Below are 57493 nucleotides of genomic sequence, written 5' to 3' on the forward strand. Positions count from 1 at the left end.
AATAGACGCGGCATTATAGCGGTATAGATAGGATGAGTCGAGGACGGCGGACAGACTATTCAACAGGAGGCGCACACTTTTATCTCTAACCCGTCCGGAAACGGGCAGAGCCGAAATCTAGGACATGATGCCCGCGCCGCCGCAGGGCGGCGATGAAGGAACGGCATTCTGCAGACTGTCCCACTCCTGGCGCGTATACGTATGCAACGCCAGCGCATGCACAGAACCAGCTAGTTCCGCGGCCAGCGTCGCGTAAATGGCCCGGTGGCGCCCCAGCACCCGCTCATTGGCGAAACGATCGCTGACGATGACGACTTTGAAATGGCTTTCAGACCCGGCAGGTACATTATGACGATAGCTTTCATCCGTCACTTCCAGGTGAAGCGGCGCGAATTCCGCCCGCAATTTTTCTTCTATATTCTGACGCATCATACGGCTTCCCCTTCGACGTTGAAAAGTTTGGTATCAGCCCGGCGTTTCTGTCGTTGACCGACTTTCCGCTCACTGCAATATTAGCTGTTTTTCAAGCCGTTATGAGCTCCGACGCTCGCTGCCCAAGGATACTAAAAGCGGCTAAATGACGCATCTTCGCTAACGCCGGCGCGACGAAAACCACGAAGGTTGGAATTAAAAATACATTTCCAGAGAATTTACCCTTACTCCGCTCTTTCCCCCGTCGGCGGCGATGATATGATACCAACAATTTTTGTCAGCTAACCACCCTAATCACGATCGAGAAATTACGCATGCTAAAAAAATTACTTTTCCCGCTTTTGGCGGTACTGATGCTCGCCGGCTGCGCAAGTAAAAGCAACACGCTTAACGTTACGCCGAAAATCAGCCTTCCTTCGCAGGATCCGACGCTGATGGGCGTGACGATCAGCATCAACGGCGCCGATCAGCGCGCCGATCAGGCTCTGGCGAAAGTCAACCGCGACGGCCAGTTAATCACGCTGACGCCATCGCGCGACCTTCGCTTCCTGCTGCAAGAAGCGCTGGAGAAACAAATGAGCGCCCGGGGCTATATGATCGGCACAGGCGGCCCGGTGGCGTTGCAGATCGTGGTCAACAATCTGTATGCCGACGTATCCGAAGGGAATCTGCGTTACAACATCACCACCAAAGCCGATATCTCCATCATTTCCCAGGCCGCCAACGGCAACAAACAGGTCAAGAACTATCGTTCGACCTATAATGTCCAGGGCGCCTTTACGGCGACCAATGATAAAATTACCGATGCGGTCAATACGGTGTTAGGCGACGTCATCAATGACATGGCGCAGGACACCAGCGTCAGCGCCTTTATTAAAGAAAACGCCCGTTAATTCTTTTATACCCTAAATAACTCGAGCCGCCGGAAAGCCAACGCGCCCGCGGCTCGCAGTATGACGGGTATATTCCGATTTCCCTGCTTCGCGAACCTCCCCCGCGGAGCAAGGAAAAGGACTTTTCATGCTTAGTCGTATCATTAATCTGTTTAGCCAACGTAATTCACTTTCCCTGCTGCTGCTGGGCTTCGCTTCCGGTCTGCCGCTGGCGTTGACGTCCGGCACGCTGCAGGCCTGGATGACCGTAGAAAACGTCGATCTGAAAACCATCGGTTTTTTTTCTTTGGTCGGACAGGCGTACGTGTTCAAATTTTTGTGGTCGCCGCTGATGGACCGCTATACGCCGCCGTTTCTCGGCAGACGCCGGGGATGGCTGGCGCTCAGCCAGCTATTATTGGTCGTGGCGATTGTCTGCATGGGGTTCATGGATCCCTCGCGCGATCTCTGGTGGCTGGCCGCGCTGGCGGTACTGGTCGCCTTCTGTTCGGCCTCGCAGGATATTATCTTCGACGCCTACAAGACGGACCTGTTGCCGCCGGAAGAACGGGGAACCGGCGCGGCGATATCGGTACTGGGTTATCGATTGGCCATGCTGGTTTCCGGCGGGCTCGCGCTGTGGATCGCCGACAGGCTCTTGGGCTGGCAGGCCACCTACTGGCTAATGGGCGCCCTGATGCTTATCGGCGTATTTTCCACCCTGTCGGCCCCGGAACCGCGCAACAGCCAACCCGCGCCCCGCACCATAGAGCAGGCGATCGTCGCCCCGCTGCGCGACTTTTTCGGGCGCAACAACGCCTGGCTGATTTTGCTGTTAATCGTGCTGTATAAGTTAGGCGACGCTTTCGCCATCACTCTGACCACCACCTTCCTCATTCGCGGCGTCGGCTTTAACGCCGGCGATGTCGGCCTGATCAACAAAACGCTCGGATTATTCGCCACCATCGTCGGCGCGGTCTACGGCGGTCTGCTGATGCAGCGCCTGACGCTGTTTAGGGCGCTGATGCTATTCGGCATCCTGCAGGCGCTCTCCAATGCGGGGTACTGGCTGCTATCCGTCACCGATAAAAACCTATTCACCATGGCCGGCGCGGTGTTTATGGAGAATCTTTGCGGCGGTATGGGAACCGCGGCGTTCGTTGCCTTGCTCATGACGCTGTGCCACAAATCGTTCTCCGCGACGCAATTCGCCCTGCTTTCCGCCCTCTCCGCGGTAGGGCGGGTTTACGTCGGCCCTATCGCCGGCTGGTTTGTTGAAACCCACGGCTGGGCGTGGTTTTACCTGTTCTCAATCATCGCCGCCCTGCCGGGGCTCGTTCTTCTGCTGGCATGCCGGAGTACGTTGGAATACACGCAGAGAACCGGCGATTTTCTAGCGCGCACCGCCTTTCCCGGCTATTACGCCTGGGCGTTACGGACGCTCTCGCTGGGCTGTTGCCTGCTGGGCGTATGGCTGGCGCTGCTGATATCGAATGCGCTGGGATGGAGCAACTCCCCGCGGCTGGCGGAATACTTACTGGCGGGCGGCGGCGGCCTGGCGTTGCTGGGGATCTCGCTCGGCAGCCTGCTGGACTACCTCTCACTGCGCTCGCCGGTGAAATAAGGGTTACGGGATATAGGCGTCCCCCGGCGGTTGTATCCCGCTATCCCCTTCATACTTCAGGCTGCGGGCGCGTCGACTTTACGCCGCAGCCCATCCCGTGGGAGTCGCCTCGGTTTTGCCCGGCGGCCGAATTATTTCGGCCATATTTAATTATTTTTTCTTAAAAAAATCGCCAATCGCTAAAATTATTCCATAGCGGTAACATTTTTTCTGAACTACTCTCATTTACTGACGATAAACAGTATGGAATACGGATTTATTCCTGCTGAAAATAATCGCCGCCATCCGTTGTGATTTTTTATTATCAATGTTTGCTTTTTGCCGGGTAAAGCATCAATTGCTTGTTTTTTAATCTTATTTTTTATTTATTACCCAGCATTGTGATGCTAAATACAAAAACAACAACAAGTTACTGACATAACATTAATCATGTTTACAGTATGATAACCTTACCGTAAAATGCCCGCTCGCGTTAAATGACAATAGAGCCCTTGTAATTGAGGTCGCTAGATGAGACTCAGGAACTACAATAAAATTTTTGGGGTGTTGTCTTTATTCGCAGCTACCGCGCTACTCAGCGGCTGCGATATGGCACTGATGAATCCCAAAGGACAAGTCGGGTTAGAGCAAAGATCGTTAATACTGACGGCCATCGGGCTGATGTTGATCGTTGTTGTTCCCGTCATCATTATGACCATCGCCTTTGCCTGGAAGTTCAGAGCTTCCAATCATAAGGCAAAGTACACCCCTAACTGGTCGCACTCCAACAAGATTGAAGCCGTTGTCTGGACCGTGCCGATTATCATCGTCGCCATCCTTGCGACAATCACCTGGAAAACAACCCACTCGCTTGATCCCTACCGGCCGTTGGAATCGGACATCAAGCCAATCAATGTCGAAGTCGTCTCCCTTGACTGGAAATGGCTGTTTGTTTACCCGGACCTGGGCATCGCCAGCGTTAACGAACTGGCGTTCCCGGCGCAGGTGCCCGTTGCGTTTAAGGTCACCTCGGACTCAGTGATGAACTCTTTCTTCATCCCGCGTCTCGGCGGCCAGATCTACGCCATGGCCGGTATGCAAACCAAGCTGCATCTGATTGCCAACGAACCGGGTAAATATGACGGAATTTCGGGCGGTTATAGCGGAAAAGGCTTCTCCGGCATGAAATTTACCGCCATAGCCACCCCCACCCAGCAAGAATTTGAGCAATGGGTTGCCAAGGTCCGTGCGTCGTCTAACACACTTACCAGCATGGACGAGTTCAATAAGTTGGCTCAGCCAAGTGAATACCATCCGGTGGAATACTTCTCCAGCGTTCAGCCGGATTTGTTTAGAAAAATTATTCTCAAATTCACAGGCAACGACATGAACATGCAGCATCATGGCGAAAGCATGAAGCACGATGAAAACATGCGGCACGATGAAAGTATGAACATGGGCGAGCACGCCTCGCACCAAGGAGCCGAGGGATAAAAGATGTTCGGAAAACTTACGCTTGATGCAATCCCGTATCACGAACCCATTATCATGGTGACCGTGGCGGGGATCATTGTCGGCGGCCTGGCGCTGCTGGCGGCCATAACCTATTTCGGGAAATGGAAATGGTTATGGACGGAGTGGTTCACCTCGGTAGACCATAAAAAGATCGGCATTATGTATGTCATCGTCGCGCTGGTGATGATGCTGCGTGGTTTCGCCGATGCCATCATGATGCGCGGTCAGCAGGTGCTGGCCTCCGCCGGCGAAGCCGGTTTCCTTAATCCCCACCACTACGATCAGATCTTTACCGCCCACGGCGTTATCATGATTTTCTTCGTGGCGACCCCGTTCGTGGTCGGATTAATGAACCTGGCGGTTCCGCTGCAAATCGGGGCGCGCGACGTCGCCTTTCCTTTCCTGAACTCGCTGAGTTTCTGGCTATTTGTCGCCGGCGTCATTCTGATCAACATCTCCCTCGGGGTCGGCGAGTTCGCCCAGACCGGTTGGGTAGCCTATCCGCCGCTCTCCGGTAAGGAGTACAGTCCCGGCGTCGGGGTGGATTACTGGATATGGAGTCTGCAGATATCCGGCCTGGGGACCACGCTGACCGGCGTTAACTTCTTCGCCACCATTCTGAAGATGCGCGCGCCCGGCATGTCGCTGATGAAAATGCCGGTCTTCACCTGGACGGCGCTGTGCACCAATGTCCTGATCATCGCCGCGTTCCCGATACTGACCGTGACCATCGCGCTGTTGACCCTCGACCGCTACCTCGGCACCCATTTCTTCACCAATGATATGGGCGGCAACATGATGATGTACATCAACCTCATCTGGGCATGGGGTCACCCCGAGGTTTACATCCTGGTTCTTCCCGTATTCGGCATCTATTCCGAAGTGGTGGCGACGTTCTGTAAAAAACGGCTGTTCGGCTATACCTCGCTGGTATGGGCAACCATCGCGATAACCATATTGTCGTTCATCGTCTGGCTGCACCACTTCTTTACCATGGGGTCCGGCGCCAACGTCAACGCCTTCTTCGGCATCGCCACCATGATTATTTCCATCCCGACCGGGGTGAAAATATTCAACTGGCTGTTCACCATGTACCAGGGCCGTATTCAGCCTCACTCGGCGATGCTGTGGACCACCGGCTTCATCATCACCTTCTCCATCGGCGGGATGACGGGCGTTCTGCTGGCCGTTCCGGGCGCCAACTTCGTACTGCACAACAGTCTGTTCCTGATCGCCCACTTCCACAACGTGATCATCGGCGGCGTGGTATTCGGCTGCTTCGCCGGCATTACCTATTGGTTCCCGAAAGCGTTTGGCTTCACCCTGAACGAAACCTGGGGCAAACGCGCCTTCTGGTTCTGGATCATCGGCTTCTTCGTCGCCTTTATGCCGCTGTACGCACTGGGCTTTATGGGGATGACCCGCCGCCTGAGCCAGCAGATTAACCCGGAGTTCCATCCGTTGCTGGTTGTGGCGTCGATGGGCGCGGTGCTGATCGGCATCGGCGTGCTGTGCCAGGCGATGCAGTTCTACGTCAGTATCCGCGATCGCCATCAGAACCGCGACCTGACGGGCGACCCGTGGGACGGCCGTACGCTGGAATGGTCCACCTCTTCCCCGGCGCCTTTCTATAACTTCGCCACCGTGCCGCACGTTCACGAACGCGACGCCTTCTGGGACGCCAAGGAAAAAGGCGAAGTTTATAAGAAACCTGCCGGCTACGAAGCGATTCATATGCCGAAAAACACCGGCGCGGGCGTGATTATTTCCGCGTTCAGCCTGGTGTTCGGTTTCGCCATGATCTGGCATATCTGGTGGCTGGCGATCGTCGGCTTTGTCGGGATGATCGTAACCTGGATCGTGCATAGCTTTAATCAGGATGTGGACTATTACGTCCCGGTTAAAGAGATCGAGCGAATCGAGAATCAGAATTTTGATCAAATCAGCAAAGCAGGTCTGAAACATGTCAACTGAAACTCTGACTAATCATAGCGCAGCCCATGCCGAACATGGGCACCACGATGCGGGAGCCACCAAAGTATTCGGCTTTTGGATCTACCTGATGAGCGACTGCATTCTGTTTGCGTCTCTGTTCGCAACCTATGCCGTGCTGGTAAACGGGACCGCGGGCGGTCCGACAGGCAAAGAGATCTTCCAGCTGCCTTTCGTTTTGGTGGAAACCTTCGCCCTGTTATTCAGCAGCATCACCTACGGCATGGCGATGATCGCCATGAACAAGGGGAATAAATCGCAGGTTAACGCCTGGCTGGGCCTGACATTCCTGTTCGGCCTAGCGTTTATCGCGATGGAAATCTATGAGTTTCATCACCTGATCGCCGAAGGTTTCGGCCCGGATCGCAGCGCTTTCCTCTCGGCGTTCTTCGCGCTGGTGGGAACGCACGGCATCCACGTCACCGCCGGCCTGATCTGGCTCGTCATCATGATGGTGCAAGTTGCCGGCCGCGGCCTGACCGCAACCAATAAACCCCGTCTGATGTGCCTGAGCCTATTCTGGCACTTCCTGGACGTCGTCTGGATTTGTGTGTTCACCGTTGTTTATCTGATGGGGGCGATGTAATGAGTCATTCAACAACCGATCATGCAGGCGCCGGCCACGGTAGCGTCAAATCCTATCTGATAGGTTTTGTTCTGTCCGTTATCCTGACCGTTATTCCTTTTGCGATGGTCATGGCGGGCTCCGCCTCGCAGCACGTCATCATATTGACCGTCGTCGGATGCGCCATCGTCCAGATTTTGGTGCATCTGGTGTACTTCCTGCATCTGAGCTCCGCCTCGGAAGAGCGTTGGAACGTGGTGGCCCTTGCGTTCACCGTCCTGATTATCGCCATTGTCGTCGCTGGCTCCATATGGATTATGTGGAACACGCACGCCAACATGATGATCCAGTAACCGAGCCGTAAACGATGATTAAATACCTGCAAGTCACTAAACCAGGAATTATTTTCGGTAATCTGATCTCTGTTATCGGCGGATTTCTCCTTGCCGCGCAAGGCAGGATTGATTATCCCCTGTTTCTTTCCACGCTGTTCGGGGTATCGCTGGTCGTCGCGTCGGGCTGTGTGTTTAATAACGTTATCGACCGCGATATCGATAAAAAAATGGAAAGAACCAAAAACCGGGTTCTGGTGAAGGGGCTGATATCGCTGAAAGTCACGCTGGTTTACGCTTCGCTGTTGGGCATCGCCGGTTTTGCGCTGCTGTATATCGCGGCGAATCCGCTGGCCATGTGGCTGGCGGTGATGGGCTTCGTGGTCTATGTCGGCGTTTACAGCCTGTATATGAAGCGCCATTCGGTCTACGGCACGCTGATTGGCAGTCTGTCCGGCGCCGCGCCGCCGGTGATCGGTTATTGCGCGGTCAGCAACCAGTTCGATGCGGGCGCGCTGATTCTGCTGCTGATTTTCAGCCTGTGGCAGATGCCGCACTCCTACGCCATCGCTATCTTCCGCTTTAAGGATTACCAGGCCGCCAATATTCCGGTATTGCCGGTGGTTAAAGGTATTTCCGTGGCGAAAAACCATATTACGCTCTATATCCTGGCGTTTATGATCGCCACCCTGATGCTCTCCCTGGGCGGCTATGCGGGCTACAAATACCTGGCGGTGGCCGCCGCGGTCAGCGTCTGGTGGCTGGGCATGGCGTTGTCAGGCTACAAGAACGCCAACGACGATCGGGTATGGGCCAAGAAATTGTTTATTTTCTCCATCGTCGCCATTACCTCGCTGAGCGTGATGATGTCCGTCGACTCCATCGCGCCGGCGCAGGAAGCGTTGTTGACCTATTTGCGTTAACGTCAGTACAGCAATGCAAAAAACAGGCGGCGTTATCCGCCTGTTTTTCTTTTTCCCCCGCCCGCCCTTCCTGTGTGCGCCAAATCACGTAACAAAGCTGCCGTTTACGCAATGACGAATAACGCACTAAAATGACGCCGACCGATTTCCAGAGGTATCAATGAACGACAACAAAATGACCCCGGGCGAACTGCGCGCGACCTGGGGCTTAGGTACGGTATTTTCGCTGCGCATGCTCGGCATGTTTATGGTGCTTCCGGTGCTGACCACCTACGGCATGGCGCTGCAGGGAGCCAGCGAGTCGCTTATCGGCGTCGCCATCGGCATTTATGGTCTGATGCAGGCGATTTTTCAGATTCCCTTCGGCCTGATGTCGGATCGTCTCGGTCGCAAGCCTTTGATCGTCGGCGGCCTGCTGATCTTTACCCTGGGCAGCGTCATCGCCGCGCTCAGCGACTCAATCTGGGGAATCATACTCGGCCGGGCGCTACAAGGGTCCGGCGCGATCTCCGCCGCGGTGATGGCCCTGCTTTCCGATCTGACCCGCGAACAAAACCGCACCAAAGCGATGGCGTTTATCGGCGTCAGTTTCGGCGTCACCTTCGCCATCGCCATGGTGGTCGGCCCGCTCGTTACCCATGCTTTCGGCTTACAGGCTCTGTTCTGGGGCATTGCGCTCCTGTCGCTGATGGGCGTTGCAATTACCCTGGCGGTCATCCCGGCGGCGCCGTCCCATGTTCTGAACCGGGAGTCCGCCCTGGTGCGCGGCGGCGTTAGCAAAGTATTGGCCAATAGCCGTCTGCTGAAGCTGAACTTCGGCATCATGAGTTTACATATTCTGTTGATGTCGAGCTTCGTGGCGCTGCCGAGGGTCATGGAACAGGCGGGACTGACGCCGCAAAATCACTGGAAAATCTATCTGGTCACCATGCTGGTTTCGTTCGCCGGCGTGGTTCCGTTCATTATCTACGCCGAGTTAAAGCGCCGCATGATACGGGTGTTTATCGGCTGCATCCTGATCCTTATCGCGGCGGAAGTGGTGCTGTGGTCGGCCGACAGCCAACTCTGGCGCGTAATTCTCGGCATTCAACTGTTCTTTCTCGCCTTTAACGTGATGGAGGCGCTATTGCCGTCGCTAATTAGCAAGGAAGCGCCCGCCGGGTATAAAGGAACCGCTATGGGCGTTTACTCCACGACGCAGTTTCTTGGCGTGGCCATCGGCGGCAGCCTGGGCGGCAGCCTATTCGAATACGATGGCGCAGCGGCGGTGTTCGCGGCCGGCGCGGCCATTGCCGCGCTCTGGCTGCTTGTCGGCTTTACGATGCAGGAGCCGCCCTACCTCAGCAGCCTGCGTATTACGCTCTCCGACTTGGCGTTAACCAACCGCGATCTCGAACAGCGAATGCGCACGCAGCCCGGCGTGGCGGAAGTCGTTATCGTGCCGGACGAGCGCAGCGCTTACGTTAAGATCGACAATAAAAAAACCAGCAGACGGCAGCTGGAACAGTTAATCAGCCAAGAATAAAACGATCAGGCCGGCCGCAGAGCGTCTTAATCGCGAAAATTGTTAAACTGGAAAGGCTGTCCCAAATCGGCGCCGCGCACCAGCGCCATCACGCTTTGCAGGTCGTCGCGCGACTTGCCGGTGACCCGCACCTGCTCGCCCTGAATTTGCGCCTGCACTTTCAGCTTGCTGTCTTTAATCAGCTTAACGATTTTTTTCGCCAGCGCGCTTTCTATGCCCTGCTTCAATTTGGCGTCGACGCTATAGGTTTTGCCGCTGTGATCCATCTCTTCAGGAACCTCCAGCGCGCCGCCTTCAATACCGCGCTTCATGAGTTTTTCCCGCAAAATATCAACCAGTTGCTGAACCTGAAAATCCGACTCGCTGGCGGCTTTGATGCTTTGCGCCTTTTCATTCAGCTCAAAGCTGGCCGGCACGTTGCGGAAATCCCAGCGCGTGCTCAGCTCGCGCGTGGCGTTATCCACCGCATTACGGACTTCCTGCATATCAATTTCCGAAACAATATCGAAAGATGGCATAATCAATCTCCTGACAATTTTGACCGGCAAGCATAATAACCGCTCCTTTTCTCTATCCCCAACAGATTTCATGGCGCAAAGCCGCGTTGAGTTCGCGTATTCACGACGCCCGGCATACAGGAAACCGCCACGCCTGCGGCCAGAAAGCAGAAAAGCATAGGCCCTGAATAATTCGCGTTGCAGGACAAAACATTATCGTTCTTAACGCCGCCTGCGGCGACGCCGAAGGAGCAAGCCCCACGGATGGCGCGAGCGACAAAGCCAACGCACATGCAACTTGAAGTATGACGGGTATAAACGGATAGTAGCCTTATATTAAGAACGCTTGTTCCCGAGTCAAACAAGGGAGAATGACATGAAAATAACCGTTCTTGGTTGCGGTGCCATCGGGCAGCTATGGCTGGCGGCCCTGCATCAGCAGGGCCATGACGTTCAAGGGTGGCTGCGTATCCCGCAACCGTTTTGCCCGGTGAACGTGGTTCAGCTAAATGGCCAGCACTGCAATCTGAATTTGACCGCGAACGACCCCGATCATCTGGCGCGCAGTGAGCTGTTATTGGTTACGCTGAAGGCCTGGCAGGTTTCCGACGCCATCATCTCGCTGCTGCCGCAGTTGAACCCTCATTCCACCATTTTATTATTGCACAACGGGATGGGAACGTATGAGGAGCTGCCGCCGCTCAGCCAGCCGGTGCTGTTGGGCGTCACGACCCACGCCGCCCGCCGGGATGCCACCGCCGTCGTTCATGTCGCTGCCGGCACCACCCATATCGGTTCGGTTAATGCGGTGAATAGCGCCGATGCGCAAAGCTATTTGGCCGAGATTCTGCATCATGCCCTCCCCGATGTCGCCTGGCATAACAGCATTACCGTGACCTGCTGGTTAAAGCTGGCGGCCAACTGCGTCATCAACCCGCTAACGGTCCTCTATCAGTGCCAAAACGGAGATCTGCGCAATTATCCGCAGCAGCTGGCGTCGCTGTGCCGGGAAATCGTCGAGGTGATGGAGCGGGAAGGCTTCCATACCTCAACGGAGAGCCTGCTGATCTACATTAACCAAATCATCCAGAACACCGCCGCCAATACCTCCTCCATGCTGCAGGACATTATGGCGCAGCGGCATACCGAAATTGACTATATCACCGGTTATCTGCTGCGCCGGGCGCGTATCCACGGCCTGACGCTGCCGGAAAATAGCCGTCTGTTTGAAACCATCAAACGTAAGGAGAATGAATATGAGCGCATCAGCACTGGTGTGTCTGGCTCCTGGTAGCGAGGAAACCGAAGCCGTCACCACCATAGACCTGCTGGTCAGAGCGGGTATTCAGGTCACGATAGCCAGCGTGGCCGACGACGGCGCCCTTGAAATAACCTGCTCCCGCGGCGTCAGAATCCTGGCCGACGCGCCGCTGGTCGCGGTCGCCGATCGGCATTTCGACGCGCTTATTTTACCCGGCGGGCTGCAGGGCGCCGAATGTTTTCGCGCCAGCCCGCTGCTGGTGGAGTGTATTCGCCAGACGCATCAGGAAGGGAAAATCGTCGCGGCGATGTGCGCTACCCCCTCGCTGGTGCTGGAGCACCATCGGTTATTTCCCGTCGGCAACATGACGGGCTATCCGGCGTTGAAAGATAAAATCGCGGCGGATAAGTGGATGGAAAAACGGGTGGTTTACGATGCGCGCGTTAACCTGCTGACCACGCAGGGGCCGGGCACCAGCATGGACTTCGCGCTGAAGCTCATCGAGCTGCTGCTGGGCAAAGAAAAAGCGGCGGAAGTGGCGGCGCAGCTGATTCTGCCGCCGGGCATCTACAACTATCAGGATTAACCGCAAGGGCGCTATCCGGCGCCCTTCAGACTGTTGACAAACCTATCGTCCTTTATCGAACGGTGATAATGGAATGGAAGAGTAAAGCGTCCGCGCCAGGGACGGCGCGGCTCGAGCTTACAGGGACGTACTTGCAGCGTCTTTACGATCCATCCATTATCGCCGCTCACCGGACTTTGTCAGCAAACTCAAGGGCGCTATCCGGCGCCCTTACTCCTTAGGGGCGATACACCTTCACATTGCTGAACCCTTGCTCGCGCAGGTAAAGCGCCTGTAGGCGGCTCATCACCCCGCGTTCGCAATAGAGCAGATAGTTTTTGCTCTGGTCCAGGGAGCCAAACTGCGTGCTCAGTTTGTAGAACGGCAGCGAGATAATCTCGGCATGATCCAACGCCAGCGGTTTATCCTCCTGCTCGTCCGGCGCGCGGATATCCAGTAGGACATCCGTTGGCGCAAACGCCGCCACGGTTTCCACTTCAACCACTTCCTGGCTGGTTTGCTGCGCGATCTCGCGGATATCGATATTGCGCGCCTCGCTAACCACGCGCTCCAGAATCGAGAAATCGAACCGGCTCTCTTCATCCTCGATTTTGGATTTGACCGCTTTTACCGTCGGACTCTTGGAGATCACCCCGCAATATTCCGGCATGGTTTTGGCGAAGTCTTCGGTTCCCAGCTCGCGCGCCTGTTTGATGATGTGCTCTTTGTCGTGGGAAATCAGCGGACGCAGAATCAAGGTGTCGGACGCGTTATCGATCAGGCGCAGGTTGGTCAGCGTCTGGCTGGAAACCTGCCCCAACGCTTCGCCGGTCACCAACGCCTGTACGCCATAGCGTTCGGCCATTTGGGAAGCCGCCCGCACCATCATACGCTTGAGCACCACGCCCATCTGACCGTCGTCGATCTTTTCCAGGATCTCGCCGACCACCGGTTCAAAATCGATAGCGATAAAACGCACCCGGTGCGAACTGCCGAATCGGCTCCACAGATAGTGCGCGACCTGTTTGACGCCGATTTCATGCGCCGCGCCGCCCAGGTTGAAGAAACAGTAATGCACCCGGCAACCGCGGCGCATCAGCATGTAGCTGGAGACGCCGGAATCGAAGCCGCCGGAGATCAGCGACAGAACATCCTCCTGCGTGCCGATAGGGAAACCGCCGATCCCTTCGTAGCGGTCATTAATCAGCAACAGCCGATCTTGGTCGATTTCCAGATGAACGGTGACCTGCGGAGAAGTCAGATTTACCCGGGCACTTTCAATGTTCTGATTCAGGCCGCCGCCGACATAGCGTTCGACGTCCTGCGAACTGAACTCATGCTTACCCCGGCGTTTTACGCGCACGCAGAACGTTTTTCCCGCCACCCGATCGCGGTACAGCGCCAGCGTTTGCTCAAAAATATCGTGAACGTCGGTATAAGCGCGCTCTTCGACATCGAGAATGTGGTGAATGCCGGGAATTCGCGTCAGCGCATCGCGTATGGCCTGGTGGCGGCTTTCATCCTGCGCGCGAACTTCGATGTGATCCCAGTGACGGACAACCGCCAGCGTTTCATCATAAGATTTTAAGACGTTGCGGATATTCCCGGTCAGAATCTTGATAAAGCGCAACCGCACAGATTGGCTCTTGATGGTGATTTCCGGGAACAATTTAATGATAAACTTCATGGTGGCTGTCGTTACTTGATCAGATAAGGTGTAAATAAATTTACCCTGAGCACTAAAATCACGTTATCGGTAAACTCAACCGGGCAGGGTTGATGTTACCAATAGCATCCAGGGCGCGGAGTATATCACTATCTATATTCAAAGTAATCGGCGTTACGGCCGACGCGCATGCGGCCTGGAGTATGACGAGTATTGAGATTACCCTAGGTTTTAGCCGTATAATTCATCGGCATGGGGTGGCGCTCATATGTAAAATAGCGCTATGCAGCCGCAACGCAACAGCGTATAAACCAGGATTCTGAAAAAAACACTATGCCCAAGAAAACCGAGCAGCCGGTGAGTTTTGAAAACTCTCTGAACGAATTGGAAAAAATCGTGACCCGCCTTGAGTCTGGCGAACTGCCGTTGGAAGAGGCACTGAATGAATTTGAGCATGGAATACAGCTTGCGCGCCAGGGGCAGCAAACGCTGCAGCAGGCGGAGCAGCGGGTCCAGATTCTGCTGAGTGATGAACCGGACGCGGCGCTATCGCCTTTTACGCCGGACAGTGAATCACTATGACGGATTTTTCTGCGCAATTGAACGCCCACTGCCAGCGGACGAATCGCGTCCTAAGCCGTTTTATCTCCGCGCTGCCCTTTCAGAGTAGTCCCCTGGTCAACGCCATGGGTTATGGCTCACTGTTAGGCGGCAAGCGGCTGCGCCCGTTTCTGGTTTATACTACGGGAGAGCTGTTCGGCATGCCGCTGGAGAGTCTGGATGCGCCCGCCGCGGCGGTGGAATGCATTCACGCCTATTCATTAATCCACGACGATCTCCCGGCGATGGACGATGACGATCTGCGCCGCGGCCAGCCGACCTGTCATATCAAGTTTGGCGAAGCCAGCGCCGTGTTGGCAGGAGATGCCCTGCAAACCCTGGCATTCTCGATTTTGGCCGATGCGCCGATGCCGCAGGTAACGCTGCAGAATCGTCTGGCGATGCTGTCCGAGCTGGCGCAGGCCAGCGGCGTGGCCGGCATGTGCGGCGGCCAGGCGTTGGATCTGGCGGCGGAAGGCCATCAGGTCGATTTGGCGGCGCTGGAGCAAATTCACCGCCATAAAACCGGCGCGCTGATCCGCGCGGCGGTAAGGCTGGGAGCGCTGGCGGCGGGCGAACCGGGGCGGGCCGCGCTGCCCTATCTCGATCGCTACGCCAACGCTATCGGCCTGGCCTTTCAGGTACAGGACGATATTTTGGATGTGGTCGGAGATAGCGCCACCACCGGTAAACGCCAGGGTGCCGATCAACAGCTGGGGAAAAGCACCTATCCCGGCTTGCTGGGACTGGAAGGGGCGCGGGAAAAAGCCAGGGAGCTTTACCGGGAGTCGCTGGCATCGCTGGACGACCTGGCCCAATCCAGCCCGGCGCCATTGAATATTGAGCCATTACAAACGCTGGCGAGCTTCATCGTCGAGCGCAATAAATAAAATATCTGAACGAGTCTCTAATGAGTTTTGATACAGCGAAATACCCTACATTATCGTTAGTGGAAACACCCGATGAACTGCGTCTGCTACCGAAAGAAAGCCTGCCGAAGCTGTGTGATGAACTTCGCCAATATCTGCTGGACAGCGTCAGCCGCTCAAGCGGTCATTTCGCCTCGGGATTAGGGACCGTCGAACTCACGGTTGCGCTGCACTACGTCTACAACACGCCTTTCGATCGCCTGATCTGGGATGTCGGGCATCAGGCCTACCCGCACAAAATTCTGACGGGCCGCCGCGACCGCATTGCGACTATTCGCCAAAAAGATGGGCTACACCCCTTCCCGTGGCGGGAAGAGAGCGAATACGACGTATTAAGCGTCGGCCACTCATCGACCTCGATCAGCGCCGGGCTGGGCATGGCCGTCGCCGCGGAGCGTGAAGGAAAAGGCCGCCGTACCGTTTGTGTGATTGGCGACGGCGCCATTACCGCCGGAATGGCCTTTGAAGCCATGAACCACGCCGGCGACATCAACGCCGATCTGCTGGTGGTGCTCAACGATAACGAAATGTCGATTTCAGAGAATGTCGGCGCGCTAAATAACCATCTGGCGCAACTGCTGTCGGGAAAACTCTACGCCAGCCTGCGCGAAGGGGGCAAGAAGGTGTTATCCGGGCTGCCGCCGATCAAGGAGTTGGTCAAACGGACGGAAGAGCACATCAAAGGCATGGTGGTTCCCGGCACCCTATTTGAAGAGCTGGGTTTCAACTATATCGGCCCGGTGGACGGTCACGATGTCCAGGCGCTGGCGCAAACGCTGAAAAATATGCGCAGTCTGAAAGGTCCGCAGTTGCTGCATATCATGACCAAAAAAGGGAAAGGCTATGCGCCGGCCGAGCAGGATCCCATCAGCTGGCATGCGGTGCCCAAATTCGATCCCGCCAGCGGCACCCTGCCGAAAAGCAAAGACAATCTGCCGACCTACTCCAAGATTTTCGGCCAGTGGCTGCAGGAAACGGCGGCCAAAGACCGCAGGTTAATGGCCATCACGCCCGCCATGCGCGAAGGTTCCGGCATGGTGCAGTTTTCGCGCGAATATCCGCAGCAATATTTCGATGTCGCCATCGCGGAGCAGCATGCGGTCACCTTCGCCGCCGGTTTGGCCGTGGGCGGTTACCGCCCGGTTGTGGCGATCTACTCCACCTTCTTGCAGCGCGCCTACGACCAGGTGATCCACGACGTCGCCATCCAAAATCTGCCCGTCCTCTTCGCCATCGATCGCGGCGGAATCGTCGGCGCCGACGGGCAGACGCATCAGGGCGCGTTCGATTTGTCGTTCCTGCGCTGTATTCCCAACATGGTCATTATGACGCCGAGCGACGAAAACGAGTGTCGTCAGATGCTGCATACCGGCTATCACTACCAGAAGGGGCCGGCGGCGGTGCGCTATCCGCGAGGCAGCGGCTGCGGAGCGGATTTAACGCCGCTGAGTGAAATCGCGCTGGGTAAAGGCGTGATTCGCCGTCAGGGAGAAGAGATCGCGATCCTTAACTTCGGCACGCTCTTGCCGGAGGCGTGGAAAGTCGCGGACAAGATGAACGCCACCCTGGTGGATATGCGCTTCGTCAAGCCGCTGGACGAAACGCTGATTCTGGAAATGGCAAGCAGCCACAGCACGCTGGTGACGCTGGAAGAAAATGCGATCATGGGCGGGGCCGGCAGCGGCGTCAACGAACTGCTGATGGCGAAACGCGTTGCCGTTTCCGTCTTGAATCTCGGCCTGCCGGACAGATTCGTTCCCCAGGGCGGGCAAGAAGAGATACGCGCCGATATGGGGCTGGATGCGGCGGGCATTGAGCGCAGCATCAGGCAGTGGCTGGCATAGAGGGCTACGCCGTCGCCCGCCCTGCGTAACCTATGCCGGGGCGGGAAAAGCGCCCGAGGCGTTTTTTAGCGCCGTCTGCAGCGCCTCACGAAAAGGCCGGCCAGTGGTGTCCAACCCAGTAAATCATCCCGGCGCCGATCACGCCGGCAACGATATCGTCGATCATAATCCCCATACCGCCGTGCACATTGCGATCAAACCAGCGAATCGGCCAGGGCTTCCAGATATCCAGGCAGCGAAACACCGCGAAGCCCGCCGCGACCCACTGCCAGTCATTGACCGGTATCGCCATCAGGGTAATCCACATACCGACGAACTCGTCCCAGACGATGCTGCCGTGGTCGTGAACGCCCATATCCTTCGCCGTGCGATGACACAGATAGACGCCGATGCAGATGCTAAACATCACCACCAGCGAATAGAGCTCGGTGGGAAGAAACGACATCACATACCACAATGGGATCGCCGCCAGCGACCCGAAGGTCCCCGGCATCCAGGGCGCCAGACCGCTGCCGAACCCCGTTGCCAACAGGTGCCACGGATTGCTCAAGCGCAACCGGCTTTTCGCCGTCTGCGGCCCTTTAGTTTGGCTGGCTAAAATGGTCATATCCCTTCCAGTTCAGTTCAATCTCTTTCTCGCCCTGGAAGAAACGCAGCCCTTCGGACGCCGGCGCGATCTGGCCGATACAGGTATAGTCAGCCCCCAGATGCCCCAATGCGATATCCAGCGCGCCGCGGTTAATTTCCGGCACGGTGAAGCACAGTTCATAATCTTCGCCGCCGGATAGCGCCCAGCGCAAAGCCCGCTCGGCATCGGCGCGATCGCGCAGCCAATGGGAATAAGGGATTGCGTCCAGATTGATCCTGGCTCCGCACTCGCTGCTTTGCAGAATATGCCGCAGATCGGAAATCAGACCGTCGGAAATATCGATGGCCGAACTGGCCAAATCGCGCAGCGCCTGACCTTGCAATATTCTGGGCTGCGGACGCAGATGGCGCTGAATCAGCGCCCGACGGGCATCGCCGTCCTCAGGCGAGAATTGATTTTGCAGAATCGCCAGCCCGGCGGCGCTGTCGCCCAGCGATCCGGTAACGTAAACCCAGTCGCCGATGCGGGCGCCTCGGCGGGTTAACGCCCTGCCGGCGGGAACCAGGCCATAAATCGTCAGCGTCAGGCTCAGCGGACCGCGCGTGGTATCGCCGCCGATCAGCTGCATGCCGTAATAGTCAAGCAGCGCAAACAGGCCGTCGCTATATTTCGCCAGCCAGTCGGCGTTGCTTTCAGGCAGGGTAATCGCCAGGGACAACCAGGCGGGATCGGCCCCCATCGCCGCCAAATCGCTTAAATTGACCGCCAGCGACTTGTAGCCCAGATCGGCGGGATCGATATCCGGTAAAAAATGCACTCCGGATACCAACGTATCGGTGCTCACCGCCAGTAGCTGTTTCCCGGCGACCGACAGTAACGCGCAATCGTCGCCGATGCCCAACGCAACATCCCGGCGAGAACTTCCGGCCCGATTGAAATAGCGGGCAATAAGGTCAAACTCACCTGCAACCATAACCTTTCCAGCCAGCGTTTTATTAAAAAGACCAGGGCCGGATATCCGGCCCTGACCCATTTATTTCTTACCTTTGCGAACCGTGGGCGCGGCCTTATCAAGCACGCCATTCACAAACTTATGGCTGTCCTCGGCGCCAAACACCTTCGCCAGTTCGATAGCTTCATTGATGGCGACTTTGTAAGGAACATCGTCGCGTTTGCTCAATTCAAACATCGCCAAACGCAGGATAGCTCTTTCTACCTGACCCAGCTCATCAAGCTGACGGGACAGAAAAGGCGCCACCAGTTGATCCAGTTTTTCCGCCTGAGCGGCGACGCCTGCCAGCAGCTCTCGGAAATAGGTGATGTCGACATCTTTGACATCCTGCTCGCTCAGGAATTGTAGTTCAATATCGGCAATATCATTATTAGACAACTGCCAGGAATAAAGCGCTTGAACCGCACATTCACGGGCGCGGCGACGAGCAGCAGGTTTCACGGAATTCCCCTTACTTAATCAGGCTTGCTTAATAGCTTTCAATACATTAATCATTTCCAGCGCGGTCAAGGCGGCTTCCGCGCCTTTGTTACCCGCTTTGGTGCCGGCGCGTTCGATGGCCTGCTCAATGCTTTCCGTGGTCAAGACCCCAAAGGCTACGGGGATATCACTGCTCACAGCGACCTGAGACAGACCGGAACTGCACTCGCCGGCAACAAACTCAAAATGGGCGGTTCCACCGCGGATAACCGTCCCCAACGCGACCACTGCGTCATAACCGCCGTTTTGCGTGTTCTTGGTCAGCGCGCGCACCGCCAACGGCAGCTCATAGGCGCCAGGAACCCAAACAACGGTGATATTCTCATCTTTAACCTGACCAACGCGTTTTAGCGCATCGATCGCGCCTTCCAACAGGCTGTCGTTAATAAAATGGTTAAAGCGAGCGATGGCAATCGCCACGCGGGCATCAGGAGTAGCAACAACACCTTCAATAACGTTCATAGCTTTCCTTTATCTGGTCTTTATACCCCGCAGGGGGGCGGATTCTATCATATTCTTCCGGTTACGTATTCGGTTTTAACCGCAGCCGCAAATCCGGCCCTATCTGGCGGACATCGATCATCGCAAACTCCGGCGCCTGGGATAGTCGGCTTACCCCCGGCAGGACGCAAAGCCCGCGCGCATCGTCCCCCAACAGCTTCGGCGCCAGATAGACGATAAGCTCGTCCACCACGCCCGCTTGCAACAAGGCGCCCGCCAGGTTCGCCCCGGCCTCTACCCATACTGAATTGATCTGCCGCTTGCCCAGCGTCATCATCAGCGCCACCAGGTCAATGCCGCCATTGTGCCGCGGCAGCGCCAGCTGCTCGACATTTTCAGGCCACGCCTGCGCATCCGCCCGCTCCCGCGCCAGCCAGACTTGCCCCGGCTGCGAAATGATGCGGTGTCGCGGCGTCACCCGCAGCCGGCTATCGACCACGACGCGCACCGGCTGCCGCAGATGCTCGGCGGGATAAACTCGCCGCGTATCCTCATCCAGCTCCCGCCAGCGTACGGTTAACGAGGGGTCGTCGGCCAGTACCGTCGCGCTGCTGCTGAGTATCGCGGCGCTCTCGGCGCGAAAGCGCTGCACATCCTGCCGCGCCTGCGGTGAGGTGATCCACTGGCTCTCGCCGGAAGCCATAGCCGTGCGGCCATCCAACGAGGCGGCCATTTTAAGCCGCACATAGGGAAAACCGGTACGCATACGCTTCAGAAAGCCCAGATTGACCTGCTCCGCCTCAGGCAGCATCAAACCGTGGCTGACGATAACGCCGGCCTGTTGCAGACGATGCAGTCCGCGCCCCGCCACCTGCGGATTAGGATCCTGCATGGCGGCGACAACGCGGGCAATGCCCGCCGCAACCAGCGCGTCGGCGCAGGGGGGCGTTCTGCCGTAATGACTGCAAGGCTCCAGCGTGACATAGGCGGTGGCGCCGCGCGCCCGCTCTCCGGCCATACGCAACGCATGCACCTCCGCATGCGGTTCGCCGGCGCGGAAGTGGTATCCTTCGCCGACGATCGCGCCCTCTTTCACTATCACGCAGCCGACATTGGGATTGGGCGCGGTAGTAAAACGCCCGCGGCGCGCCAGCTCAAACGCCCGCGCCATATACCGCTCATCCTGCGGAAGCGTTAATTCGTCCTGTGGACTTGTCATTTCCTGCGCCCCTTCTCTACCGGCGACATTCTCACCGCTTCGGCCTCAATCTTGCAAACGCGCAATCTCTTCGCCGAATTCCCGGATATCCTCAAAGCTGCGATACACCGATGCGAAACGGATATAGGCCACCTTATCCAATTTCTTCAGCGCGTCCATCACCAGATTGCCCACCATTTTGGCCGTGACCTCGCGCTCGCCGGTGGCGCGCAGCTGGGATTTAATATGGTTAATCGCCATTTCGACATCATCGGAGCTGACCGGCCTCTTTTCTAAGGCCTTAAGCATGCCGCTGCGTAATTTATCTTCATTGAAGGGTTCGCGTACGTCGTTACTTTTTATCACCCGGGGCAACACTAACTCCGCCACTTCGAATGTGGTGAAACGTTCATTACAAACCAGGCACTGCCGACGCCGGCGCACCTGAGAACCTTCACCAACCAGACGGGAATCGATAACTTTGGTATCCACAGCCGAACAAAATGGGCAATGCATAATGCGTCCTGACCAGTAATCCTTAACATAAAGACAGTTTACCCTGAATTAACAGACTAACCAAAACTCCTGATTATTGTTGCGAACTGATTCGCATGCCCCGGAAATTGAATGAAAAAACCGGGCCGCCACGGGTATGACGAACGGCGGGATGCGGGAGAGCCATCCCCTGCCATTCGAGGGATATGCCTTGCCCGCAATAGCGACTACACTGTCAGAAATCCAAGCGAAGAATTTCACGCAGGGGAAAAGAGAAATGACGACCCGATACCGTATGTTCGTTATTTTACCGGCTTTATTGGTCCTGGCCGGCTGCGCGCAACAGCGCCAGATGCCGCAGTTGCAAAATCAGGTAAGCCAGCTGAATCAGCGGTTGCAAACGCTGACCGATCAGGCCGCGGCGCTGGAACGGCAAAATGCGCTGAACGCGCAGTCAAACGCCGGAGTCTATTTATTGCCCGCGGCTGAAAATCGCGCGATATTACAGAGCGCCATCGGCCGACTCAGCGTATCGCTCGCTAATACAGAAGCCGAGGCTAACGGCACGCGCGCGCTGCTGCATATCCGCACCCTTGATGCGGCGCGGCTGCCCGCGTTCAGCGCGCGCATCGATTGGGGCCTTATCGATCCCGTCAGCGGAAAACCCTTAGCCGGCGATATGCAGACGCAGGCTTTCAGATTCCTCCCCCCGCTGCTGCCAAAAACCGAAGCCGTGATTGAGCTTCGACTCAGCGGGCTCTCCCCGGAGCAGTTGGGTTTCGTTCGGCTGCATAGCATCGTCGGCGAAGAGCAGACGCCGCCGCCCGTCGCCAGCGTCGACGCGCCTTAAACCGCGTATTGGCAGGCCGCCGTAAAAAATCGCCGGGAGCGATTTTAACGTCGCTTGCGACGGTCCGAAGGGGGACGGGCAGGAAGCCCGCCATAAAAAAATCCCCGACTGCGCGGGGATTTTATGTTGCCGAAAAGGCTGGGTATGGCGCGCCCTGCGGGCCGCCGCCGGCGTAAAGCGCGGCTTACGGCAGCAGCGAGGGTTGATCGGCGCCCTCTTTTTCGACCTTCTGCACCAGCATATGCTCGCGCTTCATCCCCAATTTCAGAGCCAGGGCGGAAGCGACGTAGATAGACGATACCGTACCAATCGACACGCCGATCAGCATCGCCAGCGAAAACCCTTCCAGCATCGCGCCGCCGAAAATATACAGCATCAGCACCACAACCAGCGTGGTCGCCGAAGTCATGATGGTTCGGCTCAGCGTCTGCGTCAGAGAAACGTTCATAATCTCATAGGGCGTCCCGCGGCGGATTTTGCGGAAATTCTCACGAATACGGTCGGAAACCACGATGCTGTCGTTCAACGAGTAACCGATGACCGACATGAGCGAGGCGACGATCGTCAGGTCGATCTCTATCTGGAAGAGCGAGAGCACCCCCATGGTGATAACCACGTCATGCGCCAACGCCAGCACCGCCCCTAACGCCAGCCGCCACTCAAAACGGAAGCCGACATAGATCAGGATACAGATTAACGCGCTGAGCAGAGCCATCCCCCCCGCCTGAGCCAAATCGCTCCCGACGCTGGGGCCGACAAACTCAATGCGTTTTACCGTCGCATGCTGTTCGGTACTCTGGTTAATCACGCCGACGACGCGATTGCCCAACTCCTGACCGGAAGTGCCGACGCTCGGCGGCATGCGCACCATCACGTCACGGCTGCTGCCGAAATTCTGCAGCAGCGGATCGTGGAAACCGGCCTGCTGTAATGAGTCGCGGATCAGATCCAGATCGGCCGGCTTTTCGAGATTGATTTCAATCACCGTACCGCCGGTGAAATCCAATCCCCAATTAAAACCCCGTACGCCCATAACGATCAGCGAAAGAATCAGCAGCGTTCCCGAAATCAAAAACGCGACGTTATCCCAACGCATAAAGTCATAGACCCGGCGTCCATAGTTCAGTTGTTCAACAGTATAATCCTGTGCCACAACGCACTCCTCAGATAGACAGCTTGTTAATGCGTTTGCCGCCGTAAAGCAGGTTAACGATGGCACGAGTACCGACGATCGCCGTGAACATCGACGTTGCTACCCCGATAGCCGTGGTGATGGCGAAGCCTTTGATCGAACCCGTACCGACAGCGTAAAGGATCACGGCGGTAATCAGGGTGGTCAGGTTGGCGTCCACAATACTGGAAAACGCGCCCTTATACCCTTCATGAATCGCCTGCTGAACGCTACGTCCGTTTTTAAGCTCTTCCTTGATGCGCTCGTTAATCAATACGTTGGCATCAACGGCCACCGCCAGCGTCAACACGATGCCGGCGATACCCGGCATGGTCAGGGTGGCGCCCGGCAGCAGCGACATAATCCCCACAATCAGCACCAGGTTAGCCACCAGCGCCGTCGTCGCGATGACGCCGAACTTACGGTAGTAGACCACCATGAAGACGATTGAGGCGATCAGGCCCCACAGGCAGGCTTCCAGCCCCTGGGTGATGTTCTGCATCCCCAATGTCGGCCCGATGGTGCGCTCTTCCACAATCTGGATCGGCGCAATCAGCGCGCCGGCGCGCAGCAGCAGGGAGAGCTGGCGGGCTTCGTTCGGGTTATCGATACCGGTGATGCGGAAGCTGTTGCCCAGGCGCGACTGAATCGTCGCCACGTTGATCACTTCTTCCTGTTTCTCCAGTATCGCGCGGCCGTTGGCGTCTTTCTTACCGCTGTCTTTATATTCAACGAACAGCGTCGCCATCAGCTTGCCGATGCTGTCTTTGGTGAAGTTAGACATGGTGTTGCCGCCGGCGCTATCCAGCGAAATATTCACCTGAGGACGGTTGTATTCATCATTGCTCGACGTAGAGTCGGTGATGTGATCGCCGGTCAGAATCACGCGTTTAAACAGCACCACCGGCGCGCCGTCGCGCATATTTTTCACTTCGGAGTCGCCCGGCACGCGCCCATTGGCGGCGGCCGTCGCATCGGCGTCGCTGTTGACCAAGCGGAATTCCAGCGTGGCGGTCGCCCCCAGAATTTCTTTCGCCCGGGCGGTATCCTGAATGCCCGGCAGCTCAACCACGATCCGGTCGGCGCCCTGGCGCTGAACCAGCGGTTCGGCGACGCCAAGCTGGTTAACGCGGTTACGCAGGATATTGATGTTCTGCTGCACCGCATATTCGCGCGCTTCGCGCAGGCGCTCATCGCTCATTACCGCGCGCAGCAGGTTGCCGCCGCTGGCACCGATCACCAGATCGCGATGGCGCGGAGTCAGGTAGCTCACGCCTTCGTCACGCGTCTGCGCATCGCGGAAACGGACTTCAACGCCGTAGTTATCGGCTTTGCGCACCGCGGCGTATGGAATGTTTTTCTCACGCAAATCGCTGCGCAAAGCGTCCATCGATTGCTCTTGCAGCTTACCCAGCGCGGTATCCATATCCACTTCCATCAGGAAGTGAACGCCGCCGCGCAAATCAAGCCCCAGCTTCATCGGCTCGGCGCCTAAAAGACGCAGCCATGTCGGGGTCGCGGGCGCGAGGTTAAGCGCCACGACGAACTTGTCGCCCAGCTCATTCAACAGCGCCTCGCGGGCGCGGAGCTGTATGTCCGGGTTGGAGAAGCGAGCCAGAATCGCACCGTTTTCCAATGCAATCGACTTACTGGTGATGTTTTGCTCTTTCAATACATTTTGGACTTGGATCAGCGTCGCCTCGCTGGCGGCGGTTCCCCGCGCGCCAGTGATTTGCACCGCCGGATCCTCACCATACAGGTTGGGAAGCGCATAGAGCAGACCGATGACCAAGGCCACGATCAGCATCAGGTACTTCCACAAAGGATAACGGTTTAACACGGCAGTTCCCTTCGGGAAAATCGGAAATTACAGGGCTTTGATTGTGCCCTTCGGCAGCACGGCAGCCACGAAATCACGTTTGATGACAACTTCATTGGTCTCGTTCAGGGCAATGGCGATATAGCCGGTTTCAGACACTTTCGTCACGCGCCCGACCAGGCCGCCGGTCGTTAACACTTCATCGCCCTTGCTGATGGAATCCATTAGCTTTTTGTGTTCCTTGGCGCGTTTTTGCTGTGGGCGCAGAATCATAAAGTAAAAAATCAGACCAAATACGGCCAACATAATAACCAGAGAGTACGGGCTTCCCTGAGCCGGAGCGCCAGCCGCTGCTACAGCATCGGAGATAAAAAGACTCATTTATATTTCCTCTTTGTTATCAAAAAGATAAGTTATAGGTATGACAAAAGTGAATAATGAAAATCACATCAATACTGGCCGTCAGTCGCTATTCGCAACGCCTTTTTCAGCAAGCGGCGGAACCGGTTTGCCTATCCGCTGGTAAAAATCCGCCACAAAGCGATCTAATTTACCCTCTTCGATGGCCTGACGTAAACCCGCCATCAAGCGCTGATAATAGCGCAAATTATGTATGGTATTGAGCCGCGCGCCGAGTATTTCATTGCAGCGGTCAAGATGATGCAAGTACGCGCGGCTGTAATTGCGGCACGTATAGCAATCGCAATGTTCGTCAAGCGGCCTGACATCATCCTTATGCTGCGCATTACGGATTTTAACCACGCCGTCGGTGACGAATAAATGACCGTTACGCGCGTTGCGCGTCGGCATGACGCAGTCGAACATATCAACGCCGCGCCGTACGCCTTCCACCAAATCTTCGGGCTTGCCGACCCCCATCAGATAACGCGGCTTATCCGCCGGGATCTGCGGGCAAACATGCTCCAGAATACGGTGCATATCTTCTTTGGGCTCGCCCACCGCCAAACCGCCCACAGCGTACCCATCAAAGCCAATGTCTACCAGTCCTTTTACCGATACGTCGCGTAAATCTTCGTAAACGCTGCCCTGAATAATACCGAACAAGGCGTTCTGGTTATCCAATTCGTCAAAACGCTGACGGCAACGCTGCGCCCAGCGCAGAGACATCTCCATCGAGCGCTTGGCATAGTCCCAGTCGGCCGGGTATGGCGTACATTCGTCAAAGATCATCACCACGTCGGAGCCCAGGTCGTGCTGAATCTCCATCGATTTTTCCGGGCTAAGGAAGATCGCGTCGCCGTTGATGGGATTGCGGAAATGCACGCCTTCTTCGGTGATCTTACGGATATCCCCCAGGCTAAAGACCTGAAAACCGCCGGAGTCCGTCAGGATCGGGCCGTGCCACTGCATGAAATCATGTAAATCGCCATGCAGTTTCATAATCTCTTGGCCCGGACGCAGCCACAGGTGAAACGTATTTCCCAGCAGGATCTGCGCGCCGGTATCCTTGACCTCTTCCGGCGTCATCCCCTTCACCGTGCCGTAGGTTCCCACCGGCATAAACGCCGGAGTCTCCACCACGCCGCGGGCAAAAATCAATCTGCCGCGCCGGGCGCGGCCATCGGTTTTTTGTAATTCGTACTTCACTTAGCCTCCAGCATCAGAAAAACAGTCTGATGTTGATATTGATAATGCCGGATAAAACGCCTGACAGAGCCTGGTCTGCGGCATGTGTATAAACTCAGGAGCCGATCCGCTCCTGTTCGGCATGCGGGTTGCGCGTAATAAACATGGCGTCCCCATAGCTGAAAAAACGGTACTGCGCGGCGACCGCCTGGCGGTAGGCCGACATGGTGTGCCGGTAACCGGCAAAAGCCGACACCAGCATAATAAGCGTGGATTCAGGCAGATGGAAATTGGTCACCAGAGCATCGATAATCCGGTAATGATAACCCGGATAAATAAAGATCCGAGTGTCGCCGAAAAAAGGCGCGATCGGCGCGTTCCGGCTGGCTTGCGCGGCGCTTTCCAGCGAACGCACGGAGGTGGTGCCGACCGCCACCACTCTGTTGCCGCGCGCTTTGCAGGCCAATACCGCGTCCACAACGTCCTGCGGCACTTCGGCGTATTCGGCGTGCATCACATGCTCTTCAATGGCATCGACCCGCACCGGCTGGAATGTCCCCGCCCCGACATGCAACGTGACGAACGCCATTTCCACCCCCTTTTCGCGCAGGGCGGCCAGCATGGGTTCATCAAAGTGCAAACCGGCGGTGGGCGCCGCCACCGCGCCGGGACGCTGGCTGTAGACCGTCTGATAGAGCTCGCGGTCGGACTCTTCATCCGGCCGATCAATATAAGGCGGCAGCGGAATATGGCCGATATCATTCAGAATCGACAGCACATCGCGCGGATCGTCGAAGCGCAGCTCAAACAGCGCGTCATGGCGAGCGGTCATCGTCGCCCTGACGCTGTCGTCATCGCCCAGCAGCAGTTCAGCGCCGGGCTTCGGCGCTTTTGACGCCCGCACATGGGCCAGCGCCCGATGTTCATCCAGCACGCGTTCGATCAGCACCTCCAGCTTGCCGCCGCTGGCTTTCCGCCCAAACAGCCGGGCCGGGATCACGCGCGTATTGTTAAACACCAGCAGGTCGCCGGCCTCCAGCTTGTTCAGTAAATCGGTAAATACGCCGTGCGTCAGATCTCCCGTCGGCCCGTCCAGCGACAGCAAACGGCAGCCGCTACGCTGAGCCTGCGGATAATGGGCAATTAATGATTCAGGAAGTTCAAACGAAAAATCGGCAACACGCATGACAATTCACTTAGCTGTTTTATACTCGTCATACTTCAAGTGGCATGCGCCTTGGCTTTCCTGCGACTCGAATTATTTAGAGTATGTACGTTGAAAAAGGGCGGCCTAGTCTAGAGCCGCAAGCGCATAGCTGCAAGAAATAAGCACTCGGCGGGCGGAATGCATTATACTTGCCCGATGAATTTTCTCGCTCATCTCCATTTGGCCGCGCTGGCCGACAGTTCGCTGCTCGGCAATCTGATGGCGGATTTCGTCCGCGGCGACCCCCAGGACAGCTATTCCGACGATGTCGTGGCCGGCATCCGCCTGCACCGCCGGGTCGATACGCTGACCGACGGCCTGCCGGAAGTGAAGCAGGCCCGGCGATATTTCAGCGCCGATTACCGGCGCGTCGCGCCCATTACGCTGGATGTATTGTGGGATCACTTTCTGGCCCGCCACTGGCTCCAGTTGGAGCCGCAGACCCCGCTCGCTTCGTTCGTCGGTCTGGCGCAGTCGCAAATCACGCCGCACCTGGCGCACACGCCCGATCGCTTTCAGCATCTGAACCGCTACCTCTGGCCGGAGCGCTGGCTGGAACGCTATGCGGAACTGCCGTTCATTGCCGATGTGCTGCACAGAATGTCGGTTCGCCGTCCCAAACTGGCGGCGCTTTCCGGATCATTCGGCGATATTGAACAAAACTATCCTCAATTTGAAACGCTTTTCTGGCAGTTTTATCCAAGAATGATGAAGCTGGCGCAAACGCGGAAAATTTAACCGTATGAGCGATAAGTATAAAATTATGATATAAACCGCCTATTAGTTCGATAGCTAAAAGCTATCTTAGCGATTGGTCTCTTTACCTGTATTCGCGCCGGCAAAGCCCCTATAATCACTAGTGCTTTTCCATCCATCCATCACTAACGAAAAAATTACAGGAGTAATTATGGTCCTGGTAACGCGTCAAGCCCCTGACTTCACCGCCGCGGCCGTGCTCGGCAGCGGCGAAATCGTTGAAAATTTCAACCTGAAAAAACATATCAACGGTAAAGCGGCCGTGATCTTCTTCTGGCCGATGGATTTTACCTTTGTTTGCCCGTCGGAACTGATCGCCTTCGATCATCGCTACGCTGAATTCCAGCAGCGCGGCGTTGAGGTGGTCGGCGTTTCCTTCGACTCCGAGTTCGTGCATAACGCATGGCGTAAAACGCCGGTCGATAAAGGCGGCATCGGCGAAGTGAAATACGCCATGGTTGCCGACGTTAAGCGTGAAATCCAGAAAGCCTACGGCATCGAACATCCGGACGCGGGCGTTGCGTTGCGTGGCTCATTCCTGATCGACAAAGAGGGCGTGGTGCGCCATCAGGTCGTCAACGATCTGCCGCTGGGCCGCAACATCGATGAAATGCTGCGTATGGTCGACGCCCTGCAATTCCATGAAGAGCACGGCGAAGTGTGCCCCGCTCAGTGGGAAAAAGGCAAATCCGGTATGGGCGCCTCCCCGGACGGCGTAGCAAAATACCTGTCTGAAAACGCGGATAAGCTGTAATTCCCCGCGCTAAAGGCCGGCTGGTTAAGACCGGTCGGCTTTTAGCGGCGATTCGGCCGCCGCCATGGCGGCCTGACTTCTTCTCTTCCTTTCTTATCTATTCAATCCGTTTCGCCGCCATCGCAAGATTAAACCGCAAAAGGTTGACTGCGCGCGGCAATTCTTTAGCCTTAACACCGATCCGATTGACTGAAACGCGGGAGAACGCATGCAACAAGATTTGGCGCTGTGGCTGGAAAACGAGGGAATACAACACGCCGGCATTATTGCCCTGCTCATTGTTTTAGGGCTGATATTGTTGATTTCGGCCGTGATCCATCTGCTCTTTCATCAGGTCGTTTTAAAAAGGGTCGTATTACGCTCTCTGCATACCGCGGACAACGCGCCTGGCCTGAAGCAAGCGTTAACGCGACACCCTCTTTTTAATCGCCTGGCCTTTCTGTTGCAGGGCATTATTCTCAATATCCAGGTTATCGTATGGCTGCCTCCGCAAAGCGAAACCCGCGAAGCGCTGGCGATCTGCTCACAGGTGTGGATTATGATTTTCGCACTGCTTGCGCTGTTCTCGCTGCTGGATATCCTGTTGACCGTTTCCGCGCGCGCCAAAGTGGCGGCACAGCTCCCGCTGCGGGGGATTTTTCAGAGTCTGAAGCTGATTGCCACCATTGTTATCGGCATCATGGTGATCTCGCTGTTGATCGGGAAATCCCCCCTGATCCTAATCAGCGGCCTGGGAGCCATGACCGCCGTGCTGATGTTGGTTTTCAAGGATCCGATCATGGGGCTGGTGGCGGGTATCCAGCTCTCCGCCAACGATATGCTGCTGCTGGGGGACTGGCTGGAAATGCCGAAATATGGCGCCGACGGCGCGGTAATCGACATCGGGCTGACAACGGTGAAGGTCAAAAACTGGGATAATACCATCACCACCATCCCCACCTACGCTCTGATATCGGATTCGTTTAAAAACTGGCGCGCCATGTCGGAATCCGGCGGACGCCGCATCAAACGCAGCGTCAATATTGATACCACCAGCGTACATTTCATGACCGAGGAAGAGCTGCGGCGGCTGCTGCGCAGCAGGCTGCTGTCACCCTATATAGAGAATAAAACCAATGAGCTGAAGCAATACAACGCCCAATCGGACCTCGACCTCGCTTCGCCGTTGAATGGACGCCGGTTAACCAATCTGGGCACATTCCGCGCTTATCTGCACGCCTATCTGCTTGCGCACGCCGGTATCCATAAAGGCATGACGCTGATGGTGCGCCAGTTGGCGCCGACGCCGGAGGGGCTGCCGCTGGAAATTTACGCCTTTACCAATACCACCGCCTGGGCGGAGTATGAAAGCATACAGGCGGATATTTTTGATCATATCTTCGCCGTTCTGCCTGAATTCCATTTGCGCGTTCATCAAACGCCGACGGGGCATGATATGCAGGCGTGGGCAAAACACGCGGCTTCCACTGATTAAAGCGCCGCCGGGAAAACCCCACGGGGATGCCTTCGGTCGCATCCCCGCATTTATCTCAAACTAAGCGCTAGCGCCGTTGACGTCGCTGCTTAACCATATAGCCAAGCAGCAGCAGCACAATCCAGATAATGCCGACATACAGCGAAATGCGCGTATCCGGGAAGTGGCCGATCAGCGCGATAATAAAGAACAGGAAAACAATGCCGAACAGGGAGGTAGCCACCCCGCCGCGCAGCGGGAACGCCAACGCCTTCACCTCATCCCGGCTTAGGCTGCGGCGAAAGGCGATCTGGGAGAAGAGGATCATTATCCATACCCAAACGGTGGCGAACGTCGCCAAAGAAGCGATAACCAAAAACACCTTCTCCGGCATGATGTAATTCAGATATACCGCAATCAGCAGCGCCAGCATCATCACCAGCACCGTCACCCACGGGATCCCGCGTTTGGAGATCTGGGTGAAAACCTTCGGCGCGTGGCCCTGTTCCGCCATACCGTGCAGCATACGCCCGACGCCAAACACATCGCTGTTGATGGCGGATAGCGAAGCGGTAATCACCACAAAATTCAGGATGCCGGCCGCGGCGGTGATCCCCATATGCTGGAACGTCAGTACGAACGGGCTGCCGCTGGTGCCCACCTGGTTCCACGGGTAAATCGACATAATCACGAACAGCGTGCCGACGTAGAATACCAGAATACGCCAGGGTACCGAGTTAATGGCGCGCGGAATGGATTTCTTCGGATCCTGGGCTTCCCCCGCCGTAATGCCGATGATCTCGACCCCGCCGTAGGCGAACATCACCAGCTGTAACGAGAGGATCATCCCCATCACGCCGTTACTGAAGAATCCGCCGTTGGTCCACAGGTTGTGAATGCCGGTGGGCTGGCCGCCGTTGCCGATGCCCCAGACGATAATCCCCACCCCGGCCACAATCATGACGATAATGGTCGCCACCTTAAAGAAAGAGAGCCAGAACTCCAGTTCGCCAAACACTTTGACATTCATCAGGTTGATGGCCCCGATGATCAGCACCACGCTAAGCACCCACACCCAGTGCGGCACGGCCGGGAACCATACCCCCATGTAAATGCCAAACGCGGTGACATCGGCGATGGCGACAATCAGCATTTCGAAGCAATAAGTCCAGCCGGTAATATAGCCGGCCAGCGGCCCGAGATAATCCTGAGCATAGCGGGAAAAAGAGCTGGACTGCGGATTGTGCACCGACATTTCGCCCAGCGCGCGCATAATGATATAAGCGATAGCGCCGCCTATCAGATAGGCCAGCAGGACGCTGGGCCCCGCCATCTGGATGGCGCTGGCCGAACCATAAAAAAGCCCGGTGCCGATCGCCGATCCCAAGGCGATAAAGCGGATATGCCGCGTACTTAACCCACGCTTGAGCTTAGTGGATTGTTGTTCCATAAATAAGCAACCCTGTTAAAAAAGAAAAACCACAGACTCTGGTCTGTGGTGCATAAATCACGATCATCGCGCTATTGGCGTACGGTGACTTCCTGGCGGCCACATAGCCTATCGTAAATAGCCGCCGCCAGTAAAACCAGCAATGACGGCGGCAGCCAGGCAAGATCCTGGCCGCTTAACGGCAGGTGCAGGCTCCACTCGGGCAGCAGCGATTTAAAGTGCGATGATTTTATCCCATCAATAGTACCGAATAACAGGCTGACCAACATAACCGGCGCCACGATACGCGAGCGGCAATGCCACCAGGAGCGCGTAAAGCTCAGCAAAACCAGCACGATACAGGGCGGATAAATCGCCGTCAGCACCGGGATGGATAGCTGGATCAAATGGCTGAGGCCCAGGTTCGACAACACCATGGAGAAGCAGCCCAGCGCAAATACCAGCGTACGGTATGAGAACGGCAGATACTGAGAAAAGAACTCGGCGCAGGCGCAGGTCAGGCCAACCGCCGTTACCATACAGGCAATGAAAATCAGCAATGCCAAAAAGCTGCTTCCCATGCCGCCAAATGTATGCTGGACATAGGCATGCAGAATTTCGGCGCCATTCTGAGCTTCCGGCATGAGAACGCCGCTGACGGAGCCGAGCTGGAATAAACTCAGATAGACCAGCATCAGGCCGACGCCGGCGATAAGGCCGGCCCATATGGCGTAACGCGTCAGCAGCCTGGGCTCCTCAACGCCACGCGAGCGGGCGGCATTCACGATAACGATGCCGAACACCATCGCCCCCAGGGTATCCATCGTGAGATAGCCATTCACAAAACCGTTGGAGAACGGCACATGCCGATAGGTTTCAATCGCCGAGAGAGGCGCACCGGCGGGCAGCAGCGTCGCGGCAATGCCCAGAACCGCCAGGGCGGCGATTTTCAGCGGAGCCAGCACATGTCCGACGGTATCCAGCAGTCGCCCCGGATAGAGGGAAATGGCGATGACGATAGCAAAGTAGATCAGACTGTAAATCAATAGCGGCGCGGCGCTATTCCCTAACAGCGGCGCAAGCCCGACCTCAAACGATACCGTGGCCGTACGCGGCGTGGCGAAGAGCGGGCCGACCGCCAGATAACAGACCGTCGCCAAGACCACCCCCGCCTTTTTACCGATCGGAGAGCTTAATGCGTCAATACCGCCGCCGACGCGCGCCAGCGCAATCACGGTTAGAACCGGCAATCCCACGGCGGTAAGCAAAAAACCGACCGCGGCGATCCAGACGTGTTCCCCCGCCTGCAGCCCGATCATGGGCGGAAAAATAATATTTCCCGCGCCGACGAACAAGGCAAAGGTCATGAAACCCAATGCGATGATATCTTTGGATGTTAAACGATGACTCATAATTATTTCGTGTTGCCTGTATAACCAGAGAATAAGAAGAAAAAGCCGCGCTGCGAATCAGCCGCCGTCGGTTACGACGAAAGCGTCGGGGAAAATTTATAAAAATTGTAGGTTATCGCGCAGCCGTATTGCGGGCTAAGTAGAACGTTTATCGCGACAAAAGACAAGGCGTAGGCTAAAAAGCAGAGTTTTAAACTAAAATAGTGGAAATTTATGGAAAATAATGTCAATTATAGAGATTTAGCCGATACATGATTTGTGCATTTATTGGCATGTCATTGCTTCAAATCGACAAAAAATGCTGAAATTTCGCAGGCAACAGCCATAACAATGACTTATTGATAAGACGCCAGCGGGGCGCGCGATGGCCTTTGCAACGGGCCGGATCTGCTTAACGGCGGGAAGGCGCGCCGACCGCCGGCAAATCCAGCTGAAGACGAGCCCGGCGGCGCGTCTCTTCCGGCAGCGGCAAATAGCCGTCCCGACCGACCAGCGCCTGCCCCTCATCCGATAAAATCCGATCCAGAAACGCCGCGGTCAGCGCTTCCAACGGCTGGTCCGGCGCCTTGTTGACGTAGATATAAAGATAGCGGCTATAGGGGTAGCGCCCGCTGCGAATATTCTCGATGGAGGGATAAACGTAGTCCGCGCCTTGCGACGCCAACGGCACCAGCCTTACCCCGCTGGTAAGGAACCCGACGCTGGCATAGCCAATCGCATCGGTCGAGGCGGAAATAGCCTGAACCACAGACGCGGAGCCGGGAAGTTCATTAACCTGAGGCAGAAAATCGCCGCCGCACAGCGCCCGCTGCTTAAAAAAGCCATAGGTGCCGGAAGCCGAATTTCGTCCATAGCGCGCAAGCGATCGTTTTTCCCAACCGCCGCTCAGCCCCAGATCGCGCCAGTTTTTTACCGATTGATGCCCGCCGCAGCGGCGGGTAATGGAAAAAACCGCGTCTAGCTGAGATGAATCGAGTCCCGGCAGCGGATTATCCTTATTGACCATAACGACCAGCGCGTCCATCGCCACCGGCACCGCCAGCGGCGCATAGCCGTAGCGCTGGACAAAGGCATCGATCTCGCTGGCCTTCATCGCCCGGCTCATCGGCCCCAGCTGTGCGGCGCCCGACGCCAGCGCGGTCGGCGCGGAAGAAGAACCCGCCGCCTGGATCTGTATGTTTACGCCGGGATAGCGCTGGCTGAAATCCGCCGCCCAGAAAGACATCAGGTTAGCCAGGGTATCCGAGCCCGCGCTGGAAAGGTTGCCCGCCAGCATTTGGCGCGGCTGCGCCGCGCAGAGGCAGCTGAACCATAATAGGGCGACGCCCGCGGCGATCTTAACGGCGGATTTCATGAATAGCATTATTCCGTCAGGCTAAAGGATTCGCCGTATTCTCGGCCACGGAGGCGGGAACAATCAACCTGTTCGGCAGGATAAACGCAAAACGCGAGCCTAAACCATCCTCGCTCATCACTTCCAGACGGGAATCATGGTGACTCAGCGCATGTTTCACAATCGCCAGTCCCAGCCCGCTGCCGCCGGTCTGCCGCGAGCGCGCCTTATCGACACGATAAAATCGTTCCGTCAAACGCGGCAAATGTTCCGCGGCGATCCCCGGTCCGTTATCGCTGACCAGAAACTGCGCGCCCTGAGGCGTTTTCTGCCAGCTAACCTCTATGCGGGTTCCCGCCGGGGTATGGTTAACGGCGTTATAGACCAGATTGGAAACGGCGCTGCGCAGCTGTTCCTCATTGCCGAAAACCTGAAGATTTTCATTTACGCGAAAAACAATCTCGTGACGTTCCTGGCTCAATGCCTGGGCCTCGCGCTGCAGTACCCGCAGCATCAGCGGCATATCGACTTTTTCGCTCAGATCGATGGCGGCGGCGGCTTCAATGCGCGACAGAGTTAAAAGCTGTTTGACCAATCCGTCCATGCGCCGCGTTTGCTCCTGCATGGTATTCAACGCCTTGTCGCGCAGAGCGTCGTCCAGCGTTTTATCCTGCATCATTTCCAGATACCCCTGCAGCACGGTCAAAGGCGTGCGCAGCTCATGGCTCACGTTGGCGAAAAAATTACGTCTCGCGCCTTCCAACTGGTGCATCTGCGTAACGTCGCGCACCACCATCATCAACTGCCCTTCGGAATAGGGCATAACGCGAAACTCAACATGATGAGAGTTATTCAGCTGCAGCATTAGCGGACGGCTGAAATCTTTTCCTTTCAGATAGCCGGCGAATTCAGGATAGCGCAACAGGTTGAGGATATTCTGCCCGCTGTCTTCCGGCCAGCGTAAACTGAGCAGGTGCTGAGCCAGGCGGTTACACCAGAAAATGGCCCCCTCTTCGGTGGTGATCACCACCGCATCCGGCAGCGATTCGGCCCCGCTGCGAAAGCGCTTGATCAAGAGCGCCAACTCGCGACGCCGCCGACGGTTGCGCAGCTGCATCTGATACAGGCCGTAGAATAGGGGTTCCCAGCTCCAGCGGCCGGGCGGCGGAGTCATACTGCGATCGACCCACAGCCAGTAGGAAAGTTTAAGCTGATTATAAAAGTTCCAGCACAGTACGATCAGAACAGCAGCCAGTAGAAACCAGGGCAGATAGCCAAAGATCAGCCCCAGCAGGAGCGCAGGCAGACAAAAAAAAGCCAGCTCCAACGCCAGCCTCTTCCATGATAGACGTTCTAGCACGTTGATGTTTCTCCGGTACGACAACCTTCAATAGCGCGTTGAAAAACGGTATCCCGTTCCCCGCACGGTCTGCACCATTTTATCATGGCCGCTGGTCTCCAACGCCTTACGCAGTCTGCGGATATGGACATCAACGGTGCGGTCTTCAACATAAACGTTAGTGCCCCAAACGTGATTGAGCAACTGTTCGCGACTGTAAACCCGTTCAGGATGCGTCATAAAGAAGTGCAGCAGCTTAAACTCCGTTGGCCCCATATCCAGCGCGAGCTCTTCCGTCGTTACCCGATGAGAGGAGGGATCCAGACTCAATCCGCGCATTTCAATCACTTCTTCGACCGCCATGGGGGAGATGCGGCGCATCACCGCTTTGATGCGCGCCACCAGCTCTTTGGGCGAAAAAGGTTTGGTGATGTAATCATCCGCGCCCACCTCAAGCCCGCGCACCCGATCTTCCTCTTCACCGCGGGCGGTCAACATAACAACGGGGATATCGCGAGTCAGCGCTTCGCGCTTCATATGCTTGATAAATTGCAGGCCCGATCCGCCCGGCAGCATCCAGTCCAATAGCACCAGCTCCGGAAAAGGTTCTGACAGTTGTGTGACCGCGCTGTCATAATCTTCTGCTTCTACTGGCTGGTAACCATTCTGTTCCAGCACAAAACAGACCATTTCACGAATCGGTGCTTCATCTTCCACGACTAATATGCGTCTTGCCATTGTTAATCCTGTCGTTAATCATCGTCGCCATTATCATGCGCAAAGCATTATGCGTCAGTTTTATGACAGATTTATGAAAAAAACGCCGGGAGCGTTTTTCCGCGTCACGCAGTGACGCCCCGCAGGGCAAGCCCCAGGGATGGGGCGAGTAAAAAAACGCCGGGAGCGTTTTTCCACGTCACGTCGTAGTGCCCCGCCTTGCGGCATATCTTCGCGCCGCTTTCCAAAGCCGTTTTTTCACCAGGACAGGCCGGCATACGGCTGTTTATACTAAACGGCACCGCAATGACTTAGCGCTCAAGGAGTTCCATGCGTATTATTCACACCGCCGACTGGCATCTGGGGCAATATTTTTACACCAAAAGCCGCGCAGCCGAGCATCAAGCCTTCCTGCACTGGCTGATCGCCCAGGTCGAGCTGCGTCAGGTGGATGCAGCAATAGTAGCAGGAGATATCTTTGATAATGGCTCGCCGCCCAGCTATGCGCGGGAAATGTATTACCGCTTCGTTGTCGATCTGCAGCGAACAGGCTGCCGTCTGGTTATCCTGGCCGGCAACCATGATTCCGTCGCTACGCTGAACGAATCGCGGGATCTGCTGGCCTTTATGAATACCCAGGTTATCGCCGGCGCCGACGACGATCTCGAAAAACAGGTGCTTGTGCTGGAAAATCGTCAGGGACAGCCCGGCGCCCTACTGTGCGCGATCCCTTTTCTGCGGCCGCGCGATCTGACGACCAGTCAGGCCGGGCAGTCCGGCGATGAAAAGCAGCAAAAACTGCAGGACGCCATCACCGCGCATTACCAGCGGTGTTACCGGCTCGCCTGCCGGAAACGCGAGGAATTGGAGTTACCGCTGCCCATCATCGCCACCGGTCATCTCACCACCGTCGGCGCTACCGCCTCCGACTCGGTGCGCGACATTTATATCGGCACGCTGGATGCCTTCCCGGCGCAGGCATTCCCTCCGGCCGACTATATTGCGCTCGGGCATATCCACCGTCCGCAGCGCGTGACGAAAAGCGAGCATATCCGCTACAGCGGCTCCCCGATTCCGCTGAGCTTCGACGAGTTAGGCAGCGACAAATCCGTTTGTCTGGTCAGCTTTGAGCCGGACGCTCCGCCGGCGATAGAAACGCTGCCCATCCCGATAACGCAGCCGATGCGGCTTATCAAGGGCGATCTGGCCGATATAGAGCGCCAGCTTGCCGCCTTTCATGATTATCAGGGCGAGAAAACGGTGTGGCTGGATATTGAAATCACCACGCAGGAGTATCTCAACGATATGCAAAAACGCATTCAGGCGATAACCGACGGCCTCCCCGTCGAAGTGCTGCTATTACGCCGCGCCCGCGACCAGCGCGCGCAGACGCTGGTTCGGCAGGAGAAAGAGACGCTGAACGAGCTGACGGTGCAGGATGTGTTTGCCCGCCGGCTGGCGGCGGCCGAGGGGCTGGAAGAGAGCCGCCAACAGCGCGTGCGCGCGCTGTTCGATCGGGTTATTGACGAATTGGAACAGGGTGAGCGCGCCGAATGAAAATACTCAGCCTGCGATTAAAAAATCTCAACGCTCTGAAAGGCGAATGGAAAATCGACTTCACCCGCCCCCCTTTTTCCGGTAACGCTCTGTTCGCCATCACCGGCCCGACCGGCGCGGGGAAAACCACGCTGCTGGACGCCATTTGTCTGGCGCTGTACCACGAGACTCCGCGCTTAAAAAGCATTTCCGCCAGCCAGAACGAGTTGATGACCCGCAACGCCGCGGAGTGCCTTGCCGAAGTGGAGTTCGAGGTCAAAGGCGTCGGTTATCGCGCGTTCTGGAGCCAGCGCCGGGCCAGAAACGCCCCTGACGGCAATCTGCAAACCCCGAAAGCGGAACTCGCGCGTATCGATGACGGCAAGATACTCAGCGAAAAGCTCACGGAAAAGCTGAACATGACCGCCGAGATCACCGGGCTGGATTTCGGCCGATTCACCCGGTCGATGATGCTGTCGCAGGGGCAATTCGCCGCCTTTCTGAATGCGGATGCCAATGAGCGCGCCGAGCTGCTGGAAGAGCTGACCGGCACCGACATTTACGGCCTCATTTCCGAGCGCGTTTTCGAGCGGCACAAACAGGCGAAACTGGCGTTAGATACGCTACAGGCGCGCGCATCAGGCATTGAACTGTTGAATGACGAACAGCGCCAATTGCTGGAAACGCAGCTGTCATCATTAACGCAACAAGAGCGGACGCTTATTGCCGAGCGAGAGCAAGCGCTAACTTATCAGCGCTGGTTTGAGCAACAGGATAAGCATCGACAATCGCTCTCCGCCACTAAGGCCCAGCGCGACGCCGCGCACGCGGCCATCCGCGAGGCGCAGCCGCAGTTGGAACGGCTGGCGCAAAATGAGCCGGCGGAAAAACTCCGTCCCTTCCAGCAGAACCGGGAGCGCTATCGGCAGGAGTCCGACTCGCTGTCGCAGCGCATAGCCGAGCTGCAACGACAGCAAAAAACGCAGCTATCCGCCGTAACCGACTTACGCCGGCAGGAAGAGCTGGCCCTGCAGGAGCTGCGTCGGCATGCCGATTACCGCCAGCGGCAGGAGGCGCTGATACGCGAACGAATTATTCCGCTGGATCTCCAGATAGACAGCCTGCGGCAGCAGGGCAACAAACAGCGGCAGGAGTTGGAACAGGCGCAAAAACGCCGTCAGGATGAGCAGCGCAAACTGGCGCAGGCCGCAGAGCAGCACCAGCTAACCCAGCAACGCATCGAACAGCTTGATCTCTATTGCCGGCGGCACCCGCATCATCAACACTGGGGAGAAAACCTTTCCCTGTGGCGCACGCAGTTTCAGCGCCAGCGGCAGCTTGAACAAGAGCAGGAGATTCTGCGGGAAAAACAGGCGAACTCTGCGCAGCAGTCGGAGCAGCTCCATCAGCAGGCGCTTCAATTAGCCGCTCAGCATGCCGAACAGCAACGCGAAGCCGATCGCATTCAGCGGCAGTTCGCCCAGCATCAGCAAACGCGGCAACGGCAGGAGCAGCAGCAGCCAATCGCCGACCTGCATCTGCAGCTCAGCCAGTCTATTTCGCTGCGTCCCGACCGTCAGCAGTTAGCCACCCTTAGCGCATTATTCCAGCGGCTGATCGACAACCGCCGCCAGTTGGAGGCCCAGTTGGCGCAGACACAGACGCAGAGCGCGCAGTTGGAGGCAATGCGCAAACAACAAAGCCTGACGTATGAACAGCGTCACCAGCATTTGACCGATCTGGATAAACAGCACCAGTTGGAAAAGCGCATCGTTCAGTTGGAACAGGAGAGAGAGCGGCTCCAGCCGGGCGAAGCGTGCCCGCTATGCGGCTCGACCCACCACCCGGCCGTCGAGCGCTATCAGGCCATACGGCCATCGGAGACCGAACAACGCCTGCTGCAGCTACGCCAGGAGGTCAGCGCATTGGAAAGCGCGCTGGCGCGCACCGAAGCGCAATATGTTTCTTGCCGCCAGCAGCGCCAACAGCAGCAGCAAACCCTGACAAACACGGGCGAAGAGTATCAACGGCTGCTGCGGCAGTGGCAGGATGTCAGTGAGCGCTTACAAGGGGGGGTCACGCCCGAACAATCCGCCGAGATAGCCGCGTGGCTGGCGCAGAGCGAAGCGCGCGAGCAGCGCATGCAACAGCAAATTTCGCTTCATGAGCAAATACAGCGGCAGTGGCAGGAAAGTAAGGACTCGCTGACCAATGCGAAGGAGCTGCTGCAACAGACGGCGCAGCGAATAGCGCTGAATACCCAGCAGCAAAACACGCTGAAAACCGCGCAGGACGAACTGGCGCACGCCCTGCAACAGACGTTGGCGCAGCAGACGCAGTATCGGCAGGCGCTGGAGCAGGCACTGAGCGATTTCGGCCTGGGCGTGCCGCCTCTCGCCGAGCAATCCGCCTGGCTGACGCGGCGCGCCGAAGAGTGGCAGAAGTGGAAAGAGATTGAACAGGAGCGCCAACAGCTATCGAACCGGCTGACGGCTTCGGCGGCCGAACGCCGGCATCTCACGACATCTCTGCAGGAAACGGAGCAACATCTGTTGACGTTGCAACAGCAATATGAAGCGCAGACGCAGGCGCTGGAAACGGCCCGGCAGCAGCGGCGACAGCTTTTTGGCGACCAGCAGACCGCGGATGTCGACAGCCAACTTCGTCTGCGCAGCCAGCAGTATGAGCAGGCCGGCCAGCAGGCGCAGGAGCAGCGCCAGCAGGCGGAAACCGCGCTGAGCCGCATCGCCGGCGAATTAACCAGCGTTCAGCGGCAGCAAGCCCGCGCCAAGGATTTATTCCAGCAGGCGGCGCAAGACTTCACCCAGGCTTTGCGAAACAGCATCTTTGCCGATGAGGACGCATTTCAGCGCGCCCTGCTTGATGAACAGGAGAGAAACGCGCTGCGCGACCGGCAAGAGACGCTGCGCCAGCGGCTGCAGCAAACCGACGCGCTTTATCAGCAGGCGGAGCAGCTAGCGGACTCGCACCGGCGGCAGCGTCCGGAAAAACTGGCGGCCGACGCCGCCCTGCCCTCGATACAACGCGCGCTGATCGAATGTGACGAGGCGTTGAAAACCAATCTTCAACAGCAGGGGGAAATCAATCAACAATTAGCCACCGACCGGCGCTACCGTCGGAATCAGCAGGAACTGCTGAGCGAAATCGCGCAAAGCCGGCAGAACTATGACGACTGGAGCTGTCTGAACGAACTGATCGGTTCGCAAAAGGGCGATAAATTCCGTAAATTCGCCCAGGGTCTGACGCTCGACCATCTGGTCTATCTGGCCAACCTGCAGCTTGCCCGCCTGCACGGCCGCTATCTCCTGCAACGCCAGATCGACGACGAACTCAAGCTCCAGATTGTGGATACCTGGCAGGCCGACGCCATCCGGGACACCCGCACGCTGTCGGGCGGGGAAAGTTTTCTGGTCAGCCTGGCGCTGGCGCTGGCGCTTTCCGACCTGGTGAGCAATAAAACCAGCATTGATTCCCTGTTTCTGGACGAAGGTTTCGGCACGCTGGACGCCGAAACCCTGGACGCCGCGCTGGACGCCCTGGATAACCTCAACGCCTCCGGCAAGACCATCGGCGTCATCAGTCACGTCGAAGCCATGAAGGAGCGGATTCCGGTGCAGATTAAGGTGGAAAAAATTAATGGCTTGGGTATCAGTCGTTTAGCGCCGGATTTCGCGGTGTAGTTTACATTCTGAAAAATGAATACGCGTATTTTATCCGACACACGCGGGCTGAATTCGCTATGATGCCCGCTTCATCAATGAACCTGCGTGTAGACCTGCACGCCCAGTCAGAGATAACACCATGCTGTGGTTTAAAAATTTAATGATTTACCGCTTAAGCCGGGAAAGCGCCTTCTCCGCCGACGAGATGGAAAAACAGTTAAGCGCGTTTGCCTTTACGCCATGCGGCAGTCAGGACATGATGAAGACGGGTTGGGTGTCGCCGATGGGCTCCCACAGCGATGCGCTGACGCATGCCGTCAACGGCCAGATCGTCATCTGCGCGCGCAAGGAGGAGAAGATTCTGCCCTCCCCGGTCATTAAGCAAACGCTGCAGGCCAAAATCGAGCGGCTGGAAGCGGAACAACACCGCAAGCTGAAAAAAACCGAAAAAGACGCCCTGAAAGACGAAGTGCTGCATAGCCTGCTGCCGCGCGCCTTCAGCCGCTTCAGCCAAGTCTGGCTGTGGATCGATAGCGTCAACGGCCTGATTATGGTCGATGCCGCCAGCGCCAAAAAAGCGGAAGACACGCTGGCGCTATTGCGTAAAACGCTGGGGTCTTTGCCGGTGGTGCCGCTGACCATGGAAAACCCGATAGAGCTGACGATGACCGAATGGGTGCGCGCCGGCGAGCCGCCGGCGGGCTTCGCCCTACAGGATGAAGCGGAACTGAAAGCGATTCTGGAAGATGGCGGCGTTATCCGCTGTAAGAAACAGGATCTGGTATGCGACGAAATCGCCGTCCATATCGAAGCCGGCAAGCTGGTCACCAAACTGGCGCTGGACTGGCAGGAGCGGGTTCAGCTGGTGCTGGCGGACGACGGTTCGCTGAAGCGCCTGAAGTTTTCCGATACCCTGCGCGAACAGAACGACGATATCGATCGGGATGATTTCGCTCAGCGTTTCGACGCCGATTTTATTCTGATGACCAGCGAGCTGGCCGCGCTAATCAGCAATCTGGTCGAAGCGCTGGGCGGAGAGGCGCAGCGCTAGCCTCGCCATAAAATGCTTCGATCTAAAAACGACGCCCGCCGTTTACACCGCCGCGGCGGACGTCGCGATTACACTTTGAAATGTCCGATCGTCGCCGTCAAATCATCGGCCTGAGACTGCAACGCAGAAGAGGCCGCCGCTGACTCCTGAACCAACGCCGCATTCTGCTGCACCATCGAATCCAGCTGCGCGACCGCTTGGTTGATTTCGTGAATGCCGCGCATCTGTTCATCGGCCGCCTGGGTGATTTCAGACATTACCGTCGTCACCGTCGATACCCCGCCGACGATTTCATTCATGGTGGCGCTGGCCTGGCGCACCTGCGTCGAACCGGACGCAACGCTGGCAACGGTCGATTCAATCAGCGCCTTAATCTCTTTCGCCGCCTGCGCGCTGCGCTGCGCCAGATTACGCACCTCCCCGGCGACCACGGCGAAGCCGCGCCCCTGCTCGCCGGCCCGCGCCGCCTCTACGGCGGCGTTCAGCGCCAGGATGTTGGTCTGGAAGGCAATGCCGTCAATCACGCCGATAATATCGCCAATTTTGCCGGATGCGGCCACAATATCTTCCATGGTGACAATCACATCAGACACCACTTTTCCGCCGACGCCGGCCTCTTGCGCCAGCGTCAGAGCCTTTTCATTTACCTGCCGGGCAGACCCGGCGGACTGCGTGACGGCCGCGGAGATCTGTTCCAACGCCGCGGCCGTTTGCTGGATACTCGACGCCGCGGACTCGGTGCGCGACGACAGATCGTTATTCCCAGCCGAAATCTCATCCGCCGCCGTCTGCAGCGAACGGCTGATATCGCGGATCTGAATCATCACCTGGCCGAGCTTATCGATAAAGGTATTAAACGAACGTGCGATCTGCGCCACCTCATCATGCCCGTCATCGGGCAGGCGCTGCGTCAGATCGTTGTTGCCGTGGCTGATATCGTCCATCGCATCGCGGATCATCAGCAGGCGCTTCAGCGTTGAGGCGATCATCACGCCAACGATCAGCGTGCCTAACAGCGCGATCGCCACCAGCGTGCCAATCGACGTCGCCAGCAGAGAACGCATGCCCGCCGTCGCTTCTGTTTTATCAAGCGCCACCAGCATGAACCAATCCGTTCCTTTAATCGGCTTCGCAAGCACCTGTTTGGTCGCGCCGTTGAAGACCACGTCAACGGGCGATGCCGACGTCAGAAGTTCGTTCAGCTTAATCTCGGGCGCAATCTCGCTGATATTTTTCAGCGTCAGTTGCTCATCCTGATGGGCGATGATCGCGCCATGGCGATCGATAAGTACGCCAAAGCTGGCCGGAGTCGGTTTGATCGACCTTACGTTTTCGATAACGCTGCGCATGGCGACATCGCCGCCCACCACGCCCTGCGCCCTGTTCTCCTCCAGGACCGGCGCGACAAAAGAGACCACCAGCGTATTGGTGATCATATCCACATAGGGCGCGGTCACCAGCGGGCCGCCGTTGCGCAGCGCCTGTTGATACCAGGGCCGGGCGGTGGGATCGTAATCGTCCGGAATGCCGCCGCGATCGGAAAACAGCGCGCGTTTATCCTCATATCCCATGTAAACGTTGAGAAAACCGCCGGAGGCGGCAATCTGCTTAAACAGCGGGACGGGAGCCGGCTCAATCAATACCCGATCGTGCAGCGCGGAGATCATCAACATCTTGGAGGCGACCCAGTCGCCGATCGCCTGGCTGTGGCTATTGGTCACCGCGTTCAGCGTGTTATCGATGGACTCCTCGTTGGCATTATTCGCCACGGTGTAATTAAGAAAGGTGTTAACTGCGAGCGAAAGTACGACAATGGTGGTGCAAGCTGCCAAAATGCGGGCTCGTGTCGTTTTTAGCATAGGGGCTTCTTAATATAGAGGGAAGATATGAATCATAACGGCACAATAAAATAAAACTTGAGGCGACTCACAGATCGGCGAATTGATTTATTCCCGTCATACTTCAGGCTGCGGGCGCGCTGGCTTTCCCGCGGCCGAATTATTTAGGGGGATATCAGGTCAATTAACAATTGTGGAAAGAGAGATTATCGCGTACTGAAAACCGAAAATGAGGGGATAAAAGGCTGCTTCGTCTTAATCACGAAAAACAGCCCATTAATTTTAAATAGCATCAGCAGGCTAAATCCGCCTCCGCCGACTACAGGTATTTACATAAATAAGACGTGGTTTCCGCCACTTCTAAATTGAATTCGCTTTGCCCCGGAACGGAAAACGATTCGCCCGGCGTGAATAGCCGCCAGTCGGCCTCGCCCGGCAATAAGACCTTTAGGGCGCCGCTGATGACCGTCATCTCTTCAGGCTGCCCGGTGCCGAACGTATATTCCCCGGCCTCCATCACGCCGACACTGGCACGGCCAATGCTATCGCTTTCAAAACCAATAGATTTTACTTTCCCGGCAAAATACTCATTAACATTCAGCATGGCTGCGCACCTATCATCGAAAAAATCCAAGAAAATTCATCATAAAAGGAGAACGGCGCCGCTGTCACCCTCTATTCAGCGATAAGCGCATCTATTCGATGAAAAACCTGTAATCGACGCGCGCCGTATCCGCGCAACGGGGCGCTAGGCGGCCGATAAGCGCAGAATCCGCATCACATTCGCGACGACGGTATGCGGCTCCTGCGTCGCATCAATGATGTGATGAGCCACGCTCTGGTAAAGCGCTTCGCGGGAAGCCAGCACATCGGCCATCTCTTCCGCGATAGGTCGGCCGGTCAGCGTTGGGCGCTGATGCGCCAGCGGGCTGCTTTCCAGACGCAGAGCCAGCAGCTCAGCGGGGACCCGAAGATAAATCACCGCACCTTTGTCGTGCATAAATCGCCGGTTCGACTCCGCCAGCACCATGCCGCCTCCGGTGGCGATCACGCGACGGCGCGTCGTCACATCCAGCAATGCCCGACTTTCCCGCCGGCGGAAGCCGGGCCACCCTTCCTGCGCCACGACTTCGGCAACCGTCATCTTGCTGTTCTGCTGCATAAAAACATCGGTATCGACAAAGTCGTACCCTAACGCCTGCGCCAGTTTTTTTCCTATCGTGGTTTTACCGCAACCTCTGGCTCCAACCATAAAAATGGGTTGTGTCATCTAATGATGTATCCTTATTTTCATCAAGCCCGTACTGAAAAACCTAATTCCGTTATCGGGTGGCCGATGGTTATACCCAATATATTTCAGGGTGAAGGCTATCGCCGCATGGCCGGATCATACCGAGAAAACCCGACAAGATAAAAGCCGCCGATAAAAACAGAAAGCCCCGCAATAAATAACGGGGCCATCGTCTTTTATCCGCGGCGATTTTCTATCTGAAACGCGTATCAGTAGGTATGGAAATATTCCTGAATCACCGCCGGATTCGAGGTTTTGGTCAGCGCCAGCATCAATAAGATACGTGATTTAGCCGGGTTCAGCGAATCGGAAACCAGGCCGGGCTGAGCGGCATCCGGCGGCACAATGCCGCTGCCGGTACGGCTGGAGCGAACCACTACGACGCCTTTGCTTTCGGCTTTGCGAATGCCGGCATCGCTGCGTTTGGACACGCTGCCCGCCCCCATGCCGGCATAAACAATCCCCTTCACGCCGTGAGCGATAGCCGCGTCATACATATATTCCGGATCGTCCTGATAGCCGTAAATAATATCCACCGCCGGCAATTTTTCCAGCCCGGAAACATCGAATACGGAACGCGTGGTGTGAACCTTATCCAGACGGTTCTGGAAATAGACTTTATCGCCGATGATTACGCCCAGATAGCCCTCCTCCGGCGCTTTAAAGGTATCCAGCGTCGAAGCGTTGGTTTTGGTAATGAAACGGGCGGAGCCGATACGGTCGTTCAGCACCACCATGACGCCGCGGCCGCGCGCATTTTTATCCGCCGCCACTTTAACCGCGCCGTACAGATTCATCGGGCCATCCGCGCTGATAGAGGTCGCCGGACGCATCGCCGCGGCAAAAACCACCGGCTTGTCGCTTTTCACCGTCAGGTTCAGAAAGTAAGGGGATTCATCCAGCGTATCCGTGCCGTGCGTGATGACAATGCCGTCCACATCGCTGCGCGCCAGCAGCTCATTGACCCTTTTGCTCAATTTCAGCAAAACATCGCTGGTCATATTCTCACTGCCGATATTGGCGACTTGCTCGCCGGTAATATTGGCGAGCGTTTTCAACTCCGGCACGGCATGAATCAGCGTATCCACGCCCAACGCGCCGGCTTTATAACCGGTGGTTTGCGTATTTGCCGCCGCGGACCCCGCAATCGTTCCGCCGGTAGCCAAAATCACCACGTTAGGCAAATTTTCCGCCGCCGTCGCCAGGGTGGAAAAACAAACAAAAATCACCAAAAACAGAGAGTTAAATATCCTTTTCATAACCAGTACCAACCCATATGATTAAAACGGCGGGCCTGAGAGCGCGTTGCCTGCCCCTGAACGCCGCCGGGTGAGTGATATACCATCGTCCGTCGGCAGCATAAGCCGACATGGACGCTTATCATGCCCCAGCGCCGATTGGCTGTATAGACCCGTCATACTTCAAGCGATATATGCGTTGGTTTTATGGCGTTGCTTGCCGGATATCATCAAGTGATACCGGATCTTTCGGGCCGTACCAACGCCAGGTTTGTTCCATACAGGGTTACCTTCTCGCTATTTATAGATAAATACGCCAAAACGCGTCTTTTCCACCCAAGCACGCGTTTTGGTCTGACAAATTTACGTTCACCATCCGTAGACAAACCGCTTATGGCAAGGGAAAGAGACGCTGAGACCCGTATGAAAACGCCTATCGCTGGAAAAAACACACCGCATGCGCCGCAGGACAATATCGCCAACGTCGCGTTACCTGACGAAGTTCAACCGCCTCGCTACGATCGCAAGGCGCTGAAAAGCCGTATCGTACATATAGGGTTCGGCGCTTTTCATCGCGCCCATCAGGCGCTGTTGACCGACCGCGTGCTCAATCGGCAGGGGGAAGACTGGGGCATTTGCGGGATTAGCCTGTTCGGCAATGAGAACCTGTTTAACAGCCTCAGACAGCAGGCTCATCGCTATAGCGTATTGGAAAAAAGGGCCGACGCCAATCAGTTGCTCGTCCGTTACCAAAACCCGTCGCTGAAACACCGCAGCTAGCAGATCGCCATGGACGGCACGCAGAAACTGCCGCAGAGGATGCTGGACTCTATTCGTCGCTGGCACATCGACCGCCGCAGCGACTATCGCTGTCTGCTGCTGGGCGTGGCCGGCTGGATGCGTTACGTCGGCGGCATAGACGACGCCGGGCGAGCCATTGATGTGCGCGATCCCATGGCTGAACAACTGCAGCGGATCGTAAGCGCGACGGAGGACGACTCCCCCCGAGTGCTGGCGCTGACCGCCGTATTCGGCGACGCGCTGCCGCAAAATGAAACCTTCGTCAACCGGCTGATTCAGGCTTACGCTTCGCTTCAGCGCCTCGGCGCCAAAGCCGCGGTCGCCGCGCTGAAACGCCGGAACCCTTGCGCACCTCAATCAGCTTTTCCAGTTCAAGCATGATCAGCGCTTCGCGCACTACGCTGCGGCTGACGCCGTAAGCGTCGGCGATTTCCCATCCAGAATTTCCGCGCGGATGTTCCCGCCTATGTGCTGATATAACCGCATATCCCCCCATCCCTTTATCCATTCGACCGCCACAGCCGGCAATTGGCAGGACCAATAACGCAATAAGTCGCCAACACGAAACCCGGAAACGTTTTCTACCTGAAACGCTTATGTTTATATCGGTTTTTACGCCGTTTCGTTCCGGTTATGGCTTGATTCCGCCGCGGATACAGGACAAGGGCGCGGAGGGCCAAAAGATCGGCCGACGGCCTAATCCCGGATAACGGCGCGACGCCGCCCGCGCGAGCCGTTGTCATTATTCGTTCATAAATATCGGCTATTTTTTACCGTTAAGGACGATCAGCATTAAAACAAGGCCCATGACTTCTCTGACTGTTTCACGCGAACAACAATATCTTTGGGGGCTGACCACGGCGCTGGATCTCTGCATTCCGGTTCCCGTCGTTTCTCCCGATACCGATAACGCCACCGTGTTACAGCTTTTCAGTAAAAATAAGGAGCTTGTCAGCCTGCCGGTGGTGGAGCACGGCCGTCCCTTCGGGCTCATCAGCCGCCATATCTTCATGTCTCAGATGTCTCGCCCCTTTTATCATGAGCTCTACGATAAAAAGAGCTGTATCGCCTTTATGGATAAAAACCCGCTGATCGTCGACGCCTCTTCTTCGCTGAACGACGTAGCGGAACAAACGGTGATCGCCGGGGATAAATCGCTGACCGACGGCTTTATCATTACGGAAAATGAGCAGTATATCGGTATCGGGCTCGGCATCGATCTGATCAAGGCCGTTTCCGACACCCACTCGCAGCAGCATCAGCAAATCATGCAAAGCATCGAATACGCCAGAGTGATTCAGGAAGCGATGCTGACAACCTCACGACGTTCGATGTCCGGCTCACTGACCGACTGGTGCCTGGTATGGGAACCAAGAGACTGCGTCGGCGGAGACTTTTATTACTTTAAAACCTATCCCAACGGTTGGCTCGCCGTCGTCGCGGACTGTACCGGGCATGGCGTTCCCGGCGCGTTTATGACGCTGATCCTCACCTCGGCGCTGGAGCAGGCGTTAACCCTGCATGGGCCGGAAATGCCTGACCGATTGCTGCAGAGCGTCAACCGCCATATCAAGAATACTCTCGGCCAGCGCAGCGAGAGGCTGCATCAGTCCTCCTCGAATGACGGCTGCGACGCCATTCTGGTTTTTTGCGATACCACCAATAACACGATCGTTTGGGCCAGCGCCCGTATGTCCGCCTTTGTGCTGAAACAGCAAACGGGCCAGTTGGAGAGCCTCGCCGCCGACCGTATGGGCGTCGGCTATACCGATACGCCTTACGACTACAGCTGGCCTTGTCATCAGCTGACGCTGGACGGCGACGATCTCTTTTTTACCACCACCGACGGTCTGACCGACCAAATCGGCGGCGAACGACAGACAATGTTCGGCAAACGCCGGCTCCAGGCGCTGCTGCTGCGTCATCAGGAGCAACCCATGCAAGCCTTTGCCGAGCAGCTGTTGCAAGCGCATATGGACTATCAGGGTAATCAGGTAAGACGGGATGACCTGACCTTTTGGGGCTTCCGCCATTGTTCGACATTTACTTAACCAGGTGAATCGGGATTATGCCAGATAGCAAGTACGCCGAAATTTTCGACTCAGCGTATCAACGGGACATTACGTTGTATTACGTCGGGTATTTTTCGCAAAACATCATCAGTTCGCTGGCTGAAACGGTGCGATTGCAGCTTGAAAAAAAACAGGTTCCCGCCGGCATACGCCGCAAATTATTCTCAGCGTTTGTTGAAATGGTACAGAACATCACCCGCTATTCCGCCGCCCACTTAACCGCCGTCGACCAGTTGAATGAAGTGCGTCACGGCTCGGTGTGCGTCGGTCATGAAAACGGGAAATATTTTTTACTTTGTGCGAATCAGGTTCATCCCGACGATATTGAAAAGCTGCGAGTGCGTCTTGAGCCGTTGCGTTATATGACTCTTGATGAAATCAAACTCGCCTATAAAGCCTCTCTGCGCGATGAAACGCCGCCCTGGAGCAAGGGAGCGGATATGGGGTTACTGACTGTCGCACGCGATGCCAGCGAACCGTTGCAGTTCACCTTTCGCGCGGATGCGCTGACGGGGCTGTCAACGTTTTATCTGAAGGCGATCATCTGAAATGGCGAACATTATCAATATGGAAAATCTCCACATCGCAGGGACGCCCTGTACACCGGCCGTAGATTTCTACTTTGATACTCATCGGCTTTCTCTAACCGGCGAGTCCTACCCTGAAAACGCGGCGGCGTTCTACCGCCCGTTGATCGAACAAATTCGGGATTATCTTCGGCTGTTAACCACCAAAAGCGATGCCGCGGAGGCGGATCTGCCGCCGGCCATCGAATTCCACGTATCGCTGGTTTACTTCAACAGTTCCAGCACCAAAATGCTATTCAGCCTGTTTAACGAGCTGAACCAGGCGGCGGAACATAAACTGCCCATTACTTTGCATTGGTATTACGACAAGGATGACGACATTGCGGAAGAGTTCGGTGAAGAACTACACATCGATTTTCCCGCGCTTGACTTCCACAGCCATGTTCTGGAGTAACCCACGATGAGTACCTTTGAGCTGTTCACGCCGGAATACGATATTCTTATCGCAGCGCGCAACGTCGCCACCCAGCAGAATATGCCGGCCGAGGTCTATCGGGACACGCTGCTGGCGCTGACCGAACATTACCAACGCCTGGTGCGGGAGTCCCATCGGCTGATTTCCCGCAGCGACCGCGCGGAAAAGGAATTGAACCGCCTGAACGCCCAATTGCACAAGCTGGCGAGCGAACTGGAGTACAAAGCCAGCCACGATCCGTTGACCAGCGTCTACAATCGCGGCGCGATCATTGAACGCATCAATCAAACGCTGGAGCACGATCAGGCCGCGCTTATCGTATTGGATATCGACCACTTTAAGCGGGTCAACGACGCCTTCGGCCACCCAATGGGCGACGCCGTGATCTGCGCGCTGACGACCCGGCTGCGGGAGGTGCTCAAGGGGAACGGCAGCATTGGCCGGGTGGGCGGCGAAGAGTTCACGATTTTGCTGGATAACTTCACCCTTGAGCAGGCCGTCTCTATCGCGCAGCGCATCCACTTCAGCCTGAACGACATTCCGCTGCATGTTTTGCCCCAGCACACCGTGACGGCCAGTTTCGGCGTGAGCTGGGCGCCGCCCCGAACCTGCTTCGATACGCTCTATGGTTCAGCGGATGCGGCGCTCTATAAGGCAAAGAACCGGGGCCGGAATTGCGTTGAATCTCAGTAACCGCTTCCCAGCCTGGCGCGGCTAACCGCTTCCCCGAGTTGCCATACCGCCATCGCGTAGTGGGTGCTGTGGTTATAGCGGGTAATGGCGTAAAAGTTAGGCAGACCGTACCAATATTGATAGCCGCTGCCGATATCCAGACGCAACAGGCTGGCCTCGGCGTAACCGCCCAGCGTGCTCATGGGTTTTAACCCGGCGGCCTGCAGCTCGGCGAGAGAGTAGCGCGTATTGAAGCCGTTTTTCAGCCCCGGCGCCTGCCCCAGCGCGGGAACGGCCACCAGCCCATTATTGACCCAGCCATGGGCCTTAAAGTAGTTGGCGACGCTGCCGATGGCGTCCACCGGATCCCACAGATTGATATGGCCATTGCCGTCGAAATCGACCGCATAGCTTTTAAACGATGACGGCATAAACTGGCCGTATCCCATCGCGCCGGCGTAAGACCCCCGCAGGCTGAGCGGATCGTTCCCTTCGGCACGGGCCATCAGCAGAAAGGTTTCCAATTCGCCGGTAAAGTATTCGGCGCGACGTGGATAGTCGAACGCCAGCGTCGCCAGCGCGTCAACGATCCGGGTTTTCCCCATCACCCGGCCCCAGCGGGTTTCTACGCCGATTATACCGACGATGATCTCCGGCGGAACCCCGTATGTCTCCCAGGCGCGTCGCAGCGCATCCTGATAGCGCCCCCAGAAAACCACGCCGTTTTGCACGTTATCCGGCGTGATGAACTGATTACGGTAGCGAAGCCAGGCGCCGTTAGGGCCAGACGGCGCCCCCGAGGTCGGCGCCTGCTTATCCATCAGGCGCAGCACCCAGTCCAACCGCTGCGCCTGGGCCAGAACATCATGCAGCTGTTGGCGGTCGAAACCGTGTTCATTCACCATCTTATCGACAAAGCGGCTCGTCGCCGGATTAAAAGCGAAGTCGCCGCTCAGCGGATGGCCCGCATGCGCCGGTTCGAGCAAAAAACCGCCCTTAAAGGGATTGCCCTGAGGCGCTTCGGGCGGCGACGTCGGCGTCGGTTTACTGCTACAGGCGGAGAGGAGTACAAGCACTGAGAGAAGAGTGGCCAAATGACGCATCAGATGTCCGTGTAACCGAATAAGGGAAAAGTAACCGTTATGGTAAATCATTGCCTAACGAGAAAAAACCGAAATCTGCGCCCCGAATCGCTCGCAATCCCGGGCGCATTAGAGCGTTAGTTTTTCTTCACAAACTCGGATTTCAGCTTCATCGCGCCAAAACCGTCAATCTTGCAATCGATATTGTGATCGCCTTCCACCAGGCGAATGCCTTTAACGCGCGTACCGATTTTCAATGTTGATGAACTTCCTTTAACTTTCAAATCCTTAATTACCGTCACGGTGTCGCCGTCCGCCAGCAAATTACCATTGGCGTCTTTGACGATCGGTCCCTCTTCCTCGACCGCCGCATCACCGCCCATCGCCCACACATGCCCACACTCCGGACAGTTCAGCAGATCGTTGTCCTGCCAGGCATATTCAGAGTCGCACTTAGGACAATTAGGTAACTGTTGCATGATAAAATTCCCAAAAATTTAAAAAATCAGATAAAAAACAAATAAAATCAATATGACTGTCGCCAGCTACGGATATTTTAACGTTTTATTCGCGCGGAGAGTAGCCGTCTCTTGAACCGGCAGTGAATCACTGCACGATTTTGCCATCCCGCAAGATGAACATGACTTTTCCGTCCCAAAATTCGGCGATAAAGATCTCTTCCGCCTTAAGCCCGCGCTGCGCAAGCTGCGCGTTAAGCCAGTCCTCATCCTTTTCTATCTGCTGCTCCAGTTCGTCATACCGGATCTTGCCGTCTTTCATAATAATGACGGACGGCATTTTCGCGTCATCGCAAACGACGGTAAGCTGGCCGCTGGGTTCGATTTGGGCATAGCTGACCTGGCGAAAAGAGTTGATACCCTGCGAGTGAAGCTGGGACGCGACATTCAGGATATCGATTTTGTTTTTCTTACGCAGAATATTGTCCATCAGGAAGCGTCCCTTCTTCACAATGGGAAGCGGATCGCCGATGGCGATGGAGCGAAACAGGCTAACGTGCTTGGTGATGGCATTGAGCAACGATATCAGCCCGACGCCGATAAGTAACACAATGATATATTGATGCAGCGGTATGCTGTCGCTGTAGATGACCCCGCCGATAATCCCCCCCAAAACAAAGTTGCCGATAAAATCAACCGGCGTCATCTGCGAAAGCTGAGTTTTGCCCGAGAGGTTTAGATGCATAATGACGATAAAAAAGCCGATAATGAATTTTATTAAAATAAATCCGTAATAGCCCATATTTCCTCTATTCGCCCTGTTTACGGTATTTGCCATAAAAACATCCGCGCCGGAACCAACGAAAACGGCCGCCAAAGGCGCGTTCACCGGCGCGATGCCCGCATATAATGAAGGTTATAGATGAAAATCGGCGCGCGTGCCAATGGCGCGCCCGGGCGGGCGTTCACCCGTCCGCTGCGCGCGTTCCCCCCCTAGCCGCACATTTCACATCAGCATGACGTGCAAAAACGCCAGCGACGTTTCCTGCTCAAGCCGGGTTAACCGCCGGTATAGCGCGCCGGCCTCGGGCAATGCGGCGCAGCAGTCGGCAAACTTGCGCTGCCGCTCGTCATCGCTAAAGGGTTCGCTGATGTCGCCTTTCGCATTGAGCCGCTGGGCGCTTAGCCTGCGGCCATCTTTTAGCGTGATGGTCACAATATGCGGCAGATTGTTCCCCTCCTCCTCTTCCGCCTCACTCCAACTGGTCATGCCTACCCGGCCCAGCTTGTCCGCCACGGCCTGGCCGGCGACCCGTTCCGGCGTAAAATCCGCGACGCTTAACGCCCCGTTATGCAAAAGAACGGAGACGCAGTAAGGCATGGAAAAACGCGCCTGCATCTCATTTTGGGGCAAGGGGTAAGCCAGATTGCGTCGGTTTGCGATCCCCACTTTAACCGCGACGTTCACGACATCGTCGGCGCTAAACGAATGCCGCGCCCGCAAATCGCTGATGGCGTCCAGAACCCGGTGCGTTGACCCGCAGCAGGGGTGTTTTTTCGGCAGAACGCCGTCGGTTTCAATGACGTGTTGCGATAAAGTCGGCCACCTTGCGATATCCGCCGATGGAAAATGCTTGCCGGCAAAGAGCTGATAAAAGCCCTGCTCGCCTTCAATAATATCCAGACGACCGGACATGCCGACGGCGGCAAGCGTCGCCGCTTCCACCGCGTTACGCGCCGCCATGCCGGCATGAAACGGTTTCAACGGCGTGCCGAACTGCCCCTTAACGCCGCCGGCAAGGCTGACGGCGATACTCAACGTCCGGGCGATCCCCGCTTGGTCCAGCCCTTTCAGCCAGGCGACGCCGGCGGCGGTGCCGATACAGCCCACGGTAGAGGTGCCGTGCCAGCCCGCGGTGTAATGCGACGGCCCCACGACCGAACCGACGAACGCCTGCGCCTGCAAACCAATCAGATAGGCGTCGATCAGATCGCCGCCGCCGCGCTTCTCCTCCAGCGCTATCGCCAGCAATGCCGGCACCAGCACCGCCGAAGCATGGCTCATTCCCGGCGCAAAATTATCGTCGTAGTCGATGGCGTGCGCCGCGGTGGCGTTAATCAGCGCGCAGACCGCCGCCGGCCGCGGCTGGTAGGCCGACCACGCCTGCCGCACCGCGCGGCTGGAGAAATCATTACGCCCGGCATACAGGCACGCCAGCGTATCGATAATGGCCTCACGGGCCCGTTGTCTGGCTGCCTGGCTAAACGGCGGTTTACGCGCGCACCAGGCGGCGATAGTTTCAATCACCGTCATATTTTTCTCGCAAAGAAAGCGTATTAAACGGAAAGCGCCGCCATTGCCGCGACGGCCCGGAGGCGAATTGCGCCGTGTTATGCCTCGCTGGCGGCGAGAAAACGCCGGGTATACTCTTCGCGGGCGCCTCCGCGCCGCAGAGCGTCCGCGCTCAGCTCCTCCAGCAGCTTGCCCTGATGCATAATCGCCACCCGTTGGCACAGATGCGTCACCACCGCCAGATCGTGCGTCACCATCAGGTAGGTCAAACTGCGCTGCCGACGCATGGCGGCAAGCAGATTAAGAATTTCGGCCTGCACCGACACATCCAGCGCGGAAGTGGGCTCGTCCAGCAACAGTACGGAAGGTTCGGTAATCAGCGCCCTAGCGATGGCGACCCGCTGGCGCTGACCGCCGGATAGCTGGTGCGGATAACGGTAACGGAAGGCGTCCGACAAGCCGACGGCGTTCAGCGCGTCGCTGATCCGCTCCTCGTGGCGATCCAGTTTGTGCAGTTGCAGCGGCTCGCGCAGCGCGCTGTACACCATTTTGCGCGGATGGAGCGAGGCATAGGGATCCTGAAACACCATCTGCACCTGGCGATAAAAGGCTTTATCGCGCACCGGATGCTGTTCGCGGTTGGCGAACAGAATCGCCCCCTGGTAATGGCTGTTCAGCCCGGCGAGCGCGCGCAGAATGGTGGACTTGCCGCAGCCGGATTCGCCGATCAGCCCGTAGCTTTCGCCTTCCGCCAGCGTGAAGCTGACATCGCTGACCACTTGACGCCGCATCACCCCTTCGCCGAAAGCGATATTGAGATCGACGACTTCCACGCTGCGTTGTGAGGCTGGAATGATCATAGGGCGACTCCGTTACGGTAGCTGGGGCCGGTTAACCAGGCCGGATCGCGCGCCGGCACGCTCAGGGTCTCCACCGGATGATGCAGGCGCGGCTGACTGGCCAACAAGGCTTGGGTATAAGGATGGCGGGCGTCGTGCAGCCGGCTGGCGAGGATCTCCTCCACCACGCGCCCGGCGTACATAACCAACACCCGGTCGCAGAAGCGCGACACCAGATTCAGATCGTGGGTGATAAACAACAATCCGGTATTGCGACGGGCCAGCTGTTCGTCGAGGATCGCCAGCACCTGCTGACGCACGGTGACATCCAGCGCCGAGGTCGGCTCGTCGGCGATGATCAGATCCGGTTCCGGGATCAGCATCATGGCGATCATCACGCGTTGCCCCATGCCGCCGGAAATTTCATGAGGGTAGCGTTCAAACACATTTTCACAGTCGAGAATATGCACCGAC

54 protein-coding genes and 3 pseudogenes (1 of these 57 running past the window's edge) are annotated in these 57493 nt (G+C 56.7%); 26 read left to right on the forward strand and 31 right to left on the reverse strand.

The window, feature by feature from the left end:
• Nucleotides 1-117: 117 nt before the first annotated feature.
• Entirely contained in the window at nt 118-432 is a 315-nt protein-coding gene (bolA, locus tag VSX58_RS06910; RefSeq protein ID WP_327617444.1) for a transcriptional regulator BolA, read from the reverse strand.
• A gap of 314 nt (nt 433-746) precedes the next feature.
• On the opposite strand from bolA, the gene VSX58_RS06915 reads away from it, so the two are divergent.
• The 8 genes from VSX58_RS06915 (at nt 747) to VSX58_RS06950 (ending at nt 9759) form a co-directional block, all read left to right on the forward strand.
• Entirely contained in the window at nt 747-1325 is a 579-nt protein-coding gene (locus VSX58_RS06915) for a lipoprotein (RefSeq protein ID WP_327612720.1), read from the forward strand.
• A gap of 127 nt (nt 1326-1452) precedes the next feature.
• Nucleotides 1453-2928, forward strand: coding sequence for a muropeptide MFS transporter AmpG (gene ampG, locus VSX58_RS06920; RefSeq protein WP_327617445.1), 1476 nt, complete (start codon nt 1453-1455; stop codon nt 2926-2928).
• Nucleotides 2929-3438: 510 nt separating this feature from the next.
• Entirely contained in the window at nt 3439-4401 is a 963-nt protein-coding gene (gene cyoA / locus VSX58_RS06925) for a cytochrome o ubiquinol oxidase subunit II (protein WP_327612718.1), read from the forward strand.
• Nucleotides 4402-4404: 3 nt separating this feature from the next.
• Nucleotides 4405-6396 carry a cytochrome o ubiquinol oxidase subunit I gene (cyoB, locus tag VSX58_RS06930; RefSeq protein WP_327617446.1) on the forward strand — a complete coding sequence of 664 codons (1992 nt, stop codon included), beginning with the start codon at nt 4405-4407 and terminating at the stop codon, nt 6394-6396.
• On the forward strand, nt 6386-7000 hold the full coding sequence (locus VSX58_RS06935) for a cytochrome o ubiquinol oxidase subunit III (protein ID WP_327617447.1): 615 nt from the start codon (nt 6386-6388) through the stop codon (nt 6998-7000). Before cyoB ends, VSX58_RS06935 begins: the two co-directional genes overlap by 11 nt.
• Nucleotides 7000-7332 carry a cytochrome o ubiquinol oxidase subunit IV gene (locus tag VSX58_RS06940; RefSeq protein WP_327612715.1) on the forward strand — a complete coding sequence of 111 codons (333 nt, stop codon included), beginning with the start codon at nt 7000-7002 and terminating at the stop codon, nt 7330-7332. The genes VSX58_RS06935 and VSX58_RS06940 overlap by 1 nt, the downstream gene beginning before the upstream one ends.
• A gap of 14 nt (nt 7333-7346) precedes the next feature.
• The gene (gene cyoE / locus VSX58_RS06945) at nt 7347-8234 is read left to right on the forward strand and encodes a heme o synthase (protein WP_327612714.1); all 888 of its coding nucleotides are present in this window, start codon (nt 7347-7349) and stop codon (nt 8232-8234) included.
• A 160-nt stretch (nt 8235-8394) separates the two neighbouring features.
• Nucleotides 8395-9759, forward strand: a complete 1365-nt coding sequence (locus VSX58_RS06950) for an MFS transporter (RefSeq protein ID WP_327617448.1) — start codon at nt 8395-8397, stop codon at nt 9757-9759.
• Nucleotides 9760-9785: 26 nt separating this feature from the next.
• On the opposite strand, the gene VSX58_RS06955 is transcribed toward VSX58_RS06950, so the two are convergent.
• Nucleotides 9786-10277 (reverse strand): YajQ family cyclic di-GMP-binding protein, encoded by a 492-nt coding sequence (locus VSX58_RS06955; RefSeq protein WP_327617449.1) that lies wholly within the window; start codon nt 10275-10277, stop codon nt 9786-9788.
• A gap of 355 nt (nt 10278-10632) precedes the next feature.
• Here VSX58_RS06955 and panE point away from each other — a divergent pair, with 355 nt between their 5' ends.
• Nucleotides 10633-11550, forward strand: coding sequence for a 2-dehydropantoate 2-reductase (gene panE, locus VSX58_RS06960; RefSeq protein WP_327617451.1), 918 nt, complete (start codon nt 10633-10635; stop codon nt 11548-11550).
• Nucleotides 11513-12103 carry a protein deglycase YajL gene (gene yajL, locus VSX58_RS06965; RefSeq protein ID WP_327617452.1) on the forward strand — a complete coding sequence of 197 codons (591 nt, stop codon included), beginning with the start codon at nt 11513-11515 and terminating at the stop codon, nt 12101-12103. The genes panE and yajL overlap by 38 nt, the downstream gene beginning before the upstream one ends.
• A 217-nt stretch (nt 12104-12320) precedes the next feature.
• Here yajL and thiI read toward each other — a convergent pair whose 3' ends face one another.
• Nucleotides 12321-13769: a tRNA uracil 4-sulfurtransferase ThiI gene (gene thiI, locus VSX58_RS06970; RefSeq protein WP_327617453.1), complete on the reverse strand. Its 1449-nt coding sequence runs from the start codon at nt 13767-13769 to the stop codon at nt 12321-12323.
• Between the two features lie 312 nt (nt 13770-14081).
• On the opposite strand from thiI, the gene xseB reads away from it, so the two are divergent.
• From xseB to dxs, 3 genes are read left to right on the forward strand one after another with little or no spacing between them, the layout of a single operon-like run.
• Nucleotides 14082-14330 (forward strand): exodeoxyribonuclease VII small subunit, encoded by a 249-nt coding sequence (xseB, locus tag VSX58_RS06975; RefSeq protein WP_327612705.1) that lies wholly within the window; start codon nt 14082-14084, stop codon nt 14328-14330.
• Nucleotides 14327-15238: a (2E,6E)-farnesyl diphosphate synthase gene (ispA, locus tag VSX58_RS06980; RefSeq protein WP_327617454.1), complete on the forward strand. Its 912-nt coding sequence runs from the start codon at nt 14327-14329 to the stop codon at nt 15236-15238. Before xseB ends, ispA begins: the two co-directional genes overlap by 4 nt.
• Before the next feature lie 20 nt (nt 15239-15258).
• Nucleotides 15259-17121, forward strand: a complete 1863-nt coding sequence (gene dxs / locus VSX58_RS06985) for a 1-deoxy-D-xylulose-5-phosphate synthase (RefSeq protein WP_327617456.1) — start codon at nt 15259-15261, stop codon at nt 17119-17121.
• An 85-nt stretch (nt 17122-17206) separates the two neighbouring features.
• Here dxs and pgpA read toward each other — a convergent pair whose 3' ends face one another.
• The 6 genes from pgpA to nrdR all read right to left on the reverse strand — a co-directional run bounded on the left by pgpA (nt 17207) and on the right by nrdR (nt 21357).
• The gene (pgpA, locus tag VSX58_RS06990) at nt 17207-17728 is read right to left on the reverse strand and encodes a phosphatidylglycerophosphatase A (protein WP_327617457.1); all 522 of its coding nucleotides are present in this window, start codon (nt 17726-17728) and stop codon (nt 17207-17209) included.
• On the reverse strand, nt 17703-18683 hold the full coding sequence (gene thiL / locus VSX58_RS06995) for a thiamine-phosphate kinase (protein ID WP_327617459.1): 981 nt from the start codon (nt 18681-18683) through the stop codon (nt 17703-17705). The genes pgpA and thiL overlap by 26 nt, the downstream gene beginning before the upstream one ends.
• 60 nt (nt 18684-18743) lie before the next feature.
• The gene (gene nusB / locus VSX58_RS07000) at nt 18744-19163 is read right to left on the reverse strand and encodes a transcription antitermination factor NusB (RefSeq protein WP_327612700.1); all 420 of its coding nucleotides are present in this window, start codon (nt 19161-19163) and stop codon (nt 18744-18746) included.
• Between the two features lie 18 nt (nt 19164-19181).
• On the reverse strand, nt 19182-19664 hold the full coding sequence (gene ribH / locus VSX58_RS07005) for a 6,7-dimethyl-8-ribityllumazine synthase (protein ID WP_327617461.1): 483 nt from the start codon (nt 19662-19664) through the stop codon (nt 19182-19184).
• Nucleotides 19665-19725: 61 nt separating this feature from the next.
• Nucleotides 19726-20862, reverse strand: coding sequence for a bifunctional diaminohydroxyphosphoribosylaminopyrimidine deaminase/5-amino-6-(5-phosphoribosylamino)uracil reductase RibD (gene ribD, locus VSX58_RS07010; protein ID WP_327617462.1), 1137 nt, complete (start codon nt 20860-20862; stop codon nt 19726-19728).
• Between the two features lie 45 nt (nt 20863-20907).
• Nucleotides 20908-21357: a transcriptional regulator NrdR gene (gene nrdR / locus VSX58_RS07015; RefSeq protein ID WP_327612697.1), complete on the reverse strand. Its 450-nt coding sequence runs from the start codon at nt 21355-21357 to the stop codon at nt 20908-20910.
• 256 nt (nt 21358-21613) lie between these two features.
• On the opposite strand from nrdR, the gene VSX58_RS07020 reads away from it, so the two are divergent.
• Nucleotides 21614-22186, forward strand: a complete 573-nt coding sequence (locus VSX58_RS07020; RefSeq protein WP_327617463.1) for a SadB/YajI family lipoprotein — start codon at nt 21614-21616, stop codon at nt 22184-22186.
• A 184-nt stretch (nt 22187-22370) separates the two neighbouring features.
• On the opposite strand, the gene secF is transcribed toward VSX58_RS07020, so the two are convergent.
• The 5 genes from secF to queA all read right to left on the reverse strand — a co-directional run bounded on the left by secF (nt 22371) and on the right by queA (nt 27949).
• On the reverse strand, nt 22371-23339 hold the full coding sequence (gene secF / locus VSX58_RS07025) for a protein translocase subunit SecF (protein ID WP_327612695.1): 969 nt from the start codon (nt 23337-23339) through the stop codon (nt 22371-22373).
• A gap of 10 nt (nt 23340-23349) precedes the next feature.
• Nucleotides 23350-25197, reverse strand: coding sequence for a protein translocase subunit SecD (gene secD, locus VSX58_RS07030; protein WP_327617464.1), 1848 nt, complete (start codon nt 25195-25197; stop codon nt 23350-23352).
• A 27-nt stretch (nt 25198-25224) separates the two neighbouring features.
• Nucleotides 25225-25557, reverse strand: a complete 333-nt coding sequence (yajC, locus tag VSX58_RS07035) for a preprotein translocase subunit YajC (protein ID WP_327612693.1) — start codon at nt 25555-25557, stop codon at nt 25225-25227.
• An 81-nt stretch (nt 25558-25638) separates the two neighbouring features.
• On the reverse strand, nt 25639-26784 hold the full coding sequence (gene tgt, locus VSX58_RS07040) for a tRNA guanosine(34) transglycosylase Tgt (protein WP_327617466.1): 1146 nt from the start codon (nt 26782-26784) through the stop codon (nt 25639-25641).
• A gap of 94 nt (nt 26785-26878) precedes the next feature.
• Complete coding sequence (queA, locus tag VSX58_RS07045; protein WP_327617467.1) at nt 26879-27949, reverse strand: tRNA preQ1(34) S-adenosylmethionine ribosyltransferase-isomerase QueA; 1071 nt, start codon at nt 27947-27949, stop codon at nt 26879-26881.
• A gap of 177 nt (nt 27950-28126) precedes the next feature.
• Here queA and VSX58_RS07050 point away from each other — a divergent pair, with 177 nt between their 5' ends.
• The 3 genes from VSX58_RS07050 (at nt 28127) to VSX58_RS07060 (ending at nt 30954) form a co-directional block, all read left to right on the forward strand.
• Nucleotides 28127-28708: an acyl carrier protein phosphodiesterase gene (locus VSX58_RS07050; RefSeq protein WP_327617544.1), complete on the forward strand. Its 582-nt coding sequence runs from the start codon at nt 28127-28129 to the stop codon at nt 28706-28708.
• A 169-nt stretch (nt 28709-28877) separates the two neighbouring features.
• Entirely contained in the window at nt 28878-29480 is a 603-nt protein-coding gene (locus VSX58_RS07055; protein WP_327612690.1) for a peroxiredoxin C, read from the forward strand.
• A gap of 208 nt (nt 29481-29688) precedes the next feature.
• Complete coding sequence (locus VSX58_RS07060) at nt 29689-30954, forward strand: mechanosensitive ion channel family protein (RefSeq protein ID WP_327617468.1); 1266 nt, start codon at nt 29689-29691, stop codon at nt 30952-30954.
• Between the two features lie 67 nt (nt 30955-31021).
• On the opposite strand, the gene proY is transcribed toward VSX58_RS07060, so the two are convergent.
• The 5 genes from proY to phoB all read right to left on the reverse strand — a co-directional run bounded on the left by proY (nt 31022) and on the right by phoB (nt 37184).
• The gene (gene proY, locus VSX58_RS07065; protein ID WP_327617469.1) at nt 31022-32383 is read right to left on the reverse strand and encodes a proline-specific permease ProY; all 1362 of its coding nucleotides are present in this window, start codon (nt 32381-32383) and stop codon (nt 31022-31024) included.
• Nucleotides 32384-32454: 71 nt separating this feature from the next.
• Nucleotides 32455-33774 (reverse strand): branched-chain amino acid transport system II carrier protein, encoded by a 1320-nt coding sequence (gene brnQ / locus VSX58_RS07070; RefSeq protein ID WP_327617470.1) that lies wholly within the window; start codon nt 33772-33774, stop codon nt 32455-32457.
• Between the two features lie 391 nt (nt 33775-34165).
• Nucleotides 34166-35128: a PstS family phosphate ABC transporter substrate-binding protein gene (locus VSX58_RS07075; protein WP_327617471.1), complete on the reverse strand. Its 963-nt coding sequence runs from the start codon at nt 35126-35128 to the stop codon at nt 34166-34168.
• Between the two features lie 16 nt (nt 35129-35144).
• Complete coding sequence (gene phoR / locus VSX58_RS07080) at nt 35145-36467, reverse strand: phosphate regulon sensor histidine kinase PhoR (protein WP_327617472.1); 1323 nt, start codon at nt 36465-36467, stop codon at nt 35145-35147.
• Between the two features lie 27 nt (nt 36468-36494).
• Nucleotides 36495-37184: a phosphate response regulator transcription factor PhoB gene (phoB, locus tag VSX58_RS07085; protein WP_327612684.1), complete on the reverse strand. Its 690-nt coding sequence runs from the start codon at nt 37182-37184 to the stop codon at nt 36495-36497.
• 309 nt (nt 37185-37493) lie between these two features.
• Between phoB and sbcD the strand changes: the two genes are divergently transcribed.
• The 3 genes from sbcD to rdgC all read left to right on the forward strand — a co-directional run bounded on the left by sbcD (nt 37494) and on the right by rdgC (nt 43433).
• Nucleotides 37494-38720 carry an exonuclease subunit SbcD gene (sbcD, locus tag VSX58_RS07090; RefSeq protein ID WP_327617473.1) on the forward strand — a complete coding sequence of 409 codons (1227 nt, stop codon included), beginning with the start codon at nt 37494-37496 and terminating at the stop codon, nt 38718-38720.
• A complete protein-coding gene (locus VSX58_RS07095) occupies nt 38717-42400 on the forward strand; it encodes an AAA family ATPase (protein WP_327617474.1) in 3684 nt (1227 codons plus the stop codon). The genes sbcD and VSX58_RS07095 overlap by 4 nt, the downstream gene beginning before the upstream one ends.
• Nucleotides 42401-42521: 121 nt before the next feature.
• A complete protein-coding gene (gene rdgC, locus VSX58_RS07100; protein ID WP_327612681.1) occupies nt 42522-43433 on the forward strand; it encodes a recombination-associated protein RdgC in 912 nt (303 codons plus the stop codon).
• A 68-nt stretch (nt 43434-43501) separates the two neighbouring features.
• Here rdgC and VSX58_RS07105 read toward each other — a convergent pair whose 3' ends face one another.
• The 5 genes and pseudogenes from VSX58_RS07105 to VSX58_RS22495 form a co-directional block, all read right to left on the reverse strand.
• Nucleotides 43502-45292 (reverse strand): methyl-accepting chemotaxis protein, encoded by a 1791-nt coding sequence (locus VSX58_RS07105; RefSeq protein ID WP_327617475.1) that lies wholly within the window; start codon nt 45290-45292, stop codon nt 43502-43504.
• Nucleotides 45293-45590: 298 nt separating this feature from the next.
• Nucleotides 45591-45875 carry a pyrimidine/purine nucleoside phosphorylase gene (gene ppnP, locus VSX58_RS07110; RefSeq protein ID WP_327612679.1) on the reverse strand — a complete coding sequence of 95 codons (285 nt, stop codon included), beginning with the start codon at nt 45873-45875 and terminating at the stop codon, nt 45591-45593.
• A gap of 144 nt (nt 45876-46019) precedes the next feature.
• Complete coding sequence (aroL, locus tag VSX58_RS07115; RefSeq protein WP_327612678.1) at nt 46020-46541, reverse strand: shikimate kinase AroL; 522 nt, start codon at nt 46539-46541, stop codon at nt 46020-46022.
• 230 nt (nt 46542-46771) lie between these two features.
• Nucleotides 46772-47821 (reverse strand): type II asparaginase, encoded by a 1050-nt coding sequence (locus VSX58_RS07120; protein WP_327617476.1) that lies wholly within the window; start codon nt 47819-47821, stop codon nt 46772-46774.
• Between the two features lie 193 nt (nt 47822-48014).
• A pseudogene (locus VSX58_RS22495) lies at nt 48015-48080 on the reverse strand (hypothetical protein); the annotation flags it as partial.
• 143 nt (nt 48081-48223) lie between these two features.
• On the opposite strand from VSX58_RS22495, the pseudogene VSX58_RS22570 reads away from it, so the two are divergent.
• Nucleotides 48224-48544: pseudogene (locus VSX58_RS22570) on the forward strand (mannitol dehydrogenase family protein); the annotation flags it as partial.
• A gap of 45 nt (nt 48545-48589) precedes the next feature.
• Nucleotides 48590-48982, forward strand: a complete 393-nt coding sequence (locus tag VSX58_RS22575) for a mannitol dehydrogenase family protein (RefSeq protein ID WP_433913807.1) — start codon at nt 48590-48592, stop codon at nt 48980-48982.
• Here the strand turns inward: VSX58_RS22575 and VSX58_RS07130 are convergent.
• Nucleotides 48933-49087 (reverse strand): annotated as a pseudogene (locus tag VSX58_RS07130) (GntR family transcriptional regulator); the annotation flags it as partial. The gene VSX58_RS22575 and the pseudogene VSX58_RS07130 sit on opposite strands and share 50 nt — an antisense overlap.
• A gap of 320 nt (nt 49088-49407) precedes the next feature.
• Here VSX58_RS07130 and VSX58_RS07135 point away from each other — a divergent pair.
• From VSX58_RS07135 to VSX58_RS07150, 4 genes are read left to right on the forward strand one after another with little or no spacing between them, the layout of a single operon-like run.
• Entirely contained in the window at nt 49408-50652 is a 1245-nt protein-coding gene (locus VSX58_RS07135; RefSeq protein ID WP_327617477.1) for a SpoIIE family protein phosphatase, read from the forward strand.
• A gap of 14 nt (nt 50653-50666) precedes the next feature.
• On the forward strand, nt 50667-51221 hold the full coding sequence (locus VSX58_RS07140) for a SiaB family protein kinase (RefSeq protein WP_327617545.1): 555 nt from the start codon (nt 50667-50669) through the stop codon (nt 51219-51221).
• A gap of 1 nt (nt 51222) precedes the next feature.
• Nucleotides 51223-51654, forward strand: a complete 432-nt coding sequence (locus tag VSX58_RS07145) for a DUF1987 domain-containing protein (RefSeq protein WP_327612672.1) — start codon at nt 51223-51225, stop codon at nt 51652-51654.
• A 6-nt stretch (nt 51655-51660) separates the two neighbouring features.
• Nucleotides 51661-52368 (forward strand): GGDEF domain-containing protein, encoded by a 708-nt coding sequence (locus tag VSX58_RS07150; protein WP_327617478.1) that lies wholly within the window; start codon nt 51661-51663, stop codon nt 52366-52368.
• Here VSX58_RS07150 and mltB read toward each other — a convergent pair.
• The 6 genes from mltB to VSX58_RS07180 form a co-directional block, all read right to left on the reverse strand.
• Nucleotides 52362-53450 carry a lytic murein transglycosylase B gene (mltB, locus tag VSX58_RS07155; protein ID WP_327617479.1) on the reverse strand — a complete coding sequence of 363 codons (1089 nt, stop codon included), beginning with the start codon at nt 53448-53450 and terminating at the stop codon, nt 52362-52364. The genes VSX58_RS07150 and mltB overlap by 7 nt on opposite strands.
• Nucleotides 53451-53566: 116 nt before the next feature.
• Nucleotides 53567-53908: a zinc ribbon domain-containing protein YjdM gene (locus VSX58_RS07160; protein WP_327612669.1), complete on the reverse strand. Its 342-nt coding sequence runs from the start codon at nt 53906-53908 to the stop codon at nt 53567-53569.
• A 127-nt stretch (nt 53909-54035) separates the two neighbouring features.
• Nucleotides 54036-54689: a DUF421 domain-containing protein gene (locus VSX58_RS07165; RefSeq protein WP_327612826.1), complete on the reverse strand. Its 654-nt coding sequence runs from the start codon at nt 54687-54689 to the stop codon at nt 54036-54038.
• Nucleotides 54690-54893: 204 nt separating this feature from the next.
• Entirely contained in the window at nt 54894-56201 is a 1308-nt protein-coding gene (locus tag VSX58_RS07170; protein ID WP_327617480.1) for an MmgE/PrpD family protein, read from the reverse strand.
• 77 nt (nt 56202-56278) lie between these two features.
• Nucleotides 56279-57040 carry an ABC transporter ATP-binding protein gene (locus VSX58_RS07175; protein ID WP_327617481.1) on the reverse strand — a complete coding sequence of 254 codons (762 nt, stop codon included), beginning with the start codon at nt 57038-57040 and terminating at the stop codon, nt 56279-56281.
• Nucleotides 57037-57493, reverse strand: partial view of an ABC transporter ATP-binding protein gene (locus VSX58_RS07180; RefSeq protein ID WP_327617482.1) — the 3' portion only. Its footprint extends 410 nt past the window's final position; 457 of the gene's 867 nt are visible here — the last part of the coding sequence; its start codon lies beyond the right edge, outside the window; the stop codon is at nt 57037-57039. Before VSX58_RS07180 ends, VSX58_RS07175 begins: the two co-directional genes overlap by 4 nt.

The organism is Brenneria populi, from assembly GCF_036016195.1.
Taxonomy (GTDB): domain Bacteria; phylum Pseudomonadota; class Gammaproteobacteria; order Enterobacterales; family Enterobacteriaceae; genus Brenneria; species Brenneria populi.

Excerpts from the sequence above, each read along its gene's own strand:
- bolA (WP_327617444.1), bottom strand. The coding sequence starts at position 432 with ATGATGCGTCAGAATATAGAAGAAAAATTGCGGGCGGAATTCGCGCCG.
- VSX58_RS06915 (WP_327612720.1), top strand. The coding sequence starts at position 747 with ATGCTAAAAAAATTACTTTTCCCGCTTTTGGCGGTACTGATGCTCGCC.
- ampG (WP_327617445.1), top strand. The coding sequence starts at position 1,453 with ATGCTTAGTCGTATCATTAATCTGTTTAGCCAACGTAATTCACTTTCC.
- cyoA (WP_327612718.1), top strand. The coding sequence starts at position 3,439 with ATGAGACTCAGGAACTACAATAAAATTTTTGGGGTGTTGTCTTTATTC.
- cyoB (WP_327617446.1), top strand. The coding sequence starts at position 4,405 with ATGTTCGGAAAACTTACGCTTGATGCAATCCCGTATCACGAACCCATT.
- VSX58_RS06935 (WP_327617447.1), top strand. The coding sequence starts at position 6,386 with ATGTCAACTGAAACTCTGACTAATCATAGCGCAGCCCATGCCGAACAT.
- VSX58_RS06940 (WP_327612715.1), top strand. The coding sequence starts at position 7,000 with ATGAGTCATTCAACAACCGATCATGCAGGCGCCGGCCACGGTAGCGTC.
- cyoE (WP_327612714.1), top strand. The coding sequence starts at position 7,347 with ATGATTAAATACCTGCAAGTCACTAAACCAGGAATTATTTTCGGTAAT.
- VSX58_RS06950 (WP_327617448.1), top strand. The coding sequence starts at position 8,395 with ATGAACGACAACAAAATGACCCCGGGCGAACTGCGCGCGACCTGGGGC.
- VSX58_RS06955 (WP_327617449.1), bottom strand. The coding sequence starts at position 10,277 with ATGCCATCTTTCGATATTGTTTCGGAAATTGATATGCAGGAAGTCCGT.
- panE (WP_327617451.1), top strand. The coding sequence starts at position 10,633 with ATGAAAATAACCGTTCTTGGTTGCGGTGCCATCGGGCAGCTATGGCTG.
- yajL (WP_327617452.1), top strand. The coding sequence starts at position 11,513 with ATGAGCGCATCAGCACTGGTGTGTCTGGCTCCTGGTAGCGAGGAAACC.
- thiI (WP_327617453.1), bottom strand. The coding sequence starts at position 13,769 with ATGAAGTTTATCATTAAATTGTTCCCGGAAATCACCATCAAGAGCCAA.
- xseB (WP_327612705.1), top strand. The coding sequence starts at position 14,082 with ATGCCCAAGAAAACCGAGCAGCCGGTGAGTTTTGAAAACTCTCTGAAC.
- ispA (WP_327617454.1), top strand. The coding sequence starts at position 14,327 with ATGACGGATTTTTCTGCGCAATTGAACGCCCACTGCCAGCGGACGAAT.
- dxs (WP_327617456.1), top strand. The coding sequence starts at position 15,259 with ATGAGTTTTGATACAGCGAAATACCCTACATTATCGTTAGTGGAAACA.
- pgpA (WP_327617457.1), bottom strand. The coding sequence starts at position 17,728 with ATGACCATTTTAGCCAGCCAAACTAAAGGGCCGCAGACGGCGAAAAGC.
- thiL (WP_327617459.1), bottom strand. The coding sequence starts at position 18,683 with ATGGTTGCAGGTGAGTTTGACCTTATTGCCCGCTATTTCAATCGGGCC.
- ribH (WP_327617461.1), bottom strand. The coding sequence starts at position 19,664 with ATGAACGTTATTGAAGGTGTTGTTGCTACTCCTGATGCCCGCGTGGCG.
- ribD (WP_327617462.1), bottom strand. The coding sequence starts at position 20,862 with ATGACAAGTCCACAGGACGAATTAACGCTTCCGCAGGATGAGCGGTAT.
- nrdR (WP_327612697.1), bottom strand. The coding sequence starts at position 21,357 with ATGCATTGCCCATTTTGTTCGGCTGTGGATACCAAAGTTATCGATTCC.
- VSX58_RS07020 (WP_327617463.1), top strand. The coding sequence starts at position 21,614 with ATGACGACCCGATACCGTATGTTCGTTATTTTACCGGCTTTATTGGTC.
- yajC (WP_327612693.1), bottom strand. The coding sequence starts at position 25,557 with ATGAGTCTTTTTATCTCCGATGCTGTAGCAGCGGCTGGCGCTCCGGCT.
- queA (WP_327617467.1), bottom strand. The coding sequence starts at position 27,949 with ATGCGTGTTGCCGATTTTTCGTTTGAACTTCCTGAATCATTAATTGCC.
- VSX58_RS07050 (WP_327617544.1), top strand. The coding sequence starts at position 28,127 with ATGAATTTTCTCGCTCATCTCCATTTGGCCGCGCTGGCCGACAGTTCG.
- VSX58_RS07055 (WP_327612690.1), top strand. The coding sequence starts at position 28,878 with ATGGTCCTGGTAACGCGTCAAGCCCCTGACTTCACCGCCGCGGCCGTG.
- VSX58_RS07060 (WP_327617468.1), top strand. The coding sequence starts at position 29,689 with ATGCAACAAGATTTGGCGCTGTGGCTGGAAAACGAGGGAATACAACAC.
- proY (WP_327617469.1), bottom strand. The coding sequence starts at position 32,383 with ATGGAACAACAATCCACTAAGCTCAAGCGTGGGTTAAGTACGCGGCAT.
- brnQ (WP_327617470.1), bottom strand. The coding sequence starts at position 33,774 with ATGAGTCATCGTTTAACATCCAAAGATATCATCGCATTGGGTTTCATG.
- VSX58_RS07075 (WP_327617471.1), bottom strand. The coding sequence starts at position 35,128 with ATGAAATCCGCCGTTAAGATCGCCGCGGGCGTCGCCCTATTATGGTTC.
- phoB (WP_327612684.1), bottom strand. The coding sequence starts at position 37,184 with ATGGCAAGACGCATATTAGTCGTGGAAGATGAAGCACCGATTCGTGAA.
- sbcD (WP_327617473.1), top strand. The coding sequence starts at position 37,494 with ATGCGTATTATTCACACCGCCGACTGGCATCTGGGGCAATATTTTTAC.
- VSX58_RS07095 (WP_327617474.1), top strand. The coding sequence starts at position 38,717 with ATGAAAATACTCAGCCTGCGATTAAAAAATCTCAACGCTCTGAAAGGC.
- rdgC (WP_327612681.1), top strand. The coding sequence starts at position 42,522 with ATGCTGTGGTTTAAAAATTTAATGATTTACCGCTTAAGCCGGGAAAGC.
- VSX58_RS07105 (WP_327617475.1), bottom strand. The coding sequence starts at position 45,292 with ATGCTAAAAACGACACGAGCCCGCATTTTGGCAGCTTGCACCACCATT.
- ppnP (WP_327612679.1), bottom strand. The coding sequence starts at position 45,875 with ATGCTGAATGTTAATGAGTATTTTGCCGGGAAAGTAAAATCTATTGGT.
- aroL (WP_327612678.1), bottom strand. The coding sequence starts at position 46,541 with ATGACACAACCCATTTTTATGGTTGGAGCCAGAGGTTGCGGTAAAACC.
- VSX58_RS07120 (WP_327617476.1), bottom strand. The coding sequence starts at position 47,821 with ATGAAAAGGATATTTAACTCTCTGTTTTTGGTGATTTTTGTTTGTTTT.
- VSX58_RS22575 (WP_433913807.1), top strand. The coding sequence starts at position 48,590 with ATGGACGGCACGCAGAAACTGCCGCAGAGGATGCTGGACTCTATTCGT.
- VSX58_RS07135 (WP_327617477.1), top strand. The coding sequence starts at position 49,408 with ATGACTTCTCTGACTGTTTCACGCGAACAACAATATCTTTGGGGGCTG.
- VSX58_RS07145 (WP_327612672.1), top strand. The coding sequence starts at position 51,223 with ATGGCGAACATTATCAATATGGAAAATCTCCACATCGCAGGGACGCCC.
- VSX58_RS07150 (WP_327617478.1), top strand. The coding sequence starts at position 51,661 with ATGAGTACCTTTGAGCTGTTCACGCCGGAATACGATATTCTTATCGCA.
- mltB (WP_327617479.1), bottom strand. The coding sequence starts at position 53,450 with ATGCGTCATTTGGCCACTCTTCTCTCAGTGCTTGTACTCCTCTCCGCC.
- VSX58_RS07160 (WP_327612669.1), bottom strand. The coding sequence starts at position 53,908 with ATGCAACAGTTACCTAATTGTCCTAAGTGCGACTCTGAATATGCCTGG.
- VSX58_RS07165 (WP_327612826.1), bottom strand. The coding sequence starts at position 54,689 with ATGGGCTATTACGGATTTATTTTAATAAAATTCATTATCGGCTTTTTT.
- VSX58_RS07170 (WP_327617480.1), bottom strand. The coding sequence starts at position 56,201 with ATGACGGTGATTGAAACTATCGCCGCCTGGTGCGCGCGTAAACCGCCG.
- VSX58_RS07175 (WP_327617481.1), bottom strand. The coding sequence starts at position 57,040 with ATGATCATTCCAGCCTCACAACGCAGCGTGGAAGTCGTCGATCTCAAT.